The following is a 57671-nucleotide window of genomic DNA, read 5'->3' on the forward strand; positions in this document are numbered from 1 at the left end:
ACGCGGTGCGAGGCTGTCGGTGTCATCGGGCGTCTCCGCTGTCGTCGTGGGGGTACGGGGCGGCCGGGACCGGGTGGCGCCGGCGGGTGTCGGTGAGCGCCCGGTCGAAGTGTCCGCGCAGGCCGGTGCCGCCCGCCTGCTGGAAGAAGTGGCCGCCCGGGACGAGTTCGAGGGCGAAGTCGCCGGCGGCGGTCCTGGACCAGGCGGACACGTCGTCGGGTCCGGCGAGCGGGTCCTCGGTGCCCCCGACGGCGAGGACCGGGCAGTGGACCGTACGCGCGTAGCCGGCGGCCAGGTGGTCGTGACCGAGCCGCAGGTCGGCCCGGATCACCGGCAGGAACAGTTCGGCGAACCGCGGGTCGGCCAGCGCCTCGGGCACGGTGCCGTCCAGGCCGAGCGCCTCGATCAGATCGGGGTCGGAGCGCCGGTGCAGGGGCACCTCGCCGGGGCGGGCGGTGCCGTCGGCGGTGCGGGAGGCGGCGGCCACCAGCAGCCGGGGCGCGACGCCCCGCTCCTCCAGCCGCACGGCGGCGGCGTGGGCGAGGTGCGCGCCGAGGCTGTGGCCGAGCAGCAGTGGCCGCTCGCCGGGCGCGAACTCCATGAAAGCGTCGCCGAGTTCGGTGGCGAGCTCGGTGAGGGAGGCCGGCATGGGGGTGCGCTGACGGCGGCCCCGGAGCGGGTACTGGGCCACCAGGGGGCGCCATCCGGGACCGAGTTCGGCGATCCACTCGCGCATGGAGTGGATGTTGCCGCCGGCGAACGGGAAGAGCAGCGCGTACGGTCCGGCCGGCGTGCCGGGCGCGGCCGGCGTCAGGTCGTACCAGCCTCCGGGCAGCTCTCTCATCCGTCCACCTCCGTGCCGGACTCCCGCCGCTCCTGCTCCTGCTCCCGCCGCTCCTGGGCCGCGGCCATGCCGGTGACCGGGCGCCAGGCGAGGGCCACGAGCAGCAGCAGGCTCGCACCCGCGAGCAGGAAGGGGGTCCGTACGCCGAACCGGTCGGCGACGAAGCCCGCGAGCAGCGCGCCGAGCGGGGCCGTGCCGGTGCCGAAGAGGCGGTAGACGCCGTTCACACGGCCGAGGACCTCGGGCGGGACGGCCGTCTGGCGGAAGGAGACGGTCAGGGTCTGGTAGATGACGGCGCCGAAGGTCATCAGCAGGAACGCCGCCCCGGCGAGCACGGGTGTCGCGGTGACCCCGAGCAGGAACGCGGAGGCTCCGGTCAGGACGAGTCCGGCGAGCGCCGCCGGGAAGAGCCCGAACCGGGTGCGGGCGCGGGCCGCGAGGGTGCCGCCCAGCACGCCGCCGAGGGCACCGGCGGCCAGGAAGAAGCCGTAGGCGCCCGGGCGCAGGCCGAGCCGGTCGAGCACGTACAGGACCAGGACGGCGCTCATGCCGGCGACGAAGAAGTTGATGGTGCCGAGCATTCCGGCAAGGGTGAGCAGCAGCCGCTCGCCGCGCAGATAGCGGTAGCCGTCCTTGATCATGGCGCCCCAGCCCGGGGTCGCACCGGGGGCGGCGGTGCGCGGGATGGCCGCCGGACGGACCGCGAGCAGCAGCAGGACGCCGCCGAGGAAGCTGGCGGCGTCGAGCACGAAGGGCAGGGCCATGCCGACGGCGAAGAGCAGACCGCCGACGGGCTGGCCCACGGAGTCCCGGCAGACCAGTTGGGCGGCGTGCTGCCGCCCGTACGCGGCGGTCATGCGGTCCTTGCGGACCACCTGGGGCAGGAAGGACTGGGCGGTGACGACGAAGAACACCTCGCACACGCCGAGCAGCAGGGCGACCGCGCAGATCAGCACCAGGCCGACGAGGTCGGCGAGGACGGCGAGGCCGAGCAGGCCGATGAGCACGAAGCGGAACAGGTCGACGGTGACGAGCAGCCGCTTGCGGTTCCACCGGTCGGCGGCGATGCCGGCGAGCGGGGAGGCGAGCAGCGGCAGCGTGCCCGCGACCGTGACCAGGGAGAGGAGCTGCGGGTCGGTGGTGTACGAGACGGCGAGCAGCGGCAGGGCGGTGAGGCGCATGCCGTCGCCGAGCGCGGACACCGCGGAGGACGCCCAGAGCCGGCGGTAGTCGCCCCAGCCCTGGGGTCCGAAGGCCGGGTCCGTGCCGGTGCGTACCCGGGTGTCGTCTCCGGGTGCCGGTGCGCTCACGCGTCCTCCTCGGCGTCGGGGCCGAGCCGGACGGCCCGGACGGTGACGGCCCGCTCGGGCGACTGCCGGTCCGGGGCCGCGTGCAGGCGCTGGACGCCGTCCTCGGCGGGCGGCAGCTCCTCGGTCGCCTCGGCGGGCGCGTCCTCGAAGCCGGCGAAGCGGTAGGCGATCTCCATCACCCGGTTGCGGTCCGTGGGCCGGAAGTCGGCGACGACGCCGGTGCCGTTGCGGGCCGCCTGGTCGAGGAGGTTGCGCAGGATGAGCGAGCCCGCGCCGAAGGACACGACCCGGCAGGAGGTGGCGAGCAGTTTGAGGTGCCATCGGGGGGTGTCGGTGCGCAGCAGGACGACGCCGACGGCGCCGTGCGAGCCGAAGCGGTCCTTCATGGTGACGGCGAGGACCTCGTGGCCCGGTTCGGCGATGAAACGGACGAGGTCGTCGTGCGCGTAGTGGACGCCGGTGGCGTTCATCTGGCTGGTGCGCAGGGTCAGTTCGGACAGGCGGTGCAGGTCGTCCTCGGTGGCCCGGGCGATGCTCATCTCGATCTCCAGGGACCGGAGGAACTCCTCGTCGGGCCCGTCGAACGCCTCCCGTGCCCGGTCCCTCGCCATCCCGGCCTGGTACATGCGGCGCCGCCCGGCCGCGTCGGCGGTGACGACGTCGGGGGTGAACTCGGGCCGTTCGCCGAGACGTTCGAGGTCCTCGGGCGTGTAGACCCGCACCTCGGGGAGGCGGGCGGCCATCTCGGCCCGCTCGTGCTCCGTGTCGTCGACGAAGGCGAGGGCCCCGGTGGCGAAGCCGAGCCGTTCGGCGATGTCCTTCACGGCGTCCGGCTTTCGGCCCCAGCCGATCCGGGCGCACACGAAGTACTCGGCCACGCCCAGGCGTTCGAGGTGCGGCCAGGCCTGGTCGTGGTCGTTTCGGCTGGCGACGGCGTGCAGGATGCCCCGTCGGTCCAGTGCGTCGAGCAGATCGCGCACGCCGGGGCGCAGCACGGGCAGGTCACCCTCCAGGACGGTGCCCTGCCACAGGGTCCCGTCGAGGTCCCAGACGAGGCACTTCACCGGCGGTGCGGCGGCGGCCGTCGCCCCGCGGTCCTTGTCCGCCGTGTCGGTCACCGTCACGGTCACACCTCCCACAGAGTCGCGGCCCACGCGGCCACGGGGCTGTTGTTGAGCACCAGGACGAGTCCGCCCGGGGCGACTTCGCCCTTGGTAAGCAGGTCCCGGAGGTTGAGCACGACGTCCATGGCGCCGAGGTGCCCGTAGCGGGCCAGGTTGTCGCGGCACACGCCGTGGACGGGGAGGCCGAGCAGCGCCTCGTAGAAGTCGAAGGCGGAGGCGGTGACGTTCTGCATGAGGACGGTGGCGACGGCGGTGCGCGGCACACCGGCGTCGGCGAGCACCTCGTCGACCAGGCGGCCGAGGCGTTCCCGGCTGTGCAGGGCGAGTTCGAAGCGGTAGCGGTCGGGTGAGGCGCACTCCTCGCGCCACTCGTACCAGGGGGCCTGCTTGTAGTCGACCTGGAAGAGGTCGTGGAAGGTGCCGTCCGTCTCGGCGCGGTGGGCCCGCAGTACGGGGCGGCCGCCGCGCTCGACCGTGAGGGCGAACGCGCCGTCGCCGGTGACCGTCACCGGGGGCCGGATGCGGTCGACGCCCGTGGGCCGGCTGGCGTGGGTGACGAGCACCTGACGGCGGGCCGGGTCGGCGCGGAGCAGGTCGGCGGCGAGCCCCCAGGCGGCGCTGGAGCCGGTGCAGCCGAGGCCGTCGAGGGTGAAGGCGAAGGCCCCCGGGAGGCCGGCGGCGGCCTGGGCGTGGCAGGCGTCGGAGCCGAGCAGCACGTCGGGCGAGCGGGCCCCCACGTGCAGCAGGACGTCGGGGCGGGCACCGTGGGCGGTGACGAACTCGGTCGTGGCGCGGGCGGCGAGCACGCCCGCGCTCTCCTCGATGACGCCGACCGTGTCGATGCCGCAGGCGGTGAGGAAGTCCCGTCCGGCGGCGTCCAGTTCGGGCGCCTCGGGCAGGTCGTCGGGGGTGACGAAGCGCTCGGGCAGCACGCAGTGGATGCGGCCGAGGCCGATCGGCACGTCGACGGCGGTCATGCGTACACCCCCATGGCCTGTTCGGCCAGTTGCAGCTGGCAGATCTCGTTGCTGCCCTCGATGATCTCCATGAGCTTGGCGTCGCGGAGGGCGCGGGCGACCGGGTGCCCGTCCCGCGCCCCGGCCGAGGCGAGCACCTGGGCTGCGGCCGAGGCGGCCGAGGCGGCGGCGGTCGCGCCGACGTGCTTGGCGACGAGCGCCGCGTCGAACATCTCGGGCACCCCCTCGCTCCAGCTGCGCGAGGCGTGCTCGCAGAGCCGCAGCAGGGACTGTTCGGCGGCGCGCGTCTCGCCGAGGTGCCGGGCCACCAGCTGGTGCCGGTACAGCGGCTGTCCGAACTGTTCGCGGACCCGGGCGTGCCGTACGGCCTCACGCAGGCAGGAGCGGATCATGCCGAGGCAGCCCCAGGCGATCGACAGCCGTCCGGCGGCGAGCACCGACTGGCCGACGAAGCTCAGGGGAGCTCCGGCGCCCGGCAGCAGGTGGGACCGGTCGAGCACGACCCCGTCGAAGCGGAGGTCGGCGTGGCCGGCGGCCCGGCAGCCACTGGGGTCGGGCCGGCGCGTGACGGTGAGCCCGGGGGTGTCCGTCGGGACGAGGACCATGGCGGTGCCGTCGCCGTGGCGGCCGAAGACGAGGACGAGGTCGGCGTAGGTGCCGCCGGTCGTCCAGACCTTGGCGCCGTCGACGCGCACGGTGGCGCCCTGGTCGACGACGGTGGTGCGCATCGCGCCGAGGTCGCTGCCGGCGCCGGCCTCGCTGAACGCGACGGCGGCGGTGGCACCCGTGGCGAGCCGCGGCAGGAAGCGCTCCCGCTGCTCGGCGTCGCCCCACCGGGTCAGCGCCCAGGCGACCATGGCCTGGGAGGTCATGAGGGAGCGGACGGAGGCGCACAGGGTGCCCGCGTGCGCGGTCAGCCGGCCGTGGGCGAGCGGGTCGAGGCCGAGGCCGCCCCACTTCCCGGGCACTTCGGCGCACAGCACACCGGCCGCGGCCAGGGCCCGTACGACCTCGTCCGGAATGGCTCCGGCCCGGTCCCAGGCGTCGGCGTGCGGGGCCACGAGACGGGTCAGCAGCTCCTCGGGGCTCTCGTCCGCCGGCGCGGCGCCGGTGGTCACGGTTCCTGCCTGAGGGTGGTGACGAGTGCGGCGACGGCGGAGGCCGAGCGGAAGTTGTCCAGCTTCAGCAGGGAGCCGGTGACGCTCACCCCGTAGGTCTGCTCCACATGGGTCACCAGGTGCATGGCGAAGAGGGAGGTGACCGCTCCGGTGGCGAACAGGTCGTCCGCCGCGCCCAGTTCGAGCCCGGTGCGCTCCTTGACGAAGCCGAGGACCTCGGTCTCGATCCGCGTGGTGGTGTCGGCGCTCATGCGATCCCCGTTCCGTATGCGTGGAAGCCCGATCCGGTCTTGCGTCCGAACCGGCCCTGTTCGACCTTCTCCAGGAGGAGCCGGCACGGGCGGTACCCGTCGTCTCCGGTGCGCTCGTGCAGGACGTGGAGGGTGTCCACGACGTTGTCCAGACCGATGAGGTCCCCGGTCGCGAGCGGTCCGGTGCGATGGCCGAGGCAGCTCGTGAAGAGCGCGTCGACCTCCTCGGGTGTGGCCAGGCCCTCCTGGACGATGGCGGCGGCCTCGTTGATCATGCGCTGGAGGACGCGGTTGACGACGAACCCGGGCCCGTCGCCGACCACGACCGGCTTGCGGCCGAGGGCGGTCAGCAGGTCGAGCGCCCGTTCCAGGACCCCGGGTGCGGTGCGGGGTCCGCGCACCACCTCCACGCCCTCGATGAGGTAGGGCGGGTTCATGAAGTGGGCGCCGAGCACGTCGGCGGGCCGGACGGCGGCCGTGGCCAGCTCGTCCACGGGGATGGCCGAGGTGTTGGTGAGCAGCGGGGTGCCCGGGGCGACGGCGGCCGACACCGCGGCGAGCACCTCGGCCTTGGTCCCCGGCCGTTCGACGACGCACTCCACGACCGCGTCCGCGCCGGCCGCGGCCTTCGGGTCGGCTTCGACCACGAGGAGTTCGTCGACGGGCGCCCCGTCGGGCAGCTTGCCCAGCATCTGCGCCATGCGCAGGTTCTGCCGCACCACGCCCGCGGCGCGGTCCCTGGCCCCGGCGCTGTCGTCCACGAGCACGACCCCGAGGCCGTGGCCCACGGCCAGGGTGGCCAGGCCCGTGCCCATGGTGCCCGCGCCGATCACCGCAAGCTTCCGCTCGCTCATCGTCCCTCTCCCTTCAGCTCGGTCAGCCTGGCGCCGATCGTCGGCCGGTACTCCGGCCGGTCTGCGAGATGACGCAGGCTCCGGGCCAGCGCCTGTGGTGTCACGGCGGCGGTCCGGCCCTCGGCGGCCAGCCAGTCCCGCCACCCGGCGGCCTCGACGGTGACGTGCGCGTCCTCGCCCTGAGTGCCGTGGGAGGTGCCGTGGTCCGCCGTCTCCTCGGTACGGATCAGGGCCACGGCCGCGAGGGTCTCGTCGGCGCTGTCCAGGGCGAGTCCGGCCACGGCCGCGTGCCACTCCCGTACGGGCGCCTCCGTCGTGGTCAGGCCCTCGGCGGCGAGCCCGCCGATCAGGGTCCGCAGCGTCATCGGTTCGGCGTCCACGAGGTGGTAGGCGCGGCCGAGGCTGTCGGGGCGGCGCGCCAGGGACACGACGGCGCGGGCCACGGCGTCCACGGGGGCCAGGAACAGGGGCCGGTCGTCGGCGGGGCGCAGGCCGGTGGCCAGGCTGCCGGCGAGCATCCGCCAGGTCATGTCCTTCGGGTTGCACGCCCCGGTCTCCGAGTCGCCGAGGACGAGCCCGGGCCGGAAGACGCGGACCCGCATGCCGTCCCGCTCGGCCCGCTCGACGAGCCGCTCGCAGACCCACTTGCTCGCGCCGTAGCCGCCGGACTCCGCCGACAGCGGCTGGCCGCGCTCCTCCTTGACGGTGCGGCGCGGTGCGCCGGTCGGGGTGGCGGCGGCCAGGCTGGAGACGTACGTGAGGTCGGGGACGCCGTTCGCGCGCATCCAGCGCAGCAGTTCGGCGGTGGCGAGGACGTTGGCCTCGCGCAGCGAGCGGTAGGGCTCGGTGAACACGACCCGGGCGGCGCAATGCACGACGCGGCCGACGCGTGCGGCGGCGTCGGGCACGCGGTCGAGGACGGCGGCTCCCCCGGTGAGGTCGCCGACGACGACCCGCACGCGGTCCGGGTCGGGCTCGGGCAGCGCGTAGGCGGCGGCCGTCGCGCGCAGCCGCCGCCAGGCGTCCGCCTCGTCGCGGGCCCGGACCAGGCAGTAGACGGGACCCTCGTCCGTCGCGCACAGCTCGCGCAGCAGGAAGGCGCCGATGAAGCCGGTGGCGCCGGTGAGCAGCACGGCGTCGCCGGGGCGCTGCGGCAGGGCGTCGCCGAGCGGCAGTTCCAGGTCGGCGTCGATGAGGGCGCCGTCGCCGTCGAGGTCCTCGCCACCCGTGCCCTGTCCGGACAACTGACTGCGGACGGCCTCGGCGACCCGGCGGACGGTGGCGCGGGTGCCGCCGACCCGGTGCAGGTTGAGCCGGACGTCATGGCGCCGGCCGATCTCCAGGGCCATGCGGGTGGCGAGCAGCGAGGTGCCGCCGAGCGTGTCGAACTCGTCGGCCACGCCCACCGGGGCGATGCCGAACAACTCCTCCCACAGTGCGACGAGTTCTGCCTCCAGGGCGTCGGAGGCGGGCACCGGGGCGCCCAGCCGGCCCGGCCTGGGGTCCGCGGCCACGCCCGGGCCCCGATCCGTCCGTGGCGCGCTCGTGTCCCCGGGGCGGCCGCGCAGGACGTCGCCGAGCCGGTCGAGGGCCCAGAGCCGGCGCCGCTCGAAGGCGTAGGTGGGCAGCGGCACCCGGCGGGCGCCGGGGGCGGCGACGGCGGCCCAGTCGACGTCGACGCCCTCGACCCAGGCGGCGGTGAGCGCCGCGTCGACGGCTTCGGCCCCGTCCTCCCCGTCACCGGTCACGTGCCGGCCGGGGCCGGCCGTTCCGGGTCCGACGACCACCAGGTAGGTGTCGGCGGGCACCGTGTCCGGCACCTCGGGAGCCGTGCGCGTGCCCGGGCCGAGGGCCGTGAGCAGCTCCTCGGTCACGGCCGCGGCCCGGGGCGTCGGCGCGGTGGTGACGACGAGCGCGGTCAGCGGGCGGGCCAGCACGGTACGGGCCCGGGGCGGCCGCGGCAGCCGCAGGGCGGCGGCCAGTTGCCCGGGGGCGGCGGCGACGACCCGGCGGTGCGCGAAGTGCCGGCGCCCGACCCGCAGGGTGTGGGCGATGTCGGTGACCTCGTGCGCTCCCTCGTCGAGGGTGTCGGCGAGCTGCCGGCACAGCGTGTCGAGCGCGGTGCGGCTCCGGGCCGACACCGTGAGGCGGACGAGCCCGGGGGCGGTGTCGGGCCGTGCGGTGCCGGGCCGCGCCGGGGCGGGGGCGCGCAGCACGACGGCCGCGTTGGTGCCGCCCTGCCCCATCGAGTGGACCAGGACCCTGCGCTCCGGATCCTCGCTGGTCCGCGGTTCGGTGTCGATCCGCAGGGAGCTTCCGGCCAGGACCCCGGGGTCCCGGGGGCCGGTGAACTGCGGGTGCGGGGGCAGCTGTCCGGTGTGTGCGACGTGCACCGCCTTGACGAGCCCCGCGATGCCCGCGGCCGCCCCGCAGTGCCCGACGTTGGTCTTGACGGAGCCGAGCCCGGCGAAGCCGGTACGTCCGCTCGGGCTGCGCAGCGCCTCGGCCAGGCCGAGGAGTTCCACGTGGTCGCCGAGGGGCGTGCCCGAGCCGTGCGCCTCGACGTAGGCGAGCCGGTCCGGGTCGGTGCCTGCCGCGTCGAGGGCGGCCCTGACCACGTCGGCGACGCCACGCGGGCTCGGCGCGGTGAACCCGGGCCGGTCCGCGCCGTCGTTGTCGACGGCGCTGCCCTCGACGACCGCCCAGATGTGGTCGCCGTCGGCGAGGGCGTCCTGCAGCCGTCGCAGCACGACCACGCCGACGCCCGCGCCCGTGGCCGTACCGCTCGACTTGGCGTCGAAGGAGCGGCAGTAGCCGTCCTCGGAGGCGATGCCACCGGGCTCGTGGCGATAGCCGGCCTCGGGAACCGCGCCTCCGCTGCCGCCGGCGAGCGCGATGTCGCAGTCGCCGGCGAGCAGCGCGTTCACGGCCTGGTGCACGGCCGTGAGGGAGGAGGAGCAGGCCGTCTGGACGGCGACGGCGGGCCCGCGCAGGCCGAGCCGGTGGGCGACCCGGGCGGGCATGAAGTCGAAGAGGCTGCCGCGGCGGATGTCGCCGTCGGCGACGGCGACGAAGCCGTGCTCGCGCACCTTGGCCAGATAGAGGGCCATGGCGTACGTGCTGAAGCTGGCGCCCGCGTACACGCCGACGAGCGGACCGTCGTCGCGCGGCGGGTGTCCGGCGTGCTCCAGGGCCTCCCAGCACACCTCCAGGAAGATCCGCTGGTGCGGGTCGATCAGCTCGGCCTCGGCCGGGGAGATCCCGAAGAAGCCGGCGTCGAAGTCGGTGAGACCGGGCAGCCGGACACCCACGCGTACGTAGTCGGGTGCGTCGTGGACCGACGGGTCCACGGCGGCCTCGCGCAGCTCGTCGTCGGTGAACTCGCGCAGGGACACGTGCCCTTCGGCCAGGTTGTGCCAGAACTCCGCCGGGCCCCGCGCGTCGGGGAACCGGGCGCCCACACCGACGATCGCGATGTCGGTCTCGCTGGTCATTCGCTCGCCTTCCGGTTGCTGGTGCGCTGCGGTGTGGTCCGCCGGCGCCGTGCGGCAAGTCGGCTCCGGTCGCCTCCCCCGCCGCCAGGGGTCGCCTGGGCGGGGACGGTCGCCGGAGGGGTGGACGGTCCTCGGAGCAGGGCGGCCTGTGACCGCACGGTGGCGTGCCGGAACAGGTCGCCGACCTCCAGCGGCCGGGCGGTCAGGGCCCGCAGCCGCTCCAGCAGCCGGATGAGCAGCAGGGAACTGCCGCCGGCTTCGAAGAACGCCTGGTCCAGGGGGACTTCGGGGACGCGGAGCAGGTCCTGCCAGGCCTGCCGGACCTGCTCGACGAGGCTGCCTCCCGCGCCCGCCGAACCCGCTTCGGGCACCGTCCGGGGAGCCGGGCCGGCGCCGAGCAGGGCGCGCAGGGCAGCCCGGTCGGCCTTGCCGGTACGGGCGACCGGGATGCGGTCCAGGGCGAGCAGCTGGTCGGGGACGAGCTGGGCGGGCAGGAGCGCGCCCAGCCGCTCGCGGACGGCGGCCCGGTCGGTGAGGGTCGAGTCGAGGACGACGAAGGCGGCCAGCTCCCCGTCCTGGCCGAGGACCTCGGCCTGCCGGACGCCCGGAAGCCCGAGCAGTGCGTGGCGCAGCTCGCCGGGCTCGACGCGGAAGCCGCGCACCTTGACCTGGTCGTCGGCCCGCCCGCGCAGGTGGATCCGGCCGTCGGCGTCGGCGAAGGCCAGGTCGCCCGTGCGGTAGCGGCGTTCGCCGGACGGGTCGGTGCGGAAGGCCTCGCGGGTCGTGTCCGGCCGGTTGAGATAGCCGGCGGTGACCTGCGGTCCGCCGATCCACAGGATGCCGGTGGCGCCGGCCGGCACGGGGCGGTGCTCCTCGTCGAGGATCACGGCGGTGACCCCGGGCAGCGGCCGCCCGACGGGCGGCGCCTCGTACTCGTCGGGGCCGATGCGGTGGGTGAGGACGCCGACCGTGGTCTCCGTGGGCCCGTAGTGGTTGAGGACGAGGGTGTCCGGGTCGCGCAGCGCGGCCAGTTCCCTGGCCAGCGAGGCGGGGACGGCCTCGCCACCGAGCACGATCGCGCGAAGCCCGGCGATCGCGTCCCGCAGCGGGGTGCGCAGCAGGGCACCGAGATGCGAGGGGGTGAACTTGACGACCTCCACGCGGTGTTCTCGCAGGAGCCGGGCGAGCGCGGCGCCGTCGAGCGCCTGCCGCTGGTCGGCGATCACGACGCCGCCGCCGGTGGCGAGGGCCCCGTGCAGGACGGTGACCGCGAAGTCGGTGTCCATGGGAGTCGCCAACAGGGTGCGCCGGCAGGCGAGTTCGGGGTGGGCGGCGTGCAGCCCGGACAGGTACGCGGCGAGATTGCCGTGGGTGACCCGCACCCCCTTCGGCCGTCCGGTGGTCCCGGAGGTGTACAGCACGTAGGCGAGATCGTCGGGGGTGACCTGGACGGGCTCGGTCCCGGCGTCCGCTCCGCCGGGGCCGTCTGCCGGGACGAGCGGCACGCCGGCCCCGCAGGCGCCCAGGGCGAGGGCGCCCGTCCCGTCGACGACGGCGGCCCGGGCAGCCGTGTCCTCGATCAGGAAGGCGAGCCGCGAGGCGGGCTGGTCCACCGCGACGGGGCAGTACGCGGCGCCCGCGCGCAGCACGCCGAGCCAGGCAGCCAGGGCCAGCGGGCCCCGGGAGACCACCACGGGCACCACGTCGCCGGCGCCGATGCCGCGCGCCCGCAGCCGGGCGGCGATCGACCAGGCCCAGGCGTCGAGCGTCCCCCGGGGCACGCGCACGCCCTGGTGGACCACGGCCGTGTCCTCGGGCGGTCCGGGCAGCGGGCCGGTGACGAGGGAGAGCGGCGCGTGCGGGGCACGGCCGGTCACGGCGACCGCGTCGCCGTGCCACAGCGGCCCGTCGGCGGCGCGCTCCAGCTCCGTCAGGCAGTCCCGCAGGTCGTCGGCGACACCGCGCACCGTGGCGGCGTCGAACAGGGCCGAGGCGTAGTCGAGTGCGAGGAGCGGACCGTCCGGCCGGTCCTGGAGGTCGAGGGTCAGTTCGTACTTGGTGTGCCGGTGCCCGGACGGCAGCCAGGAGCAGCTCAGGCCGGGGCCGAGCGCCGGCGCGGCGGGCTCGCCCTCGCCGACGCTGATCTGCACCGGAGTCAGCGGCGGGCGGCTCAGGTCCCGGCCCGGGTGCAGCGCGGAGGCCAGGGCGTCGAAGGGTACGTCGGCGTCCCGGAAGGCCGCGAGGGACGCGGCGCGCACCCGTCGCAGCAGCTCCCGCCAGGATCCGGCGCCACGGGTGTCGACCCGTACGACGACGGTGTTGACCAGCATGGACACCTGGTCGGCGGCAGCGCTGTCACGGCCGCCCCACGGTGTGGAGAAGAGGAAGTCCCGCTGCCCGGACCGCCGGCCGAGGGCGACCGCCAGCACGGTGGCCGCCACCATGAAGGGGGTGACCCCCTCCGACCGGGCGAGCTCCCGCAGCAGGCCGGGCCGGACTCCGTCGAGCGGCACGGGACACGTGGCCCCCGCGGTGTCCTGGACGGGACCGCGCGGCCGGTCGTGAGGAAGGAGGACGTCGACGGGCGCGCCGCGCAGGCGTTCGGTCGCGGTCCGCACGGCCTCCGGGGTGTCCGCGGCGGCGGGGTGGGTGTGCGGGGCCGGAGCCGGCAGCCCGGGCGCCGAGCCCTTTACCCGGGCCCGGTAGACCGCGCCCAGCTCCGTCGTGAGGACGCGCAGCGACTGGGCGTCCACCGCGATGTGATGGGCGCACAGCACGACCACGGCCCCGTCGTCGGTGCCGATGACCTCCGCCCGTACCGGTGCTTCCGCTCCCAGGTCGAACGGGGTGCGGCACAGTTCCTCCGTCCGCTCGCGCACCCGCCGCGCGGCCTCGGGCCCGGCGGCCGTCAGGTCGAGGCGGGTGACCACGGGGCCGGGCCGCCCGGTCGTGTAGGTGACCTCGCCCCCCTCGGCGTCGAGGGTGAAGCGGGCCCGGAGCAGCGGGTGGCGGTCGAGGACGTGCTGGAGCGCGTCGGCGAGCAGCCCCCGGTCGAGGCCGGGGCCGCGCACGGCGAGGACGCAGGGCACGAGGTAGGCGGTGCGCAGTTGGGGCACCTGGTTGAGGAACCACAGCCGGCGTTGTACGGGGTTGGCGGGCTGCGGCCCGCCCCCGGCGGCCACCGCGACGGACCGGGCCGACCCGGCCGGCGCCGTGAGCAGGCGGGCGAGGCCGGCCGGCGTGGGGTCGGCGAGGAAGTCGCGCAGGGGCAGTTCCGCGCCCCGATCGCGGGACGCGGCGGTGACCAGGCGCGCGGCGCCCATCGACGCCCCTCCGAGCATGAAGAAGTCGGCGTCGGGGGCGAGTCCGGGGCGGGGCGGCGGCTCGGGCAGGTGCTCCAGGAACAGGGCGGCCGCCCGTTCGAGACCTTCCTCCCGTACGCCTGCCGGCTCGTCGCCGCCCGGAAGCGGCCGCCGCGCCGTGTCGGGGAGTTCCCCCAGGGCCCTCAGGTCGACCTTGCCGTTGGTGTTGAGGGGCAGGGCCTCCACCAGCCACAGAGCGGAAGGCAGGACGGCCGCCGGCAGCCAGCGGCGCAGTTCCGCGAGGACGTCGGCGCGTGCGGGCGGGGTGCCCGGCTCCGCTTCGAGGTAGCCGACCAGCCGGTCCGGGCCCTCCAGGACCACGGCCGCGGCGCGCACGCCGGGACATCGTTCCAGCAGGGTGCGGATCTCGCCGGTCTCGACGCGGTTGCCGCGGATCTTCACCTGGTGGTCGTCGCGGCCGAGGTACACGAGTTCGCCGTCGGCCCGCCGCAGGCCGCGGTCACCGGTGCGGTACATGCGTGCGCCGGGGACGTCCGCCCACGGGTCGGGCAGGAAGCGGGCGGCGCTCAGGGCGGGGCGGCCGAGGTAGCCGGTGCCGACGCCCGCGCCGGCGATGAAGAGCTCGCCGGGCGCGCCGTCCGGCACCGGTTCGAGGTCGGCGTCGAGGACGTACACCCGGGTGCCGGGCAGCGGCACGCCGATCCCCGGCTCGCCCGGTGCCTCGGGGTCGACGAGGCCGGTGGTGGTCGTGGCGGGGACCTCGGCGACGCCCCAGACGTTGTGCACGGCGCAGCCGAGCCGGTCGCGGAACTCCGCGGCGAGCTCCCGGGTGAGCAGCTCGCCGCCGCAGGAGACGGAGCGGAGCCGGGTCGCGGTGCCCGGCGCCAGGCCCGCGACGGCCGCCTTCAGTGCGCTGGGCGTCATGGTGGCAAGGTCGACGTCGGCCAGGTCCGGGCCCAGCAGCGCGGGATCGCGGCGCTGGGCGTCGGTGGCGAGGGTCAGCCGCGCCGCGGTGATCAGGGCGGTACCGATCACCATCGTCGCCGCGTCGAAGGCGACCGAGACGCTGCACAGCAGGGAGTCGGCCGGGGTGAGCTGGTCGAACCAGGCCCAGCGCAGGGCGCTGTGCAGCAGCGCGTCGTGGTCGACCAGCACGCCCTTGGGGCGGCCGGTGCTGCCGGAGGTGTAGAGGACGCAGCCCGCGTCCGCTCCGGTGAGGGCCGTGTCGAAGGGCTCGGCCGCGATGCCGCGCAGGCGGTCGACGTCGATCGGTGTGACGTCCGCGCCGAGGCCGCGTGCCGTCACGAGGCCGCCCGCGTCGACGAGGACGGTGCGTGCGGCGCTGTCCTCACCGAGGAAGGCGACACGGCCGGCGGGCAGGTCGATGTCGACGGGCAGGTAGGCCGCCCCGGCGCGCAGGACGCCGAGCCAGGCGGCCACGAGACCGGCGCTGCGGGTGGTGACGACGGGCACGATGTCGCCCCGTCCGAGGCCCTCGGCGCGCAGCCGGGCGGCCACCGACCAGGCCCAGGCGTCGATCTCCGACCAGGAGGTGAGGGCGCCCCCGCAGCGGACGCCGGAGGATTCCGGCGCGGCGGCGAGCCGTTCGGCCACCAGGCCGAGGAAGCTGACGTCGCTCATCCCCGGCCGCCGTCCGCCCGCGGCTCGCCGCCGCCGTCGGCCCGGTCCCGGGCGTCGCCACCGCCGTCGGTCCGGTTCGGAGTGCGGCCGCCGTCGGTCCGGTTCGGAGTGCCGCCGCCATCGGTGCGGTACGGAGTGCCGCCGCCGTCGGTCCGGTTCGGAGTGCCGCCGCCGTCGGTCCGGGGGCCGCTGCCCCCGTCTCCGCCGGACCGCGGGTCCCGGGCGCCGGTGAACAGCTCACGGGTGGCCGTCACGGACGCCCGCACCAGGTCGTAGGCCCGGTCGGGTTCGTTGAAGGGACCGACCTCGACGGCGAGGAGCGCGTCGCGGCCCCGGACGTCGGCGACGAGTTCGCCCGCGAAGGCGGCCAGGTCGGCGACGCCCGTACCAGGCGCCAGATGCTCGTGGAACTTGCCGTTGGAGTCCGAGAAGTCGATGCTGTCGACGCGTCCGGCCAGCTGACCCAGCTCGCTCGCCGGGGTGCCGCGGACGACCATGTGGGAGGTGTCCACGTTGGCGAGCAGCGCCGGCGAACCGACGTCGGCGAGCATCCGGGCGAGACTGTGGGGGTCGTTGACGAAGGAGTTCTCCAGCGGTTCGAGCTCGATGCTGAGCACGGTGCCGCGGCGCTCGGCGTAGGCGCACAACTCCCGCAGGGTGTCCACCTCCAGCCGCCACTGCAGGGCGTTGGGCCACATGCCGCGCCAGACCCATTCGCCGAGCAGCACCTTCATGCGTCGGGCGCCGAGCTCGACGGTGAGGTCGAGCTGCCGCTTGGCCCACTCCAGGTTGAACTCCCGTACGGCGTCGCGCGGGTCGCTCAGGCCGAAGGCGTGGCAGCCGGTGATGAGGATGGGCGTGCCGGCCTTCTCCGCGTCCTCGCGCAGCTGCCGGCGCCGCTCCTCGGGCATGCCGTGGGCCTCTTCGGTGACGCTGATCCACTCGGCCCCGGCCTCGGCGGCGGCCCGCCAGGCGTCGCCGCCTTTCCAACGGCTGCCGCTGAACGCCTGGTTGGCGAGCAGGCCGATGCTGGGCGTCCAGGTCACGTCGGTGTCCGTCATCGCGCTCTCACTTCCCTGCCGTCGGCGCGGTGCGCCTGCGGTGATCCGCCACGAGGTCGATCGGGGGCCGGGCCGGGCCGGCCGGTCGCGCGCCCGGGACGCGCAGCCGCGCCAGCACGGCGTCGGGGGCTTCGAGGGCCGCGCCGAGCAGGCCGAGGAAGGTGTCTCGGACGCCTTCCGCCGTGGCCCGGTCGTAGTGTGCGGTGGCGTGGCCGAGGGTGCCGGTGAAGCGTCCGCCGGAGTCCTCGACGACCACGGTCAGGTCGAGGGCGGCGGCCTGCGTGGGCAGCGCCAGGGACGACACCGGGAGTTCTCTGCCGCCCACCCGGGGAGGGGTGTTGAGCATGACGAACCCCACCTGCACGAGCGGGCTGCCCGTGCGGTCGGCCGCGCCGAGGGCGGTGGCGAGCTGTCCCAGCGTGACGTCCGCGTGCCGCAGCAGGTCGCGGAACTCGGCGCGCATGTCGCCCCAGGCCTCCGTGACGGTCCGGCCGGGCCGGTTGTCGCATCGCAGCGGCACCGTGTTGACGAAGAACCCGGCGGTGCGGTCGAGCCGTGGGTCCGGCCGGTTGACGAGGATCGTGCCGAGCAGGAACCGCTGTTCGCCGCTCCAGCGCCGTACGGTCTCCTGGAAGACGGTGAGGAGGAGGAGGTACGGGGTGATGCGGGCCTCCCGGGCCCGCTGCCGCACGCGGTCGGCGAGCTCGGCGTCCAGCTCGAAGCCGAGTTCCTCCCCGGCGTCCCCGCGGTCTTCCGCGGGGCCTCCCCCGGGCCGGTCCCGGAGGGCGGTGGGCGCGCCGAGCCGGAGCCGGGTGGGCAGCCCGCGGAGCCGCTCGGCGCGCGCGGCCACGCGCTCGCGGTGCTCGGGGGTCGCGTGGACCGCCCGCTCCCAGCGGGCGAAGTCGGTGTACTGGAGCTCGACTTCGGGGAGTTCCGGCTCGGATCCGGTGAGGACGGCGTCGTACACGGACCACAGCTCGTCGAAGAGCAGGGCGAGCGACCAGCCGTCGACGGCGATGTGGTGCAGGCAGACGAGGAGCAGGTCGCCGTCGGGCAGTCCCTGCCACAGGGCGACCCGCAGCGGCGGCTCCTCTTCGAGGAGGAACGGTTCGGCAGCCCTCTCGCGGACCTCGCGGTGGGCTCGTTCGGTGGCGTCGGGCGCGCCGGACAGATCGGTCGCCGCGACGGTCACGGTCGTGGACGCGTCGACGACCTGGACGGGTGCCCCGTCCCGCACCGGGAAACGGGTGCGCAGGATGTCGTGCCGGGCGACCAGGGTGTCCACGGCGCGCCGCAGCGCCGGGAGGTCCAGCGGCTCGGGGCACGGCAGGACCAGGGGCACGTGGTACGCGGTCGAGCGGGGCTGGGCCCGGTGGATGAACCAGAGGCCTTCCTGCGCGCTCGACAGAGGGGCCTCCCCGGTCTCGCGGCGTTCGAGCGTGGGCGGCCGGCCGGTGCCGGTGCTCATCGGGCGGTGTCCGCGGGACCGGCGGCCCCGGCGTCGGCCAGCTCGGCGAGGGTCTCGGCGAAGAGCAGGTCGGCGGGGTTGAGGTCGATGCCGCCGCGGGCCCGCAGGCGTGAGGTGGCCTGGAGGGCGAGGATCGAATTTCCGCCGAGTTCGAGGAAGTTGTCGTCGGGGCCGACCCGGTCGAGGCGCAGGAGCTCGCCGAGGACGGCGTACAGCTCTATGAGCGGGCCGGCACCGTGGGAGGACGGCGGGCCGTCCGGGCCCTCGGGGTCGCCGTCGGGGTGCCCGGCCGCGGCGTGCCCGGCCGCCTCCTCCGCTCTCTCCAGGAGGCGGGCGCGGTCGGTCTTGCCGTTGGCGTTGAGCGGGATGTCGGCCACGACGAGCCAGCGGGTCGGCACCATGTAGCCGGGCAGGCGCTCGCCGAGCAGCTCGGCCAGGCGCGCGGTGAGTCCTTCGGTGTGCGCGGGGTCGGTCGGCAGGACGAAGGCGACGAGGGCGCCGCCGGCCGCGTCGCCGGTCTTCTCGACGACGGCGGCGGAGACGAGGCCGGTGGCGAGGAGCGCCCGCTCGATCTCGGCGGGCTCGATGCGGAAGCCGCGCAGCTTCACCTGGCGGTCGAGCCGCCCGACGAACTCCAGTTCGCCGTCGTCGAGCAGGCGGACGAGGTCACCGCTGCGGTAGGCGCGGTCGCCGTCGTCGAGCACCACGAAGCGTTCGTCGGTGAGCTCGGGGGCGTCGAGGTAGCCGGCCGCCACCTGCGGCCCGGAGATGTGGAGCTCCCCCGTGCCGCCCGGTGCCACCGGGCGCCCGCGGTCGTCCAGGACGCGCAGCCGGGTCTCCTGGACGGGCGCGCCGAGCGGGACGCGGCTGCGGTCGGTCAGGTTCTCGCCGGTACAGAGGAAGGCGGTCGCGAAGGTGGTGGTCTCCGTGGGCCCGTAGACGTGCACGAGCCGCCGGGGCGGCTTGTGGTCCAGGACCCGGCGCGCCCGCTCGATGTCGAGCGCCTCGCCGCCGACGAGAACGTTGTCGACGGAGTGGAAGGCGTCGGGGGCCTCGCGGGCGATGCTGTCGAAGAGCGAGGTGGTGAGGAACATGCTGGTGACCTTGGCGCCCGCGAGCAGCTCGGCCCACTCCTGCATGGGCAGGTTCATGACATCGGGGAGCACCACGATCGTCGCCCCGGCGGCGAGGGTGTTCCACACCTCGAACGTCGTGGCGTCGAAGGCGGGATTGGCCAGCGCCGCGACCCGGTCACCGGGCCGGACCCGGCAGTACTCGGGGGCGTGCGTGAACGAGCGCACGGCGCCGTGGGTGATCACGGCCCCCTTGGGCCGGCCGGTGGACCCCGAGGTGTAGCCCACGTAGAGAGGGGTGTCCGCGTCCACGCCGGGGAGGTCCGGGACCGGGGCGTCCGGCGCGGCGGTCGGCACCTGCACCCGCACCGGCCCCTCCGGGAGCGCGGCCGGGTCGTCACCCGCCACGACCGCGACGGGCCGTGCCTCGCCCACGAGGAGCTCGAGGCGGGCCCGCGGTGCGTGGAGGTCGAGCGGCACATAGGCGGCACCCAGCCGGGCCACCCCCAGCAGAGCGACCACGAGCCGGGCGGACCTCGGCAGGGCGACCGCCACCCGGTCCCCGGGGCGGACGCCCCGCGCGGCCAGCGCGGCGGCCGTCCAGCCGGACCGCTGCCAGAGCTCGGCATAGGTCAGCGCGGTGCCGTCGGCGTCGACCACCGCGACCTCCGCGGGCCGCTCGGCCGCATGCCCGGAAACAGTCCCATGAACAGGAATGAATGGCGCGCCAAAACGTCGATCCACGGCTCCCCCTCCGGCTTGTCGCTCTCCGCCACGCGAACTTTGATCATTCTCATCACAGCGGGCGAGGCAGAGTCAATGGACGTTTTCCGGACAGGAATTGAATCATTATTCCAACAAGGATGTTTCATTCTATTCGTCAGCGGTGCGTGATGACTGAATTCGTTTTCATTCCGGGCTGGAGGGCGGCCGGGGCGCAGGCCGCCGGGGAGACGGGGCCCTGCACGGCGGCAGTGCCGGGGAATGCCCGCACCCTCGATCCGCACCCTCCGTGATGCGGCCCTGATGTCAATAGGACGAAGGTCCTTCCCCGCACGTCAGGAAATAAGTCATGTTCACGCGCGCATTCCGGCGCACGATTGCCCCGCCGAAATCGCCCCGATGGGCGCCCGCCCGCCCCCTTTCGGCGAAGTGCGGGCATTCGACCGCTCATTGACCGGGGGCCGGAAACGCGAAGTGGTGGCCGGGATGCTCCCGACCACCACTCGCTGGTGAACCTGTCGTGTCCGAGGGGGGACTTGAACCCCCACGCCCGATAAAGGGCACTAGCACCTCAAGCTAGCGCGTCTGCCATTCCGCCACCCGGACAGGTGTGTCGTCCTCCGCGGGGCTGCCCGCGGCGACAGGGATCAATCTACCAGGGATTCGAGCTGCCGTTCACCACGTTTCCCGTGGTCAGCGAGGTATGGAGGACCCGGAGCAGCTGCCGGGACCGCGCCCGGAGGCCACCGGACCGACCCGCGCCGCCCGGCCTCCGCGCGTCCCGGCTACTTGGGCGGCAGGCCCGCCGCGAAGGCCCGGCCGCGCTCGACCCACTCGGCGAGGGCGGCGTCCTCCGCGACGGCGGCCGCGTCCACCACGACCCACCCCCGCATCGGGCGTCCGGTCATGTCGAACAGCCGTGCCCCCGGCCGGGAGAGCGCGTCGTCGGTGGCGTCCGGACCGACGCGGACCATGAGGTCGTCCCCGGTCACGCCCACGGCCATGTTCCCGGCGCAGAGGAACGCGATCCCCCCGAACATGCGCTTCTCCGTGATCGCCGGATCCCCGGCCAGACGCGCGCGGATCCGCTCCGCGAGACCCTCGTCGAATGCCATGGGACGTCTCCGTGGTCAGCGCCCCGACGGGGCTGTTCGCGGGGCGGCGGTGGTGCCCCCGAGTCTGGCCGACGCCGCCCGTGGCCGCCACTCACGGCGCCCGGGCGCGCGTCGGCCTGCCGGCCCCCCGGTCGCCGACGCCCGTAGTGCCCGTTTGCCATACTGCTGCGATGCCGTCGACGCCACGCCCCGCGCAGCAGCCCGGCCCCGAGAGCGGCGCGCCGTTCGTGCGCTACCAGGCAACGGTCCGCAGCCCGCGCGGACACTTCCCGGGGATCTTCGCCCTGGCCAACACCCTGGCCCGGGACGGCCGGCTCAGCGAGGATCAGTACCGGTTCTGGCGGGCCGCGAACGACTGGTACGACGCCGCGTACCCCGACCCCTCCGCCACCGACCCCACGGTCTACGACGAGGCCCGCCACCCCGGCGCCGTGGCCTGGTTCAAGGCCACGGCCACCCATCTCCTCGACCGGGTCCCCGGCTACCTGGACCTGCTCGCCGCGCACGGCGTGCCGTGCGTACGGGTCGAGTCGGCGGACCCGGGCCGGATCGTCTACGAGGACGACGTGCAGGTCGTGGTCGTGCCGTGGGGCCGGGCACCCGCCCCGGTCCCCACCGGCGCCGGCCCGCGCCGACGCCCCGTCACCCCATCACCCCGGAAGGCGGGTTCCCCCCGGGAGACGGATGCCGAACTCGTCCCGCAGGACCTTGAGGACCTCGGAACCGTCCGCGAGCTCCCGCTCGGTGAGTGAGCCGTCGGGGGCCGTCTCGGTGAACCGGCGCCCGGTGAGCGAGAGATGGGTGTCCGGGGTGGTGCGCTGGACGTAGACGCCGCGGGCGAAGGGCGAGCGCGGGTTGGTCGCGATGTGCCAGTTGATGACCTCGTAGTCGGGCGCCTCGAACGGTTCGACCGTGAAGGAGTACTGGTCCTCCCACTCCCCCTCCGCCATCAGGTACGCCTGGAGCTTCCACAGCTCCAGCGGCCCCTCGTGGGGCTCGTGCACGAGGCGGTGGCGGCGGGGCGCGTCGTGGAGTTCGACGCCGGCGGCCAGCGGGATCGGTTCGAGGAGCGAGCCGATGCTGCCGAAGCCCGCGTCGGTCACGTACGGCACGGGCTCCCCCGGCACCTCGGTCAGCATGAGCATGTGCGTGCGGGGCCGGACCTCCCCCTCCCGGGCCCCGACGAGGACGCGCGCGGTGAGCAGCGTGACCCGGAAGCCGATGGCGGTGAGGGCCGCCGCGAGCAGGGTGTTGTGCTCGTAGCAGTAGCCTCCGCGCGCGCCGTGGACGAGCTTGGCCTCCAGGTCGGAGAGGGCGAGCGAGGGCGCGGCGCCCAGGACGGGGTCGAGGTTCTCGAAGGGGATGCCCTCGATGTGCGCGCGGTGGACGGAGCGCAGCACGTCCAGGGTGGGGTGCGTGTCGCCGGGCCGGCCGATGCGGGTGAGGTAGGCGTGGAGGTCGATGCTCATGGCCCCACCGTACGCAGGCACCCGCGGCGCCCGCCTCGGCCTGACGCCCGGTCCGGGACCCCGTGGGACCTACGCCTTTCGTCCCGGCCCGCCCGCACGCGGCGGGCGGGCCGGACGCTCGGGTCCGGCGGCCCGGGCGGTGCCCCCGGATCCCGTGGGTCGTGGCTATGCCGCCGGGGTCCCGTAGACCTTGAACTCCCAGAGGGAGTAGCCGTACGGCGTGGCCCGCCCGGTGCCGTGGACCCGGACGTAACGAGCGGTGCCGGAGACGGTCAGGTCGTCGGTGGCGCCGTCTCCGGTCGTGGTGGCGTAGAGGTCGGTCCAGGTGGTGCCGTCCAGGGAGCCCTGCACACGGTAGGCGCGGGCGTAGGCGGCCTCCCAGTCGAGCCGGACGCGCGAGAGCGCGACGGGGGAGCCGAGGTCGACGCGGAGCCACTGCGGGTCGACGCCCTCGACTGAGGCCCAGCGGGTGCTCCCGGACCCGTCGACGGCCTTGCCGGGTTCGAGTCCGGCGGCCTCCGTCGACGAGGCGGCGACCGGGCGCCCCTGGGAGAGCAGGGTCTCGGTTCCGTCGGCGGACCGGGTGGTGCCGGTGACGGCGGCGGAGGCGCCGGAGATGTTCCCCGCCGCGTCGCGGGCCCTGACGGTGAAGCCGTACGCCGTGTTCGGGGCGAGGCCGGTGACGGTGGTGGCGGTGCCGGTGACCGTGCCGACGAGAGTCCCACCCCGGTGGACGTCGTAGCCGGTGACGCCGACGTCGTCGGTGGCGGCGTCCCAGGCGAGGGAGACGCTTCCGGCGGTGCTGCCCGTGACGCGCAGGCCGCCGGGTGCCGTCGGTGCCTGCGTGTCCGGGGCGGGTCCGCCGCCGGTGAGCTGGTAGGCCCGCAGGTTCTTCAGGAGCAGGTAGGTGTCGCGCAGGGACCCGGAAGTGTCGCCCAGCGAACGGTAGATGCCCCACTTGGGCCGGACGCGGTCGGCGAGGAAGGTGTCGACGCCGGTCCTGGTGGCGTCCACCACCGTGGTGCCTGCGCTCTTGACCACCCAGCGCACCGAACCGGCCGTGCCGTCGCCGATCTTCATCTCGTACTCGATGTCGATCCACTTGTTCTGCAGCGGCTCCAGCTCGGTCCGGCCGACCAGGACGTCGCCGTCGAAGATCTTGTGCTCGATGGTCTGCTTGCCGTTCACGCGGCGCAGCGAGGTGACGGTGATCGGCGAGGTGCCCGTGCCCGGCTGCTTGGTCTGCATGATGTGCGTGAAGGTCGAGGTGGCCATCAGCGAGCTGGGGATGTACATCGAGTACGTCACCCGCCAGGTCTCGCCGGGCCGCCACTCCAGGAAGCTGGACGACGAGGTGCGGTTGCCGGTGACCTCCTGGCGCTGCCGGTCGGTGGCGGTGTCGCGATCCACCATGTGCATGTCAAATCGGTAGGCGTCTCCGGCGACCTTGATGTGGGGCGCACCCCCGGGATGGGAGTCCGCCCGGTCGTCCTCGACCGTCTCGAACGCGCCCAGGCCGTCCCCGGCCACGTCCGGCGCCCACCGGAGCGTCCAGGCGGCCGCCGCTCCGGCGGTGGACGAGGGGGAGACCAGGCCGAGCAGGGTCAGGGCGAGCGCCGCCAGGGCCGCGAACGCGACCGGGATCACACGTCGGCGTGTCATGTACCGCCTCCGGAGGGGGAGTTGGGGCCGATGTCGTTGGTGCGCGCCATACTGCCCGCCCGGCAGTCGTCAGTAAAGGTTCCTGACAGTTCTGGCCGCAGACCGACCCCGGACCTCAGACCTCCAGCTCGACGTCGGTGAGCGGGTACGCCACACAGGAGTGCGCGTAACCGGACCGCGCGTCGGACAGGCGCGGCCTGGCCTCCTCGGCGCTGTGCACCGTGCCCTTGACCACCCGTACGCGGCACAGGCTGCACTCGCCGGACCGGCACCCGGCCTCGGGGCGGATGCCCTGGTCCTCCAGGGCATCGAGGAGCGGCCGGTCGCGGCGGGTGCGGAAGGACCGTCCGGCGGCGGTGACGGTCACCTCGGCGGCCGGGTCGACGCCGGCCGGCCAGTGCGGCCGGCCGGCCGGATCGGCCGGGGCCCCGTTGGCCTCGAAACGGATCCGGCGCCGGGGATGGCCGAGTTCGGCGAGCCGGCCGAGGGCGTACGGGTAGAGGGCCTGCGGCCCGCACACGTAGACCATGCGTCCGTCGAGCGGCCCGGCGAGCGTCCTGATCAGAGCGGAGGTGAGGAATCCGGTCGGTCCTGACCAGCCGGCGTCCGGTTCCGGAGCGGCGACGACGTGGTCGACGCGGATCCGGGGGTGGTGCGCGGCGATCGCGTCCAGTTCCTCGCGGAAGAGGATGTCGCCGGCCGAGCGGGAGCCGTAGAGGAGGTGGAAGCGGCGTTCGAGCCCGTGGTCGAGGATGTCGCGGATCATGCTCATGGCCGGAACGACGCCGGAGCCGCCCGCGAGGAAGACGACGTCCTCGCCGTGGAAGAGCGGGTTGTGGTGGAAGGTGCCCTGCGGCCCGCTGGTCGTCAGGGTGTCGCCGGGCCGCACGGTGTCGGCGAGGTGGTTGCTGATCCGCCCGCCGGGGACCCGGCGCACCGTCAGGTCCCAGTGGTCGCGACGGGCGGGGCTGGAGGAGATCGCGTACGGCCGGCTGGTGCCGTCCGCGTGGACGGCGACGTACTGCCCGGCCAGGAACGGCGGCAGGTCGGAGCCGTCGGTGCGGCGCAGCCGGAAGGTGACCGTGCTGGGGGTCTCCCGGACGACGGCGTCGACCGTGAGGGTCAGGCGCGCGGGGTGGTGGACGTCGCGGAGCCGGCGGGTGCGTCCGGCGTGGTCGGCGGTGTCGGCGGGGCGGCCGTCGATCTCGGCCCGGACGGCCTCGTACCCGTCGAAGAGCGGGGCGAGGGCGTGGACGGAGCCCGCGCCCGCACCGGTGCGGGCGGCGCGGGCGGAGCCGACGGCGTCCCGGCCGGCGCCCGCGGACCCGCCGTGGGCCGTGGCACGGGCGACGCCCGTGTCGCGACCGGCACCGGCCTTCAGCAGGCGGCGGGCGACGCGGTAGCCGGACTCCAGCGTCGGCTGGAAGCCGCCGGACCCGGCCCAGGATCCGGCGAGATGGAGCCCGGGCACCCCCGGGTCGCGCAGGCTGTCGCGGAACAACCAGCTCTCGGTGCGGTCCTGGTCGTACCCGTAGATCGCGCCGCCCGGATGCCCGAGGTAGCGGGCCAGGGTGAGCGGGGTGGCGACGTCCACCTCCTCGATGGCGTCCCGGATGCCGGGGGCGACGGCCCCGACGCGGTCGAGCAGGGTCTCCGCGTAGGCGAACTTGGTGCGCGCGTACGCGGCGGGCGGGATCCGCTCCCAGACGTCCCCGTACTGCAGGGTCGTGAGGCTGACGTGCGTCGCGCCGCTCGGGGCGAAGCCGATCGGCGCGACGTCGTACGACGAGACGCAGATCCCGCGGGCGGGCTCCAGGGTGCGCCAGGAGGCGTAGGTGCGTGCGTCGTCGAGGTCGGCGTTGACGAAGGTGGTGCTCGCGGTGAAGCCGAGTTCGGCGGGGGTGGCGTCGAGGCCCATGTGGAGGACGAAGCCGGAGACTCCCACGCGGCGGCTCGCCAGGTCGGCGCGGACCCGGGCCGGTACGACGGCCTCGTCGAGCATGCCGTACGTGACGGGCAGGGAGGCGTTGGAGACGACGTCACGGGCCGAGACCTCCTCGCCACCGGCGAACCGGACCCCGACGACCCGCCCGCGCTCGGTCAGGAGGGCCTCCGCCTCGGTGTGGAAGCGGGCCTCGCCGCCGGCCGCGAGGAAGGAGTCGAGCAGGGCCGTGGACAGGGCCTGGGAACCGCCCCTGATGTGCCAGGGCTTGAACTCCAGGTAGGCGAAGAGGACGAGGGCCAGGTCCTGGAAGGCGAGCCGGGACGGCGGCTGCCCGAGGTAGGTCCAGTAGGTGGCGAGCACGGACTTGAGGCCGGGGTCGTCGAAGTGCTCGTCGAGGACGTCGCCGAGCGGGCGCAGCCCCTGGCGGAAGAGCAGCGGGTCGATCCGGTCGGCGGGCAGGCCTCGCATGGCGGCGACCTGCCAGAAGGCCACGTCCCCGACCAGCCGGAGGAATCGTTCGACGCGGTGCCGGTTGCCGGGGAAGGCCGCTTCGAGGGCGTCGACCGCGCCGGCCCGGTCAGCGGGCACCGTGACGTCGTACCGGCCGGGGACGACGGCCCGGTAGAGGTCGCGCTCCTCGACGAAGTCGAGCTTTCCGGCGACCCCGAGGTCGTCGAGGAGACCGCGCAGGGTGAAGGCCTGCCCTTCGGCCCCGATGCCGGACAACTGGTGCAGGGCCACCTCGAATTCGTACCGCCCGCGCCGGAAGGAGGTGGCACAGCCGCCGGGGACGTTGTGCCGCTCGACGAGCAGGGTGCGCACTCCGGCCCGCTGGAGGGTGACGGCGGCGGCGAGTCCGGCGTTCCCGGCACCGATGACGACCGCGTCGACATCGGGGCTCACGCCCCGGCCGCCTCTCCGGCCTCCCGGGCGATCCGGTCGAACTGGGCGCCCATGGCCGCGGCGAGGGCCTGCGCGGCGGAGAGCGGGCGGACCATGACGGTGAAGTCGTCGATCCTGCCGTCCTCGTCGAAGTGGAGGAAGTCGCAGCCCTGGATCCGGCGCCCGCCGACGGTCGCGGTGAAGACGAGCGCGTGGTCGCGGCCGTCCGGGTCCGCGATCTCGCGGACGTACGTGAAGTCCTCGAAGACGCGCATCACGCCGCGGAGGATCGCGGCGGTGATGGCCTTGCCGGGGTACGGCTTGAAGGCGACCGGGCTGGTGAAGACGACGTTCTCGGCGAGCAGCGCCTCGATGGCGGCCTCGTCACGGGCCTCGACGGCCTGGCGGAACGGGTGCATGATCCATCCTCGCGTTACTCAATTAATTGAATAGGTGATGAGGAGAGTAGGGCGAGAGGGGGGCGATGTCCAGGGGCCTCCCCGCGAAACCGCCCCCGGCGTGGGATTTCTCGTGTGCCCGGCCACGAGCGGGCACCCTCGGCACGTAGGCTCACGGCGGCGCGGCACATGCGACAAGGAGGACCCATGAACGCCACCGAGGAAGGCCGGCAGCGGCTGGACGAGGCCGACGTCCTCAACGCCAAGCGGACTCTCGTCCAGCTCCTGGAGCGGGCGGGGGTCTACTCGGGTGACGCCGAGGAGCTCATCGGGCTGGTCGAGGCCGGAGCGCTCGCCCTGGCCCACGAGGAGCTCGGCACCCTCGCGCGGAACGCCCCCGGCGAGAAGGGCGAGCCCTACACGTCCGGCTGGCTCGACGGCGCCGGCACCGCCGCGGACGAGCTCGGCGCCCTCGCCGAACGGAGCCTGAGCCGGGCGGTCCGCTCCGAGACGCCGGGCGCGGACACGGAACCGCGCACGCGGGTCGGCCGGATGGAGCTGGAGCGGGCGAAGGTGGTGGTCCTGCCGCTCTACCTCTCCTTCACCACCGTCTCCGACCTCGACCCGGAGGTCTCCGAACAGGTCCTCACGGCCGTCCTCGGCACGATGAGCGCCCGTCAGCGGGCCGGATACGCGGGCCGGCTCACCCGGTTCGCCGCGACGCACCGCGACCGGGTGGAGCGGATGTACGCGGAGTACGGCCCCGGCAGCCCGATCGCCATCCACGGCCGCTACTCCCTGCTCCACTCCCCCGCCAGCATCGCCGTCCTGGAACGCCTGACCACCGTGCCGGACCCGCTGCGCGAGGAGTGGGACGCGGCCGAACTCCCGCCCGCTTGGCTGGGGGGCCTGACGACGGCGTGGGAGACGGCGGCATGACGGACCGGGGTGCGCCGATGAGCCGCCGCACCACACGGCCCGCCTTACCGGCCGTCGCGTTCGTGGACACGGACCGGATCGACTTCGTCGAGCACCCTCCCCCGCCGCTGACCCCCGAGGAGGGCCACGCGGTGGACCGCCTCTGGACGGAGACGGCGGCCCGCAACCCGGCGACCTTCGACGGCCCGCTCGTGGCGAGCCTGGGCCTCGACCGCCCGGCACCCGGCCTCGTGTCGGTGCGCTGGGCCAGGACGACCTACCGCTACCGGGCCCTGCGCCGGCTGCGCCCGCCCTCCGCGGTCCCGGGGTCCGTCTTCGTGACGGTGCTGCTGCCGACAGAGGAGGGCCTCGTGGTGGGCCGCGGCTCCCCCGCCACCGCCGCCCCGGGCCGCTGGACCCTGCCGGGCGGCGCGGCGGAACCGCCACCGGAGGGGCGACCACTGGACCTCGCGGCGCTCCGCGCGCACGCCGTCCGGGAGCTGGCCGAGGAACTCGGCATCCGCGCGCCGGAGTCGGAGCTGCGCCTGGGCGCGCTCACCCGCGGCGCCCGCTTCGGCAGCCTCGGCTTCCACTTCCTGGCCCGGCCGGTACCCGCCGAACTGGTACGCCGTCACCATGCGCGCCTCGCCGCTGCGGAGTCGGCCCACGGCGCCGGACCGGAACTGGACGCGCTCGCGTTCGTCCCCGCGGCGGACCGCCCGGAGGCCGTCCTCGCCCGGTGCGCCGACTACCTCCCTCAGCTGCTCGACCGCCACTTCGCCCGCACGGACTGAGGGGGTGCCGGCAGGGGGTGCTCCTCACGCCTTCCGCCGACGAGCCGCGGCCGGCCCCCCTTCGGCCCCCGGCCTGCGCCGGGCCCCCGGCGGTCAGCGCTCCGGGCGCAGACTGCCGGCAGGCAGGCCCAGTTCGCGTTCGGCGACGCGGACGGTGAGCGTGTCGAGGACCGGGTGGATCGACGAGGCGTCCTCGTCGGCGTTGGCGTAGGAGTCGAGTCCGTCGATCGTGACGAGGAGCACCACGCAGGCGGCCGCCGGATCGTCGGTGTCGAAGTCGCCGGTGCGGACGCCGTCCTCGATGAGGGCGGTGAGCGCCGCGCGCATGATCGCCTCCTGTTCGGCGACGACGGCCCGCAGGTTCGGGCGGTAGCGCGCGAGATGGCGGGCGTTGAGCCAGAGGCGGCCCAGGTCGGCGAAGTCGGCGTCGCCGATACGGGCGAGGAAGCGGGCGAGGCGGCGGACCGGGGGCAGTCCGTCGTCGTCGGCCGGGAGCAGGGCGCCCCGCTCGCGGGTGACGGCGCGGGCGAAGGCCTCGCACAGCAGCAGGTCGATCGTGGCGAAGTAGTGGCCGATGAGGCCGGGCCGTACACCCAGCTCGGCGGCGACCTGCTGGGTGGTGACCCGTTCCAGCCCGTGCTCCAGGGCGAGGCGGGCGGCGGCGTCCAGGATCTCGGCCCGACGCTCGGCGGGCGGTTTGCGGGTGCGCTTGCTCCGGGGGGTTGACGTCACACGGAACAGACTATTGGATGGCGCACCAACAAGCTATTGGTTACCTAACCAATAAAGCTCCGCGCATTTCCCGGCCCCTCCCCCGGCCCCTCCCCCGGCCCCTCCTCCCTGGACAAGGACCCCAGCCATGGCACCCACTCCCGCGCCCCACGACGTGGTCCGCGCCGCCGACGGAGCGGCCGGCGGTGTCGACCGCGCCGGTCGGGTCGAGACCCGCGGCATCGACTGCGTGCCCGACGCCGAACGGCACGGCTCGCCCCGCGAGCTCTTCGCGATCTGGGCCGCCCCCAACGTCAGCTACCTGAGCTTCGTGGTCGGCGCCACGCTCGTCCTGATCGGCCTGCCCCTCGTCGAGGCCCTGGCCGTGATCGTCGGGGGAAACCTCCTCTGGCTGCTCACCGGCTTCGTCGCGATCAGCGGCCCCGCCTCGGGCACCACCGGTTCGGTCGTCTCCCGGGCGATCTACGGTGTCCTCGGCAACAAGATCGTCGTGGCCCTCACCGGCTGGCTGATCTCCGCCCTCTATCTCGCGCTCAACTGGTCCGCCGCCTCCGTCGCGGGCATCGGCCTCGCGGGCCGGCTCGGCCTGCCGGAGTCCACCGCCCTCGACGCCGTGGTGATCTGTCTGATCGCCGGCGTCACCGTCCTCATCGCGATCTACGGCCACGCCACCATCGTGCGCCTCTACTCGGCCCTGACCGTGCTGCTCACCGGTGTCTTCCTCGTCGTCTCGGCGCTCGTCGTCGCCCACGCCGACTGGTCCTACGCGCCCGCCGAGCCGCTCACCGGCGCGGCCCACGCCGTCGCCCTCGCGTCCGGCTTCACCCTCGTCGCCTCCGCGCCCCTCTCGTACGCCAACAGCCCCGACCTCGCCCGCTACCTGCCCCGCGACAGCAGCGCCACGGCGATCACCCTGTGGACGGCGGCCGGAGCCTTCCTGCCCAGCGTCCTGTTCACCGCCGTCGGCGCGCTCGCGGCCACGAGCCTCGACATGAGCGACCCGCAGGGCGCCCTCGAAGGCCTGATGCCCGGCTGGTTCGCGCCCCTCTTCGTCCTCGGGGTCGTCGTGAACACGATGGCCAACAACGGCATGACCGCCTACAGCGCGGGCCTCTCGGTGCAGTCGATCGGCATCCGGCTCCCCCGCGTGGCAGCGGTCCTGGTCGTCGGTGTCATCGGCACGGCCATGACGCTCTTCGCGATCCTCGTCTTCGACTTCCTCACCGCCGTCAACGCCATGATGGAGCTCGTCGTGATCGTCACCGGCCCCTGCATGGCCGTGTACGCGACCGACGTCCTGCTGCGCCGCAACCGCTACGACGGCCTCGCGCTGCACGACCAGCGCCGGACGGGACCGTACTGGTACCGCGGCGGCGTCAACACGGCCGGCGCCCTGGCCACCCTCCTCGGCGCCACCGCGGCCGCGCTCTGCGCGAGCTCCACCTTCTGGGCGGGCTCCGTCTCCGCGGGCCTCGACGGCCTCAACCTGGCCGTCCCGGTCGGTGTCCTCGGCTCTGCGGCCCTGTACTGGGCGCTGTCCCGGGCCTTCGGAACCCTGCCCGCCCCGTCGCCCGCGAACGCCCCGGCAGCCGCACCCGCACCCGCGTGCGACTGACGTCCGGCCGCCGCGCCCTCCCCGTACCGCCGCACCTCAGGAGCCGGACCCGTGACCGAGCCTGACCCCGTACCGTCCGCACCCGCCGTGTCCCCCGCACCCTCCCTGTTCGTTGCGCCCTCCGCCCCGGCGTCCGCCACGCCGTCGGCTCCGGCGTCCGCCTCCGCGCCCTTCCCCCGCCCCGAGCACCGGCCGCACGTGGCCGTCGCCGACTCCGATCCGCGTCGGCGCGGGTACGACCGGGGCCGACAGCTCGTCCCGGCCCTGCACGGCGCGCTGGAGACGTACGACCGGCTCTTCGCCCTGGGCGGCATCCGGCCGGAGACCGTCCGCGACGACGCCCGCCGGGCGCTCGACGCCGTCGACGCCTTCCGTCCCGCGCTGCGCGAGCAGATCCAGGGGATCGCCGCGGGAGCCGGCGTCGAGGCGTGGCGGATCGCGGCGCTCAACGCCCGTACCGAGATCCTCGCCCGCTCCACCGCCGTACCTCCGGGTGAGTGCTCGACGATCGTCCGCGCGGCCCGCACGCCCGACGGCGCCGGCCGCACCCACGTCGGCGTCCAGACCTGGGACTGGCACGTCGAGCTGAGCCCGTACTGGCACACCGTGGAGTCGGCCGGCGGGACCCACCGCTACGCCGGCCTCACCGAGCACGGCATCCTCGCCAAGATCGGCGTCAACAGCGCCGGGCTCGCCCTGCACTTCAACATCCTCGGGCACGAGGACGACCGGGCCGGAGGGATCCCCGTGCACGTGCTCGCGGCGCTCGTCCTGGAGGAGGCCGGAAGCGTCGCCCACGCGAGGGAGCTCGTCGAGTCCGCGCCGCTCACCTCGTCCGGTTCCTTCATGCTCTTCGACGCCGACAGCGCCGTGCTGCTCGACCTGAGCCCCGTCGGGGTCTTCGAGGCACCCCGGGTGGCTCCGGACACCCATCTGCGCACCAACCACTTCCTCACCGAGGTCCCGGCGGCGCGCGAGAAGACCCGGCTCTACCAGCCGGACTCCGGGGAGCGCTTCGGCTTCCTCCGCGAGCGCCTTGGCCGCGCCGGGGACCACGGGCGGGACGGCGGCGCGGGCGAGGCCGGCGGTGCGGGACAGGACGGCGGCGCGGGACAGGACGGCGGCGCAGGACAGGACGGAGCCGGACCCGTGGCCGGGTTCGCGGCCGGCCCCCGCGACGGCGCCCGCGCCCTCCCACCGGTACCCGTGACCGTCGAAGGGCTGCCGCGGGAGCTGGTCACAGGTCCGGGCGAGCCGCCCGTCACCTGCGTCCCCGACCTGGCGGCGCCGCCGGGACGCCGCTGGGCGAGCCTCGCGACGGTCGTGCTCGACCCGGCCACCCGCACGGCGCGGGTGCTGGACGGCACGCCCGCCGAGCAGTTCAGCCGACCCTGGATTCCGCTCCGGGCCTGACCCGCGGCGCCGTGACGGCGAGACCGCCGACGAGGGCGGCGAGCAGGAGGGCGCCCGCGCCCCACCAGAGGCTGGTGGCGTACGCGTCGACCAGGCGGCCCGAGACGCTGTCCCCGTCGGACATGAGCGCGGTGCCGAAGACGGCCACGCCGACCGCCGCACCCAGCTGCCCGACGGCCGCGACCGCCCCGGCGCTGCCGCCCGTCCCCGCGGGCACCGGCCCCGCCGGGGCGCCGGTGGCGAGGTCGTACAGCGGCGGAAGGGCGAGACCGGTACCGACGCCGACGAGCAGCAGGGTGGGCAGCACGACCGGCAGGTAGGCGCCGCTGATCGGGGCGACCGCGAGGACGGCGAGCCCCGCGCCCGTCAGGACCGTGCCCGTCACGACCAGGATCCGGGGCGCGGTGGGCGAGGTCGCCCGGGCGGCGATCAGCGTCGCCGCCAGGAGGGCGGCGACGACCAGCGGCAGCACTCCCAGTCCGGCCGTCACGAAGGTCTGGCCCAGCACGTAATGGAGCCGGAACGACACCGCTCCGTAGAGGGCGAACGTGCCGATGCCCAGCAGGACCAGGACACCCAGCGAGCCGGCCCGGCGCGGGTCCTTGAGCGCGTGTGCGGGAAGGAGCCGGGCGGCCGAACCACCCTGCGACCCGAGGAAGGCGGCGCCCAGCACGAGGCCCGCCGCGAGGGGCACCAGGGTCGTCGGCTCGGCCCAGCCGTACTGGCCGACCCCGCCGAGTCCGTAGCAGAGGGCGCCGAGTCCGAGGGTGCCCAGCACCACCCCGGCGGGATCGAAGCGGGCACCGGCCGGAGCGGCGGGTTCGGACACCAGGGTCAGCGTGCCGATCAGGGCGACGACCGCGAAGGGGATCGCGCCGTAGAAGGCCACCCGCCAGCTGAGCAGCTCGGTCATCATCCCGCCGGCGAGCATCCCGAGGGCGGCCCCGCCGCCGACGGCACCGGTGAAGACACCGAAGGCCGTACGGCGCTCCTTGGCGTCGGTGAAGCCGGCGGCCACGAGGGAGAGCGCCGCCGGCGTGAGCAGCGCGGCGCAGACCCCCTGGAGGAGCCAGGCCACGACGAGCAGCGCCGACGAGGGCGCCGTCCCGGCGAGCAGGCAGGCGACCGTGATTCCGGACAGGCCGATGACCAGCACCCTGCGGCGGCCGACGAGATCGGAGAGGTGCCCGCCGAACAGCGCCAGGGCGCCGAGGGAGACCGCGTAGGACCGGAACATCCAGTTGACCGTGTCCATGTCCAGTGCGAGGTCGGCCTGGACGACCGGCACGACCTGGCCGAGGACCGAGCCCTGCATCACCACGAGCAGCTGCACCAGGACCGCCACCCCGAGTCCCCACCAGCGCCGGGGGTTCGGGGTCGGGTCGGGGACGAGGTGCGCCGGGGTGGTGTCCCCTGACCACACGTCTCCGGCCGCGGCCCCCTGCCCGAGCGGCGGACCGAAGCCCTCCCCCGCGCCGCCGGCCGCGGGCGCGGTGGGCGCGTAGGCGGGCGGCGGCGGTACGGGCTGCCCCTGCTGCCGGGCGAGGGCGACCCGGGGATCGACCTGGGCGGGCACGGCGGGCGGCGCGTCCCGCAAGGGAGGCGCGAAGTCGAGCAACTGGGCCGCACGCCGCCCGAGTTGGGCCAGTACGGAGCCGGGCAGCCACTCCCTGGTGTCGTCCGGCACCGCGGTCTCGGCGATCTCCCGCGGCGTGGGCCGCCGGGTCGGGTCCTTCTCCAGACAGGCCCGTACGAGGCCGACCAGCGGGTCCGGTACGCCGGTCAGGTCCGCCTCCTCCTCGGCCACACGGAAGAGATGGGCGTTCAGACCGGTGTCGGTGGCGCCGAAGAGCATGCGACCGGTCGCCGCGTACACGAGCACGGCGCCGAGGCAGAAGACGTCGCTGGCGGGGGTCAGTTCCAGCCCTCGGACCTGCTCGGGCGACATGAAGCCGGGCGAGCCGATGAGCATCCCGGTGTGGGTGTGCAGGCTGTCGCCGGTCAGGCTGTCCATGGCACGCGCGATGCCGAAGTCGATGACACGGGGCCCGTCCACGGTGACGAGCACGTTCGACGGCTTGAGGTCCCGGTGGATGATTCCGGCGGCGTGGACCGTCTGCAGGGCGAGGGCGAGCCGGTTGGCCAGCGCGCGCACGGAGTGCTCGGGCAGCGGGCCGAAGTCCTCGGCGACCACGGTGTGCAGGTCGGGCCCGGGAATGTACTGGGTCGCCACCCAGGGCACGGCCGCCCCGGGGTCGGCGTCGAGCACGTCCGCCGTCCAACTGCTCCCGACCCGCCGTGCGGCGGCCACCTCTCGCGCGAAACGCCGCCGGAACTCGGCGTTCCCGGCGTACTCGGCCTGCACGACCTTCACGGCGACGGTGCGTCCCGCCTCGGAGCGCCCGAGATAGACCAGGCCCATGCCGCCTGCTCCCAGGCGGGCGATGAGCCGGTACGGGCCGATGCGAGGGGGATCTTCCGCGGTCAACTGGTCCACGAGAAGGGAAGATATCCGAACCGGCCGCACCGATCCGGTGCCTTGACCCGATCGGGACCGCCGCGCACGAGGCCTCCCCACCCGAACCGCTGCCCCGCGGGCCGGCCCCTCCCTGGTCGCGGACAGCGGGCCGGTGACATGATCGGCGGGGACGACAGCGCGACGGGGCAGCGGATCGGGAGCGGCAGCGTGCGGAACCTCGACTACGACGACGTGAAGAGCGCGACCGCACGGGTCGCCGGGCAGGTCCGACCGGTGACCGTCGCGCCGGCGGTGCCGGCCGAGCGGGCGGCCCCGGCTACGAGCTGTTCTTCGCGCTGGAGTTCCTCCAGCACACCGGGACGTTCAAGGCGCGGGGCGCGCAGAACTTCCTGCTGGCGCACCGGGAGGCCGGGACCCTGCCCGCGGCCGGGGTGACGATCGCCTCCGGCGGCAACGCGGGCCTCGCGTGCGCCTGGGCGGCGCGTCAGCAGGGCGTCCGGGCCACCGTCTTCCTGCCCGAGACGGCGCCGAGGCTGAAGGTCGAGCGGCTCCTCGGCTACGGCGCGGACGTGCGCCTCGCCGGTACGGAGTACGCCGAGGCGCTGGCCGCCTGCGAGGACTTCGCGGCGGAGAGCGGGGCGCTGGCCTCGCACGCGTACGACCACGCGCTCATCGCCGCCGGGGCGGGCACCCTCATGGAGGAGATCCACCAGCGGCTGCCCGACCTCGACACACTGGTGGTCTCGGTGGGCGGAGGAGGCCTGTTCGCGGGGGTCGCCACGGCCGCGCGGCAGCACGGCGTGCGGACGGTCGCCGTGGAGCCGGAGCACTGCCGGGCGCTGCACGCCGCGCTGGAGGCGGGGGCTCCGGTCGACGTCACCGTCGCATCGGTCGCCGCCGACGCGCTCGGCGCCCGCCGGGTCTCCGCCGCCGCCCTGCACGCCGCCCGTGAGGAGGGCGTCCGCTCCGTCCTCGTCCCGGACGCGGAGATCGTGCGGGCCCGCCAGGCGCTGTGGGACGAGCACCGGCTGGTCGTCGAACACGCCGCCGCCACCGCCTTCGCGGCCCTCACCGCGCCCGCCCCCGCCTACCGGCCCGCGCCGGGCGAGAAGGTCTGCGTGGTCCTCTGCGGCGCCAACACCGACCCCAGGGACCTGGTCCGCTAGTCCGAGGCGCGCCCCCTCGGTGGACGTGGCGGGCGAGGGCAGCAGACACTCGGCCCATGACGCCATCCCCGGATACCGCACCCGCCGGTGCTCCCGCCCCCGTCGCCGCCCCCGTCGCCTTCGCCACGCTGAAGATCCGTGTCAGCGCCCTCGTCTACTGCGGGGACGAGGTCGCGCTCATCCGGCGGGACCGGCCCGGGTCCGTGCACTACTCGACCCCGGGAGGCAACGTCGAGCCCGGCGAGGACCTCCGTGACGCGCTCGCCCGTGAGCTCGCGGAGGAGCTGGGACTGGACGTCGGGCAGGCCGACGGGGGCGAGCTGGTGTGGACCGTGGACCAGCGGGTGAGCCGGCCCGGGCCCACTCCGCCGCCGCGGAAACTTCACCTGATCCACCGTCTGCGGGTCACCCCGGCGGTCCGGGAGGGGCTGGCCACCGTGGAGTACGACGAGCTGCCGGACGGCGGGCACGAGGCGGGGCACATCGTGTGGATCGACCACCGAGCGACCGCGCACCTGCCGCTCTTCCCGCCCATCGGCCCCCACCTGGCGCACCTCGGCCCGTACGACCCGGTCACCGACGCGGCCCTCCCGGCGGTCACCGACGCCACCTACCGGTGGGTGTAGCCCGGCGGAGCGGGTGTGCGGGTCGGCGGGTGGCGGCCCCGGTCGGGGGAATGTGGGGGCAGGGGCGTGGGCGGGCGGTGCCGGGGTGGTACGTCGATGGCCATGCAGCCTGGCTCGGCCCCCTCGGTCGCCCCCTTCCTCCGTACGGCCGCCGCCTACGCGTGGCGTGTGCTCGTCGTCGGCGGACTCGTCTACGCGCTGTTCGCGGTGCTCGGGAGGTTCCACGAGATCGGTGTGGCCGTCTTCCTCGGCCTGGTGGTCACCGCCCTGCTGCGGCCCGTCGCCGACGTCGTCGCCAAGGGCCTGCCGCGCCCGCTGGCGGTGGCACTGACGCTCCTCGGCGGCATCGCGCTCGTCCTCGGCGTCCTCGCACTGGTCGGCGAGGCGGTGGCGGGTGAGCGGACGACACTGGTGCGCGAGTTCCGGGAGGGGATCGGGCGCATCGAGGACTGGCTGGAGCGGCCGCCGTTCCGGCTCAACCCGCGGGCGCTGTCCGACGTCCAGTCGCGGATCGGGGACTTCCTGTCGAGCCACCGCTCGACGCTGGTCAGCGAGGCCGTGAGCGGCGCGCACCGGCTGGTCGCCGTGCTGACCACGCTCGCCCTCGCGCTGTTCAGTTCCGTGTTCTTCATCCACTCCGGGGACCGGCAGTGGGCCTGGTTCCGGGACCAGCTGCCGACCTCCGTCAGGGTCCGGGCGGACGTCGGCGGGCAGGCGGCCTGGCGCACGTTCACGGGCTACACGCACGGGATCGTGCTCGTGGCCGCGACGAACGCGGTACTCGTGGGCATCGCCCTGTGGCTGCTCGGGGTGCCGCTCGCGGTGCCGCTCGCCCTGCTGGAGTTCATGGCGGCGTTCATCCCGCTGATCGGGTCCCCCATCGCGCTGGCGGTCGCCGCCGTCGTCGCCCTGGCGGCGAAGGGGCCGCTCGTGGCGGGGATCGTGATCGCGCTGATCGTGGTGATCGGCCAGATCGAGGGCCATCTGCTGCACCCGTTGGTGATGAGCTGGGCCGTGCGGCTGCACCCGCTGGTGGTCGCGATCTCGGTCATCGCGGGTTCGATCGCGGCCGGGATCGTCGGCGCGGTGGTGGCCGTACCCCTCGTGTCGGTGGTCTGGGCGGTCCACACGTCCCTCCGCGAGGCCCGCGCGGCGGAGCGGGCCCTCGCCGGAGGCCCGTCGGACGCGGCCCCGGCCGACGGCGGGAAGGCCGCAAACGGGGAGAGCGCGGTGGGGGAGAGCGCGGACGGGGAGAGCGCGGTGGGTGGCGAGGGCACGACCGGCCGTGCGGGTCCGTCCGACGGGGCGGGGGCGTCGGACGGTCAGGATCCGTCAGGCGGCGGAGGTTCGTCAGGCGGGAGCGGTCCGTCGGGCGGTCAGGATCCGTCCGGTGCAGGTCCGTCCGACGGAGCAGGTCCGTCCGACGGAGCAGGTCCGTCCGACGGAGCAGGTCCGTCCGACGGTCAGGATCCGTCAGGCGGCGGAGGTTCGTCAGGCGGGAGCGGTCCGTCGGGCGGTCAGGATCCGTCCGGTGCAGGTCCGTCCGACGGAGCGGGTCCGTCCGGCGGTCAGGATCCGTCAGGTGGCGGGGGTTCGGCGGCGTGAGGTGGCGATGCTGAGGACGTTGGCGGTGACGACGGCGCCGATGGCCGCCCCGTCCGCCCGGCCGAGGCTCTGGCCGAGGCCGATCCAGCCCACCACCGCCGCGAGGACCGGGTTGACGCTCATGAAGAGGCCGAAGGCCGCGGGCGGGACGTGGCGGAGGGTGAAGAGGTCGACGAGGTACGGGACGGCCGACGCGAGGACGCCGGCCGCGACGGCGTAGCCGAGGGACGCGGCGGTCGGCGGGTGGCGCAGCGCGACGACCAGGCCGACGGGCAGGAACATCAGCGCGGACAGACCCGCGGCGGCGGCGCTGCCCTGCGCGCCGGGGATCCGGCTGCCGACGGTCCTGTTGAGCAGGATGTACGAGGCCCAGCAGACGGCTCCGAGGAGGCCGAAGCCCATGCCGACGTAGTCGGTGGTGGGCTGCGGGCGCATGAGGGTGACGACGCCGGCCGCGGCGAGCACCGCGCAGCAGGCGTCGACGCGGCGGCGGGTCGCGGCGAGGGCGAGGGCCAGCGGGCCGAGGAACTCCAGGGTGACGGCGAGCCCGAGGCCCACCCGGTCGATGGCCGTGTAGAGGGAGAGGTTCATCGTGCCGAAGACGACCGCCAGCAGGACCACCGGCCGCCACTGGCGCCGGGTGAACGAGCGCAGCCGGGGCCGGCCGATGGCGAGGAGGACGATCGCGGCGACGTACTGGCGGACGGCGACCACTCCGACGGGGCCGAGCACCGGGAAGGCGAGGGAACCGGTGGCGGCGCCCACCTGGTTGGACAGGCCGCTGCCGAGCATGGCGACCACCCCGGCGGAGGACGTGCGGTGCGAGGTCTCGGCGGGGGTGGGCGCCGTGGCGGTGGCGGGAGCTGCGGACATGGCCCGATCGTCCTCGGCGCCCGAGCTTGCACAAAATGCATGACCGGAAGGGTTCTATACGCTTGACGCATGCAACTGGAACTGCGGCAGCTGCGCTGTCTGGTCGCGATCGTCGACGAGGGGACCTTCACGGACGCGGCTCTCACCCTCGGTGTCTCCCAGGCGGCGGTGTCGCGGACCCTTGCGTCGCTCGAACAGGTCCTGGGCGTGCGTCTGTTGCGCCGCACCTCCCGCTCGGTGACGCCGACCGCGGCGGGCATACGGGTGGTGGCCCACGCCCGGCGGGTGCTGGACGCGGCGGACGAACTGGTCCGGGAGGCCGGCTCCGGGGAGCGGGCGCTGCGGATCGGCTACGCCTGGTCGGCGCTGGGGCGGCACACGCCGGCGTTCCAGCGGGGGTGGGCCGCGGCGCATCCGGGCACGGAGCTCCAGTTGGTCCGGGTGAACTCGCCGACCGCCGGGCTGGCCGAGGGGTCCTGCGATCTCGCGGTGCTGCGCAGGCCGCTGGAGGACCGGCGCTTCGACTCGGCGATCATCGGCCTGGAGCGGCGGCTGTGCGCGATGGCCGCCGACGAGCCGCTGGCCAGGCGCCGTTCGGTCCGTCTCGCCGATCTCAGCGGACACACGCTGCTGATCGACCGGCGCACGGGCACCACGACGCCGGAGCTGTGGCCGCCGGACTCCCGGCCGGCCACGGAGGAGATCCACGACGTCGACGACTGGCTCACCGCGATCTCCACGGGCCGCCGTATCGGCATGAGCGCGGAGGCCACCGCCAGCCAGTACCGCCGGCCCGGGGTCGTCTACCGCCCCGTGCGTGACGCCGAGCCGGTCGCGGTGCGGCTCGCCTGGTGGCGGGACGACCCGCACCCCGCGGCCCCGGCCGTGATCGAGCTGCTGACCGGGCTCTACCGCGCGGGGTGAGGCGGGTGCGCCGCTCCGGGCCCTGGCGGCGGGGTCGTCAGAGGGCATCGCCGGCGCGCAGGTCCGCGATGTCGGCCGGCCCGTAGCCCAGCTCCGTCAGGATGCGCTCGGTGTGCTCGCCGACGGCGGGGACGGGGTCCATGCGCGGGCTCGTGCCGGACAGGTCGGCCGGCGGCAGCAGTGCCGGGATCCGGGCACCCCCGGGTATGCCGACGTCCCGCCAGCGCCCGCGGGCGTCGAGGACGGGGTGTGCCAGGAACTCGGTCATGTCGTTGACCCCCGCGTTGGCGATGCCCGCCTCGTCGAGGAGCTTCGTCGCGGCGCCGCTGTCGAGGCGGGTGAACCGCTCGGCCACGAGGGCGTCGAGCTCCTCGCGGTGGGCGACCCGGTCGGAACCGGTGGCGAACCGCGGGTCCGCGGCGAGCTCCGGCCGCTCCAGGAAGCGCTCGCACAGCGCGCCCCACTCGCGCTCGTTCTGGATGGAGAACAGCACGTCCTTGCCGTCGGCCGCGGTGAAGGCGCCGTAGGGGGCGATGGTGGCGTGCCTGGTACCGATCCGCGGGGGCTGGGTGCCGCCGAACCGCGTGTAGTAGGCGGGCTGGTGCATCCATTCGGCGAGCGCCTCGAACAGGGAGACCTCGACGGCGCGGGCGACTCCGGTGGTGGCGCGGGTGAACAGGGCGGTGAGGATGCCGGTGTACAGGTACATGCCGGCGGCGATGTCGGCGACGGACACCCCGGCGCGGGCCGTGCCGTGCTCGTTGCCGGTCAGCGAGACGAGTCCGGTCTGGCACTGGACCAGCAGGTCGTACGCCTTGCGGTCGGCCCACGGCCCGCTCGTGCCGTAGCCGGAGAGTCCCGCCGCGATCAGCGAAGGGAAGCGCTCGGCGAGCGCGTCGGGGGCGAGGCCGAGGCGGGCGGCGGCGCCCGGCGCGAGATTCTGCACGAACACGTCCGCCTCGGCGAGCAGCCGCTCCAGGACCTCGCGCCCCGCGGGCGTCTTCAGGTCGAGTGTGATCGACTCCTTGGAGCGGTTGAGCCACACGAAGTAGCTGGACTCGCCGTGCACGGTCGTGTCGTAGCGACGTGCGAAGTCGCCGTCGCCCGGCCGCTCGATCTTGATCACCCGGGCGCCGAGATCGGCCAGCTGGCGCGTGGCGAAGGGTGCCGCCACCGCCTGTTCGAGGCTGACGACGGTGATGCCGGACAGCGGCAGGTCCGGGGGAAGACCGGTCATCGGGCGACCTCCTGGGGCCGTGGTGTTCGCCGGGGTGCGCCGGCGGGTGTCCTTCGGATCTTGCCGGGCTCGCGGTGTCCGGTCCCTGATCCGGCCTGATCCGAAAGACACGACCTGCGCGGGGGTGCGGTCAGCGTATGACGGCGCTCGACAGGGCGTGCAGGCGGAGGGCCAGCTGGATCTCCAGGGAGCGCGCCGGTGACTGCCAGTCGGGTCCGAGGAGACGCCCGATCCGCTCGACGCGCTGGGCCACGGTGTTCACATGGACGTGGAGGTCGTCCTTGGTGCGGGCCGGGCTCATGCCGCTGGCGAAGTAGGCGTCCATCGTGCGCACGAGGTCCGTACCCCGCCGCCGGTCGTAGGCGACGACCTGGCCGATGGTGCGCTCGACGAAGCCCTCGATGTCGCGGGTGTCGGCGAGCAGCAGGCCGAGGAAGCCGAGGTCCTCGGCTGCCGCGCCCTCGCCCTGCCGGTGCAGCAGGCGCAGCGCGTCGAGGCAGCGGCGCGCCTCCTCGTAGGCGGGTCCCACCCGCTCGGGGTGGGCGAGGGGAGCCGTGACGGGGGCGGAGGCGCCGACGGTCACGGGTTCGTGGAGTGCACCGCCCAGGTGCTTGGCGGTCTGCCGGGCCAGTTCCGCCGCGGACTCGCCGGGGCCGAGGGGAAGCAGCAGGACCGTGCCGCCCTCGCGTGCGGAGGCCAGTCCGTGGCGGGTGGCGGCCAGGTGGGAGGCGGCGGAGCGCAGTCGCTGGCGGTCGGCGCTCTCCCTGCCGCCGGTGTCCGCCTCGGCCCCGGCGTCGGCCCGGTCGATGCGGGCGGCGAGCACGACGTGGGGGGCGTCGGTGTCGGCGCGCAGTCGCGCGGCCCGCTCGCGCAGCAGCCCCGGGTCGCGGTCGGGCGCGTCGAGGAGGTCGTCGAGCAGCTCGCCGCGGACCCGCTGCTCGGCCTCGCCGGCGGAGCGGCGGGCGAGCAGCAGCAGGGAGGTGACGAGGGCGGCACGCTCCAGGGTGCGCAGGTCGACGGGGTCGAGATCGGGCCGCTCGCGCAGGACGAGGGCGCCGAAGGTCTCGCCGCCGGCGGAGACGGCCGCGACCCAGTCGTCGCCGTCACGGCCCGCGTGCCCCTCGGCGATCGTGGCGGGCCCCGGCCGCTCCTCGACGAACTCGACGGCGCCACCGAGCACCTCGGAGACGGCGGCGGCCACGTCGTGCACCCCGCCGCCGCGCAGGACGAGTTCGGTGAGCCGGTCGTGGACCTCGGAGGCCCGCTCGATGACGCCGCTGTGCTCGCGGATGATGTCGTTGGCCCGCTCCAGCTCGGCGAGGGCGGAGCGGGTCTCGGCGAGCAGGTTGGCGGTGTCGATGGCGACGGCGGCGTGCGCGGCGAACGAGCCGAGCAGGGCGACCTGCTCGCGCTCGAAGACCCGGGCCCGCCGGTCGGCGGCGAAGAGCACGCCGATGACCTGGCTGCCGAGGGTGAGCGGCACGCCGAGGATCGCCACGAGTCCCTCGTCGCCGACGGCGCTGTCGATGGACTCGGTGTGCTGGAAGCGCTCGTCGCGGAAGTAGTCGTCGGTGACGTAGGGCCGGGAGGTCTGGGCCACCAGTCCGCCGAGCCCCTCCCCCATGCCCAGCCTGACCTGCTGGAACCGGGCGGAGACGGAACCCTCGGTGACCCGCATGTAGGTGTCGCCCCGCACGGGGTCGTTGAGGCTGAGATAGGCGACCTCGGTGCCGAGCAGGGAGCGGGCGCGCTGCACGATGGCGCGCAGCACGTCGTCGAGGTCGCGCAGGCCCGCGAGGTCGTGGGCGGTCTCGAAGAGCGCCGACAGCTCGGCCTCGCGCCGGCGCCGGCCCTCCAGCTCGGCCCGGACCCGGAGCGCGAGCTGCTTGGCCTGCTCCAGCCCCGCCAGCTCCTCGGGCCCCGCGCCGCCCGCGCGGGCGAGCAGCACGGGGCGGTCGTACGCCTCGGTGGCGGCGCCACGGGCGAGGAGCTCCAGGTAGGCGGCCTGTTCGTGGGTCATGGTCACAGGGATACCTGTCGTACGGGGGGTCGCACCAGCCCTGTGGACAACGTTCGCGGCGCTCAGTGCGCCGTCCAGCCTCCGTCGAGGGCGAGCGAGGTGCCGGTCACGAAGGACGCCTGCGGCGTGCAGAGGTAGAGCACGGCCTCGGCGACCTCCTCGGGTTCGATGAGCCGCTTGAGCGCGGAGTCCTTCAGCAGCACCTCGGACAGCACCCGCTCGGCGGGGATGCCGTGGGCGGCGGCTTGGTCGGCGATCTGGCGCTCGACGAGGGGCGTGCGGACATAGCCGGGGTTGACGCAGTTGGAGGTGACGCCGTGCGGGGCGCCCTCCAGGGCGGCGGTCTTGGAGAGGCCCTCCAGTCCGTGTTTGGCGGCCACGTAGGCCGACTTGTAGGCGGAGGCGCGCAGCCCGTGCACGGAGGAGACGTTCACGATGCGGCCCCAGCCCCGGGCGTACATCTCCGGCAGGGCACCCCTGATCAGGCGGAAGGGCGCCTCCAGCATCACGGTGAGGACCTGGTGGAAGACGTCCGGCGGGAAGTCCTCGATGGGGCGGACGAGCTGGAGCCCCGCGTTGTTCACGAGGATGTCGGCGCCTGCCGCGGCGGCCTCGGCGGCGTCGAGGTCGGTGAGGTCGAGCAGCTGTGCCTCGACCGCGCCGGGCAGCCCGACGGCGGACTCGGACAGCGCGTCGAGCCCTTCGGCGGCCCGGTCGACGGCTCTGACCCGGGCTCCGGCGGCGGCGAGCCGCAGCGCGCAGGCCCGGCCGATGCCACTGGCCGCGCCGGTGACGAGCGCGGTGCGCCCGGAGAGGTCGAGGGTGACGGACCCGGGGGCGGGCCGGGGCGCGGGGGCCTGGGCCGGGACGGGCCCTGATGTGGTGGGGGCGCTCATGCTCCGCACCTTATGAAGCGCCCCACCTCCGACCGATGTGCGTTGAACACATAGTTCAGCCCAGGGTCGTGGGGTCGAACCATGTGGGTTCGTCCTTGAGCGCCTGCTCGATCCGGAAGTACGAGAAGCGCTTCATCTCCGGCAGAGCGTCCAGCGCGAACCAGCCGACCTCCGTGGACTCCTCGTCGTTGACCCGCGCCTCGCCGCCGACGGCCCGGCAGCGGAACGACACGTCCATGAACTGGCACGTGTCGCCGTTGGGGTACACGACCGGCTTCCGCAGGGTCTGCACGAGCACCACCCGCTCCACCTCGCAGCGCACACCCGTCTCCTCGTAGACCTCGCGCACGGCACACGCGGCGGGCTGTTCGCCGGGCTCGACGATGCCGCCCACGATGGCCCACCTTCCGGTGTCCGCCCGCCGACCGAGCAGCACGCGTCCGCTGTCGTCGAAGACGACGGCGGAGACGCCCGGCAGGAAGAGGAGCTGGTGCCCGGCGGAGGCGCGGATGTCTCGGATGAAGTCGGGGGTGCCCATGTACCGACCCTAGATCATCTCGGCGGGGGCCACCCGGGCCCCTCGCGCTCAGGCCGCGCCGGCCCTGCGGGCGCGTACGGACCGGGCGGCCGACCAGCCGAGACCGGCCGCGGCGACCGCGACGAGCAGCGCCTCCGGCAGGGTGCCCATCCGGGTCGCCGGGGTCAGCGAGGACCGCAGCGGCACCTTCTCGACGAGCACGTCGGGCGTGAAGAGCTTCGTCTCCGCCACGATCTTCCCGTCCGGCTCGATGATCGCGCTGACGCCGCTGGTGACGGGGACGACCACGCTGCGACTGTGCTCGACGGCGCGCACCCGGGACATCGCGAGCTGCTGGTAGGTCATCTCGCTGCGGCCGAAGGTGGCGTTGTTGCTGGGCACGGTGATCAGCTGGGCGCCGTGCGTCACGGTGTCGCGCACCGCCCAGTCGAAGGCCGCCTCGTAGCAGGTCGCGAGACCCACCTTCGTGCCGGCGAGGTCGAAGACGCCGACCTTGTTCCCGGGGCCGAAGTCGCGGCGGACCCGGTCGACGTCGCTGTTGAAGAGCCGTACGAAGGACCGCATCGGGATGTACTCGCCGAAGGGCTGCACGTGCCGCTTGTCGTACTCGGCGACCGGGCCCTTGTCCGGGTCCCACTGGACGAGGGTGTTGCGCAGCTTGCCGGTCTCCGGGGCGATGACGGAGCCGATCACGGTCGGCGCGTTCACCTCGCGCACCGCCTCGTCGATCACCTCGTACGCGTCGGGGTTGGCGTACGGGTCGATGTCGGAGGAGTTCTCCGGCCAGAGCACGAAGTCGGGCTGCGGCTCGCGGCCCGCCTTCACCTCCGCGGCCAGCTCGCGGGTGCGGTTGGCGTGGTTGTCGAGGACCGCGCGCCGCTGGGAGTTGAAGTCCAGGCCGAGGCGGGGCACGTTCCCCTGCACGGCGGCGACCGTGGCGGTGCCGTCCTCCGCGGCGTCCGACACCAGCGGCAGGGCCGCGACGGCACCGGTCACCGGGACGAGGACGGCGAGCGCGGCGGCGGCGATCGGACCGCGGGCGGCCGCGCGCCGGGCCCGGACCTGGCGCACCAGCTCGTACAGGCCGAAACCGCAGAGTGCCACCGCGAAGCCCAGGACCGGAGTGCCGCCCACGGCCGCGAGCGGCAGGAAGATCCCGTCGGCCTGGCCGAAGGCGATCTTGCCCCAGGGAAAGCCGCCGAACGGCACGCGCGCGCGTGCCGCCTCGCCGAGGATCCACACGGCGGCGGCGAACACCGGCCAGGCGGGGAGCCGCGACACGGCGGTGATCCCGAGGCCGACGGCCGCGACGAACAGCGCCTCCACGGCGGCGAGCGCCACCCACGGAACCGGGCCGACCTCCTCGCCGGTCCACACGAGCAGCGGCAGCAGGAAGCCGAGCCCCGCCAGATAGCCGAGCCCGAACCCGGCCCGCAGCCGGCGGCCGCGCAGCGTCCAGCCGAGCAGCGCGAACGCGGGCAGGGCGAGCCACCACAGGGGCCGGGGCGGGAAGCTCAGGAACAACAGCACCCCGGACAGCGCGGCGGCACCGGGCCGCAACAGCCGCCGCACCCCACGGGCCCGCTCGGGGGCGGGGACGGACTCGGGCACGTCGGACGGTGCGATGGTGGTGCTCACGTCCGGGAGTCTACGGCGCCCGCCCGAGCCTGCGGCAGCACGGATCAAGGAAGCGCCTCCCCTTGGGAAAGCCGACGACGGGATGGGCCGACGCCTCCCACCCAAGGTGAGCCGACGACGACGGGAAAGGGCCAACCCCTCCCACCCAGGGAAAGCCGACGACGCCGAGAAACGGCCAACACCTCCTCCCAGGGAGAGCCGACGACGACGGGAAGGGGGCCAACACTCCCACCCAGGGAGAGCCGACGACGCCGAAAAGGAGCCAACACCCCCACCCAGGGGAAGCCGACAACGACGGGAAGGGGGCCGGTGGCTCCGCGGGGGTGGGGGTGTCCGGACGTGGCGGCGACCTTCCCGAGCGAAGCGAAGGGAAGCTCGCAGTCCGGACACCCCCACCCCCGCGGAGCCACCGGCCCCCGTGAACACACGGGGTCCCTCCGCGGGACCCACGGGGCGGGCGTGCCCGCCACGGGGCTGGCGTGCCCGCGGACAACGGTCCGGTTACGCGCCTGTCGGCGTGGGCGGCGTGGCGCGGTGAAGGAGGGCGCGGATGACCGTCACGGCCGATTCCGCGTCGTCCACGGTGACCGTGAAGGTGCGCCCGTCGCCGAGCCGCAGCACCAGGCCCTCACCCCGCCGCACGACGACCGCCGTGCCCTTCTCGGGACGCCAGCGGTAGCCCCAGCCGCCCCACTGGCGCGGGGTGACGGACGGCTCGAAGTCGGCGCCGACGACGTGGGAGAGGGGGATGCGCCGGCGCGGCACGCCGATGTGCCCGCAGCGCACCTCCATCGCGCGGGCGTCGACGCGGACCGCGACGTGGACGAAGGCGAGCGTGCCGAAGAGCACGAGGAGGCCGGCGGCGACGCAGCCGATGACGGCCATGAGCAGGGGTGCGATGCCCGAGGTCCAGGGCGACTCGACGGCGAGCGTGATGCCGAGCGCCAGGCAGGCGACTCCGGCGACGGCCGGAAGCCATTGCATCCGGTTGGTCGCTCGTCCGGTCCAGACCGGGGTCACGGGTCCCTCGGGACCCGGTTTCGGGGAGTGGTCCCTCATGGTGACAGCCTAAGCACGTTCCGCCGGGTCGGCGCCTCAGCGGAGCCGTCCGGACACGCTCAGCGCGCGGCGGTCGCCGCTCCGAGGAGGCGGCCTTCCGCGTAGCCGAGCGCGGCCGGCGGGAGTTCGCCCGTACGCCCGCTCAGGAGCACGGTAAGTCCGCCCGTGGGGGCCGCCGCGGGGTCGGCCCCGACGCCGATCCGCCGCAGCGCCTGTGCGGCGACTGCCCCGGCGGAGCCGTGCAAAACGACGGGCGGGTGGTCGGTGCGGCGCAGCGCGTCCCGGATGAGGTCGGCGACGAGTTCGTAGTGGGTGCAGCCGAGGACCACGGCCCGTACGTCCAGGGGGGTGAGCGCGGCCGCGGCCGCGACGGCCCGGCGTACGGCGTCGGCGTCGCCGTGCTCGACGGCGTCGGCGAGTCCGGGACAGGGCACCTCGGTGACCTCGGCGCCGTCCGCGAAGTCGCGGATCAGGCCCCGCTGGTACGGGCTGCCGGTGGTGGCCGGGGTCGCCCAGATGGCGACCTTGCCGCCGCCGACCGCCGCCGGCTTGACGGCCGGGACGGTGCCGATGACGGGGATGTGCGGCTCCAGCGCGGCGCGGAGGGCCGGCAGGGCGTGGACGGTCGCGGTGTTGCAGCCGACGATCAGCGCGGCGGGGCCGTGCGCGGCGGCGGCCCGGGCGACGGCGAGGGCACGCTCGGTGAGGTCCTCCGGCGTGCGGGGGCCCCATGGCATGCCGTCGGGGTCGGAGGAGAGCACCAGATCCACGTCGGGCCGCATGCCGCGGACCGCCGCAGCTGCCGGGAGCAGGCCGATTCCGGAATCCATGAGCGCGATCTTCACCCGGTCACCCTAGCCGACCGCCCTTGATTCCCCGGCGATCTGGGGCAGACTGCGGCGAATGAGCCCCCTTGCCTGGATCGCGATCGCCTCTCTGTCCGTCTGGGGATGGCTGCTGCTCGGCCAGGGCTTCTTCTGGCGTACGGACCAGCGCCTGCCGGCACCGGTCGGCACCGCTCCGGAGCGGTGGCCGGCGGTCGTGGTGGTCGTCCCGGCACGGGACGAGGCCGAGGTGCTGCCACTGAGCCTGCCCTCGCTGCTGGCGCAGGACTATCCGGGGCGGGCGGAGGTGATCCTCGTGGACGACGGGAGCACCGACGGCACGGGCCCCCTGGCCGAGGAGCTCGCGCGACGCCAGGGCGGGCTGCCGCTGACGGTGGCCCGACCGGGCGAGCCGGAGCCGGGCTGGACGGGCAAGCTCTGGGCGCTGCGGCACGGAATGACGCTGGCACGCGCGCGTGGGCCCGAATTCCTCCTCCTGACGGACGCGGACATCGCGCACGAGCCGGACAGTCTGCGCCTGCTCGTCGCGGCGGCGACGGGCCACCGGCTCGATCTGGTGTCGCAGATGGCGCGGCTGCGGGTGACGAGCGGCTGGGAGCGGCTGATCGTGCCGGCCTTCGTCTACTTCTTCTGCCAGCTGTATCCGTTCCGCTGGATCAACCGGCGGCGCCCGCTGGCGACGGCGGCGGCGGGCGGGTGCGTGCTGCTGCGGTCGGAGACGGCGGAGCGGGCCCGGGTGCCGGAGGCGATCCGGCAGGCGGTGATCGACGACGTGTCACTGGCCCGGGCGGTCCGGCGGGCGGGCGGCCGGGTCTGGCTCGGACTCGCGGACCGGGTGGACAGCATCCGCCCGTATCCGCGCCTGGGCGACCTGTGGCGGATGGTCTCGCGGAGCGCGTACACGCAGCTCCGGCACAGCCCGCCGCTGCTCGCGGGTACGGTCGCCGGCCTCGCGCTCGTCTATCTGGCGCCTCCGCTGACGCTGGTGGCCGGGCTGTGGGCGGGGGACGCCCGGGCGGCGTGGGCCGGCGGGCTGGCCTGGGCGGTGATGACGGGCACGTATCTGCCGATGCTCCGCTATTACCGCCAGCCGCCCTGGCTCGCCCCGCTGCTGCCGTTCACCGCCCTGCTCTATCTGCTGATGACCGTGGACTCGGCGGTCCAGCATCACCGGGGCCGGGGTGCGGCGTGGAAGGGGCGCACGTACGCCCGTCCCGAGGCCGCGCCGGACCGGTGAACGGCGTCATCTGACGGCGGGCCGCCACTTCGTCTGCCGGTCGGGGCGCCGTTCCGCACGGTGAGGATGACGGTCGGGGTCCGCCGTCGAAGCCGGGGGCACCTGCTGCTCGGAGAAAACGAAGTCCGCGCCCGAGCGCACCTTTCCCGGGACGAGAAGCAGCGTCGAGGCCCCGACGTCAGGGACGTCCGTTCCCGAACGCCACGTCAATTCCGCCCGGATCTCACGCGCCGTCAGCGGAACATTGGCTCCCTTAAGCATGAACGTCCCGCGACATTGCGGCTCCCGCCGCATCAAGATTCCTTTACGCAGAACAGGGACCGGGCATGCCGGGCACTCTGCGTGACCCGCGGGTAACCCCTCCCGAGCTTGGGTTTTTCAAGATCACCCATCCCCGGGGCGACCGTTTTTGACAGATTCGCTCACATTGCCGTTGGGCGGTCTCAACGAACCCGTCAAACAACCCTCTTATCGGTCTCCCCAACCAGCACATCGTGGGCTTAACTTATGGCCATGACCTCCCCGCGCTCCACCTACGGAGGCGGTTACTACACCGCGCCGTCGTTCCCCGACACCCCCATCTACGACTCCCTCGTCGCAGAGCGGGGCACGCCTCAGATCGCCCCGATCCGAGTGCCCTCCGTGTACGACACCCCCGGCGGCTTCTCCGGAAGCAGCAGCTACCTGCCGGCGCTGCCCGCCGCCCTGCCCGCCCTCCCGGCGGCACCCACCCCGCAGCCCGCACCCGCGTACGGCGGCAACGGCGGCTACGGCTATCCGCAGCCCGCACCGCAGATGGCTCCCGCCGCGCACATGGCCCCGGCCACGCAGCTGATGGCCCCCGTGCCGCTGCAGCAGGCGCCGGCGCCGTACATCCCGCAGCAGCCCGTCGCCCCGCGCGGCTACCCCGGCCCGCAGGCGCCGCAGCCGCAGCGTCCGGCGCCCGCCGGCTACGAGGCGATGCGCCCGGCGGCCCCCCGCCCGGCGCCCGCGTCGTACGACGACCCGTACAACCGCCCCTACCAGGGCCGCGGATACTGATCTTCGGATCGGACGAAGCGACTGGCAGGATGAGGACATGCCGAATCCTGTCTTGCGCTCCGTCCATGTCCACCCGGTCAAAGCACTGCGCGGGTTCTCACCCGCCGAGGCGGAGGTCCAGCCATGGGGACTGGCCGGTGACCGCCGCTGGGCCGTCGTGGACACCGCGGGCAAGGTCGTGACCCAACGCCAGCACGCACGGCTGGCGTTGGCGTCGGCCGCGTTGTCGGGGGACGGCGCGGTCACACTGTCCGCGCCCGGTCGCGAGACGCTGACGGTGGAGGTTCCGCACCCGTCCACCGCGCTCGGCACGATCCCGGTGGACGTCTTCGGCACCGTCGTGGAGGCGGTTCCGGCCGATCCCGCGGCGGACGCGTGGTTCAGCGCCTACCTCGACAGCGAGGTGCGCCTCACGCACATGGACGACCCGGCCCACCGGCGTCCCGTCGACCCGGACTACGCCCTGCCGGGCGAGACCGTGAGCTTCGCCGACGGCTTTCCGCTGCTCGTCACCACGAGCGCCTCGCTCGACGCCCTCAACTCCCTCATCGCCCAGGGCGATCACCCCGACGAGGGCCCGCTGCCCATGAACCGTTTCCGGCCCAACGTGGTCGTCGACGGCACCGCGCCCTGGGCCGAGGACGGCTGGCGGCGGATCTCCATCGGCGACGTCGCCTTCCGCGTCCCCCGGTCCTGCGGCCGCTGCGTGGTCACCACCACCGACCAGGAGACGGCGGAGCGGGGCAAGGAGCCGCTGCGCACCCTGGCCCGGCACCGCAAGGACGGCAACCGGCTGATCTTCGGCCAGAACCTGGTCCCCGAGCACCGCGGGATCATCCGGGTCGGCGACCCCGTCAAAATCCTCGACTGACCTTCCCGGCCCCGCACACCGGCGGGCACACCGCGGACCGCACACCGGGGACCGCACACCGCGGACCGCCCACCGGCCGGAGAAGCCCCGCGCACGCTCACGGACCTGTTCCGCACGTGTCCCGGACGTGCCCCGCACCCGGCCACGGGCCGCACCCCTCCCCGTACCTCGCGGAAATCGGTCCCGACAGGCGCGGAACCCACCCCGGGGGGACACTCGTTGGAAGAACGGCAACCGCCCAAGGGCCCGCGCCGGGCCGTCGACGAGACGAGGGGGTGCGGAGCGTGCGCGCAGCCACCGGAATCTGGCGCTGGCGGCACAATCCCCTGCGCCGGACCACGGACCTGGTCGAGGCCTGGGTGGCGCTGACCGCCGCCGTACTGCTGTGCCTGGCCGTGCCGCTGGCCGGCTGGGCCGCCGTCGTCTCCGCCGACGCCTCGCTCCAGCGTTCCGTGCGGGTGCAGCACCAGGAGCGGGTCGCGACGGTCGCCCGGGTGGTGCGGACCGCCGACACCCCCGCCGGGGAGCGGGCCGCCGAGCTGGCCGGGGAGCAGCGGCTCAGGCCCGCCGTCGTGGCGGACTGGGCCGCGCCGGACGGCAGCCGCAGGACCGGCACCGTGACCACCGACCGGGCGCACGCGCACCCCGGTGACACCTTCCCGCTGTACACCGACCGGAGCGGGCGGGCGGTGACCCCGCCGATGGCCGCCGGAACGGCCCGGGCGCACGCCCTGATCGCGGGACTCACCGTCGCGCTGCTCGTGGGCCTCCTGATAGAGACCGCCCGGCGGGTGGTCGTACACCGACTGGTGCGGCGACGGTACGCACATCTGGACCGCGCCTGGGCCCAGGCCGGTCCCGACTGGGGGCGTACGGGGACGGGCAGCTGACGCCGTGGCGGGGGACGCGGACGACGCGTCAACCCGGCGGCGCCGCGCGCGCTACGGTGGGGCATCGCATCAGGACCCTGGCTCCGAGATCCGGACGCAGGATCCCGGGTCAGCGTCGACGCACGAGGCGGGGGCAGAGCACACCCATGGCACAGGGCACGGTCCAGGTGACGCACACCGGCACGTCGCGGTGGCGGCGCCGCACGGGCGAGTACGCCTCCCTCGCCGCCGCCCTGGAGGCCGCGGGCGACGGGGACGTCCTCACCATGGCCCCGGGCACGTACCGGGAGAACCTCGTGGTCCAGCGGGCCGTCACCCTGCGGGGAGGCGACGGGGCGGTCGGGTCGGTGCGGATCGCGCCCGTGGACGGGGTGCCGCTGACCGTACGGGCCTCGGCCACGCTGCAGGACCTGCACATCGAGGGGCAGGACGCGGCCGCGCCCGCGCTGCTCGTCGAGGACGGCACACCCGAGCTGCTCGACCTGCGGATCGTGACCCGGTCGGCCGCCGGGATCGAGGTGCGGGGCGCCGCGCGGCCCACGGTCCGCCGGGTCACGGTCGACAATCCGGCCGGTGTCGGCATCGCCGTGCTCGACGGCGCGGGCGGCGTCTTCGAGGAGTGCGAGATCGTCTCCGCCGGGCAGGCGGGGGTCTCGGTGCGCGGCGGCGCCCACCCCCGGCTCGAACGCTGCCGGGTGCACCACGCCTCGGGCGCCGGGATCAGCGTCAACGGCGAGGGCAGTGGCCTGGAGGGCATCGGCTGCGAGGTGTACGAGATCAAGGGCACGGGTCTGCAGATCGCTTCCCGGGCAGCCGCGCACCTGAGCGACTCGACCGTGCACCGGACCTCCGCCGACGGCATCACCCTCGACACGGACGCGGTGCTGACGCTGTCCGACTGCGACATCCACGACATCCCCGAGAACGCGGTCGACCTGCGGTCGCGCTCAGTCCTGACGCTGACCCGCTCGACGGTGCGGCGGTTCGGTCGCAACGGCCTGTCCGTGTGGGACCCGGGGACGCGGGTCGACGCCAACCAGTGCGAGATCCACGACAGCACCGGTGACTATCCGGCCGTCTGGGTCAGCGACGGGGCGACCGCCGTGCTCGACGCGTGCCGGGTGCACGACGTGCCCGACGCGCTGTTCGTGCTGGACCGGGGTTCGCGCGCGGACGTCGTCGACAGCGACCTGTCGCAGGTGCGCAACACGGCCGTGTCGGTGAGCGACGGGGCGACCGCCCAGCTGGACGACTGCCGGATCCGGGAGGCGTCCACGGGTGCCTGGTTCCGGGACCACGGCAGCGGCGGCACCCTCGGCGGCTGCACGATCGACGCCGTGCAGACCGGGGTGATCGTCACCAAGGGCGCCGATCCGACCGTCGAGCGCTGCACGGTCACCTCGCCTGCCGAGGCCGGCTTCTACGTGTCGGCGGAGGGCCGCGGCTCCTTCCACAACTGCCGGGTGACGGGCAGCGGCGGCTACGGCTTCCATGTCATGGACGGCTGCCGGACGACGCTGCGCAAGTGCCGCACGGAGCGGTGCGCGCGCGGCGGTTACGAGTTCCCCGAGGAGGGGATGGTCGCCGAGGACTGCACCAGTGACGAGAGCCAGGTGCGCACCCCTCCCGCTCCCGAGCCGGGCAGCGTCCTGACCGCGACGCAGTCGGGCGGGCTGTTGGGCACGGTCCCGGCGCCGCGCACGCCCGCCACGGTGCCGGCCGCCGCGCCGGATCCGGTGGCGGCGCGCTCGTCGCACGAGGTGCTCGGCGAACTCGACGCCCTGGTGGGCCTGGAGAGCGTCAAGCACGAGGTGCGGACCCTCACCAACATGATCGAGGTGGGCCGCCGGCGTCACGAGGCGGGCCTCAAGGTGGTGTCGGCGCGCCGCCACCTCGTGTTCACGGGGAACCCCGGCACGGGCAAGACGACCGTGGCGCGGCTGTACGGCGAGATCCTGGCCGCCCTCGGCGTCCTGGAGCGCGGCCATCTGGTGGAGGTGTCCCGGGTCGACCTCGTCGGCGAGCACATCGGCTCGACGGCGATCCGTACCCAGGAGGCCTTCGAACGGGCCCGCGGCGGCGTGCTGTTCGTCGACGAGGCGTACGCGTTGTCCCCCGAGGACTCGGGGCGGGACTTCGGGCGTGAGGCGATCGACACGCTGGTGAAGCTGATGGAGGACCACCGCGACGCGGTCGTGGTGATCGTCGCCGGCTACACGGCGGAGATGGAGCGCTTCCTGACCGTCAACCCGGGAGTGGCGTCGCGGTTCTCACGGACCATCACGTTCTCCGACTACGTGCCGGAGGAGCTGCTGCGGATCGTCGAGCAGCAGGCGGAGGACCACGAGTACCGGCTGAGCCCCGGCAGCGGCGAGGCCCTGCTGAAGTACTTCACCGCGCTGCCGAAGGGCCCGACGTTCGGCAACGGGCGTACGGCGCGCCAGACCTTCGAGTCGATGGTGGAGCGGCACGCGGGGCGGGTCGCCGCGCTCGCGGATCCGAGCACGGACGACCTGACCCTGCTCTATCCGGAGGACCTTCCCGAACTCCCCTGAGGAGCCTCGTCGTTGTCGCGCTGCCGGGGCAGCGCGGGTGGCGGCAGGCGGTCGAGCAGTGCGGCGCGCGCGGCGGCGAAGGCGGGGTCGGCCTGGTAGTCGGAGTGCCCCAGGATCGGTTCGGGCAGCGGGTGGAGGGGGGTGCGCCCGTACACGACGGGGTCGAGGAGCTCGGGACGGTCGACGGCCGGCCGGTCGTCCTCGGCGGGGACCCGGACGGGGCCGCCGATGGGGTCGGTGGCCCGGTAGAGATTGCTCCAGCAGTGGACGGTGCGGTGCAGTCCGCGCAGCGACTCGGGGCCGAAGTAGGCGGGGAACCAGCGTCCGTAGAGGCGTTCGAGAGGCGAGCCGTAGGTGAGCAGCGCGACCCGGCCGCGGGTGACCGGCGGCAGCTGCCAGACCGCGGCGGCGGCGAGGACGCTGCCCTGGGAGTGCCCGGAGATGACGAGCCGTCCGCCGGTCTGCCGGGTCCAGGAGCTCATCCGCCAGGTGAGGTCGGGGACGGCGCGCTCGGCGTAGCAGGGCGGGGCGAAGGGGTGGGCGGCGCGCGGCCAGAAGGTGCCGACGTCCCACAGGATGCCGATGGTGCGGCGGGCGGAGGGGTCCTTGTAGGCGCGGCGGCCCCAGGTGACGAAGAGCAGGAAGCCGAAGCCGATCATCCAGGAGCCGAGTGCCTGGGCCGCGGTGGCGGCGGAGGCGATCGCGGGGTGGGCGCCGTCGAAGGCGCGCCCGGGAACGTTGCCGCTGGCCCACGCGCCGGCGACGGAGGCCGCGCCGAGCAGGAGGGTGGCGCCGGAGACGACGCCGATGAGGACGGGCGCGGAGTCGGTGAGTCCGGCGCGGGCCCGGCCGGCCGCGATCTGGTCGGTGCGCAGCCGGTCGGGGTCCTCGGCCCCGTAGGCGGTGTCGACGACGGGGCGGAGCCGGCGGGCGGTGAGCACGGCGCGGGCGACGAGCAGTGCGCCGGGCACGAGGAGCAGCAGGAGCAGCACCGGGATGACGGAGGCCTGCCAGCTGAGCAGGACGGGCGGTCCGGTGATGAGCCCGTCCCCGGCGCCGGGGGTGCCGGACCCGTCGAGCCAGTCGGCGACCCGTTGCGCGACGCCGCCGGACATGACGCCGCCGAGGGCGCAGGCCAGCATGGCGGTGGCGGGTCCGCCGAGGCCGAACAGGGCGGTGCGGGGGTCGCGGCGCGGACGGTGGAGGAGCAGGGCGACCACGCCGAGGGCCACGACGAGCGCGCCCTGGGCGAGGGTGAGGAGGCCGAAGACGGCGTCGCCGGGCAGGGTGCCGGTGGTACGCCAGCTCGGGCGGGACCAGGCGGTGTGCACGGCGATGAGGGTGAGCAGCAGCAGAGAGGTGGCGGGCAGCCAGGAGACGAGGGCGCGCTCGATGCGCAGGTCGAGCCGGTTCTCGCTGCGGCCGCGCCGGCACACCACCCAGAGCACGACGATGGCGAGGACCGCGACGGCGCCCTGGAGGACCCGGCCGAGGACTTCGGAGAGCGAGCCGGGGACGGCGCGGTGGTCGTGCCCACCGGTGGCCACGGTGAGGGCGGCGGCGACGGTGAGGAACCCGGCGGTGGTGTGGGCGGCGCGCAGCCGGGCGACGAGCCGGCGCCCGTACCAGAAGCCGGGCCGGCCGAGGGCGGGGCGCTGCTCGACCGGGGTGGTCCCGGTGGGGCTGGTGGCGTCGGCGGCCTCGGTGTCGGACGCGGACCCCTGGGGGTCGGTGGGGTCGGCGTCGTATCCGGTGGGCGGCCGCTGGGCCTCGTAGGCGCTCCAGGTGCGGTTGGACAGGTACCAGAGCAGGCCGACGAGCGCGGTGGGGACGAGGGCGGCGAGGGTGAGGCGGCGGCCGGGCTGGGACCACCAGCCGCCGCGTTCGGCGGAGAGGAAGCCGAGCCAGGAGCGCTGTCCGGCGCAGGGGCCGGAACCCGCGCACTGCCAGGCCGTCAGGTCGAGGGCGACCTCGCAGGCGGCCGCGGTGAGCAGGACGGTGAGGGTGAGCGCGACGAGCCGGACGAGGACGCCGTACAGCCGTACGAGTCCGGCGCGGCCCTCGGTGGGCGGCCGCATCCAGTGGGCGAGGTTGGCGACCATGAACGGCAGGAGCAGCAGCCACAGGGCGCGGGCGCCGTTGCCGGAGGTCAGGTTGGACCAGCAGTACGCCTCGGGGACGGGGCGGTCGGCGTACCGCTCGGGGTGGTCCTCGGCGTCGGCGTCGTCCCGGCAGCGGTACATCGCGGCCGTCCGGTCGCCGGTGACCCGTACCGTGCGCGGGTCGTCGAGCATGTCGGCCGCGGTGGTGCCGCCCACGCCGTGGACGAGCAGTTCGAGCGCCGCGCCCCCGGTCATCGGGTCGGGTGTGGCAGGGGACACTTCGGGGACTCGCTCTCTGAATGGGAGGATCCGGGGTGGGAGGATGCGACGGCAGGCACCAGGATCGCGGACGGCTGTGCCGTACGGCACGGTCCTCACCGAATCCGACGCCCCTCTACCCCTTTACCCCGTTTCATTTCCCTTCGAAAGGACCGGCCCGGCGGTGAGTGACAATCAGAACCTCCTCGCGGAGCAGCGGCGCGCCCTGATTCTCGACGAGGTCCGCCGGCGCGGAGGGGTCCGGGTCAACGAACTGACCCGGCGTCTCAACGTCTCCGACATGACCGTCCGCCGGGATCTGGACGCGCTGGCCCGGCAGGGCATGCTGGCCAAGGTGCACGGCGGCGCGGTGCCGGTGGTCGAGGCGAGCACCCACGAGCCGGGTTTCGAGGCGAAGTCGGCGCTCGAACTGGGCGCCAAGGAGGAGATCGCCCGGGCCGCCGCGGCGATGGTGCGGCCGGGTACGGCGATCGCCCTGTCGGGCGGCACGACGACGTACGCGCTGGCCCGCCATCTGCTCGACGTGCCGGACCTGACGGTGGTCACGAACTCGGTGCGGGTCGCGGACGTGTTCTACGAGGCGCAG

The 57671-nt window shown here is 74.6% G+C and carries 41 protein-coding genes, 1 tRNA gene and 4 pseudogenes (2 of these 46 cut by a window edge); 15 read left to right on the plus strand and 31 right to left on the minus strand.

The window, feature by feature from the left end; all coding sequences use genetic code 11:
• The 15 genes from ACIRQF_RS11200 to ACIRQF_RS11270 all read right to left on the minus strand — a co-directional run.
• Positions 1-26, minus strand: the 5' end (the start) of a protein-coding gene (locus ACIRQF_RS11200; protein ID WP_376636447.1) for an MbtH family NRPS accessory protein. Its footprint begins 172 nt before the window's first position; 26 of the gene's 198 nt are visible here — the first part of the coding sequence; its start codon is at positions 24-26; the stop codon falls past the left edge of the window.
• Entirely contained in the window at positions 23-844 is an 822-nt protein-coding gene (locus tag ACIRQF_RS11205) for a thioesterase II family protein (RefSeq protein ID WP_404091024.1), read from the minus strand. The genes ACIRQF_RS11200 and ACIRQF_RS11205 overlap by 4 nt, the downstream gene beginning before the upstream one ends.
• Positions 841-2154, minus strand: a complete 1314-nt coding sequence (locus ACIRQF_RS11210; RefSeq protein WP_404091027.1) for an MFS transporter — start codon at positions 2152-2154, stop codon at positions 841-843. The genes ACIRQF_RS11205 and ACIRQF_RS11210 overlap by 4 nt, the downstream gene beginning before the upstream one ends.
• The gene (locus ACIRQF_RS11215; protein ID WP_404091030.1) at positions 2151-3278 is read right to left on the minus strand and encodes an HAD-IIIC family phosphatase; all 1128 of its coding nucleotides are present in this window, start codon (positions 3276-3278) and stop codon (positions 2151-2153) included. The genes ACIRQF_RS11210 and ACIRQF_RS11215 overlap by 4 nt, the downstream gene beginning before the upstream one ends.
• Before the next feature lie 2 nt (positions 3279-3280).
• Entirely contained in the window at positions 3281-4255 is a 975-nt protein-coding gene (locus tag ACIRQF_RS11220; protein WP_404091032.1) for a 3-oxoacyl-[acyl-carrier-protein] synthase III C-terminal domain-containing protein, read from the minus strand.
• Entirely contained in the window at positions 4252-5373 is a 1122-nt protein-coding gene (locus ACIRQF_RS11225; RefSeq protein ID WP_382480114.1) for an acyl-CoA dehydrogenase family protein, read from the minus strand. Before ACIRQF_RS11225 ends, ACIRQF_RS11220 begins: the two co-directional genes overlap by 4 nt.
• Entirely contained in the window at positions 5370-5624 is a 255-nt protein-coding gene (locus ACIRQF_RS11230; RefSeq protein WP_382480111.1) for an acyl carrier protein, read from the minus strand. The genes ACIRQF_RS11225 and ACIRQF_RS11230 overlap by 4 nt, the downstream gene beginning before the upstream one ends.
• The gene (locus ACIRQF_RS11235; RefSeq protein WP_382480109.1) at positions 5621-6478 is read right to left on the minus strand and encodes a 3-hydroxyacyl-CoA dehydrogenase family protein; all 858 of its coding nucleotides are present in this window, start codon (positions 6476-6478) and stop codon (positions 5621-5623) included. The genes ACIRQF_RS11230 and ACIRQF_RS11235 overlap by 4 nt, the downstream gene beginning before the upstream one ends.
• Complete coding sequence (locus ACIRQF_RS11240) at positions 6475-9972, minus strand: thioester reductase domain-containing protein (RefSeq protein WP_404091037.1); 3498 nt, start codon at positions 9970-9972, stop codon at positions 6475-6477. Before ACIRQF_RS11240 ends, ACIRQF_RS11235 begins: the two co-directional genes overlap by 4 nt.
• Positions 9969-14936 carry an amino acid adenylation domain-containing protein gene (locus ACIRQF_RS11245; RefSeq protein ID WP_404091040.1) on the minus strand — a complete coding sequence of 1656 codons (4968 nt, stop codon included), beginning with the start codon at positions 14934-14936 and terminating at the stop codon, positions 9969-9971. The genes ACIRQF_RS11240 and ACIRQF_RS11245 overlap by 4 nt, the downstream gene beginning before the upstream one ends.
• A complete protein-coding gene (locus ACIRQF_RS11250; protein WP_404091043.1) occupies positions 14933-15997 on the minus strand; it encodes a sugar phosphate isomerase/epimerase family protein in 1065 nt (354 codons plus the stop codon). Before ACIRQF_RS11250 ends, ACIRQF_RS11245 begins: the two co-directional genes overlap by 4 nt.
• 7 nt (positions 15998-16004) lie before the next feature.
• A complete protein-coding gene (locus ACIRQF_RS11255) occupies positions 16005-17465 on the minus strand; it encodes a condensation domain-containing protein (protein ID WP_404091046.1) in 1461 nt (486 codons plus the stop codon).
• A complete protein-coding gene (locus tag ACIRQF_RS11260; protein ID WP_404091048.1) occupies positions 17462-19282 on the minus strand; it encodes a non-ribosomal peptide synthetase in 1821 nt (606 codons plus the stop codon). Before ACIRQF_RS11260 ends, ACIRQF_RS11255 begins: the two co-directional genes overlap by 4 nt.
• Positions 19283-19782: 500 nt before the next feature.
• Positions 19783-19867, minus strand: a tRNA-Leu gene (locus tag ACIRQF_RS11265).
• Positions 19868-20046: 179 nt separating this feature from the next.
• Entirely contained in the window at positions 20047-20376 is a 330-nt protein-coding gene (locus ACIRQF_RS11270) for a TfoX/Sxy family protein (RefSeq protein WP_404091051.1), read from the minus strand.
• Between the two features lie 170 nt (positions 20377-20546).
• Between ACIRQF_RS11270 and ACIRQF_RS11275 the strand changes: the two are divergent.
• Positions 20547-20969: pseudogene (locus ACIRQF_RS11275) on the plus strand (hypothetical protein); the annotation flags it as partial.
• A 57-nt stretch (positions 20970-21026) separates the two neighbouring features.
• Here the strand turns inward: ACIRQF_RS11275 and ACIRQF_RS11280 are convergent.
• From ACIRQF_RS11280 to ACIRQF_RS11300, 5 genes and pseudogenes are all read right to left on the minus strand, one after another.
• Positions 21027-21845: an arylamine N-acetyltransferase gene (locus tag ACIRQF_RS11280; RefSeq protein ID WP_404091053.1), complete on the minus strand. Its 819-nt coding sequence runs from the start codon at positions 21843-21845 to the stop codon at positions 21027-21029.
• 165 nt (positions 21846-22010) lie between these two features.
• A complete protein-coding gene (locus ACIRQF_RS11285) occupies positions 22011-22742 on the minus strand; it encodes a discoidin domain-containing protein (protein WP_404091777.1) in 732 nt (243 codons plus the stop codon).
• Positions 22716-23507: pseudogene (locus ACIRQF_RS11290) on the minus strand (Tat pathway signal sequence domain protein); the annotation flags it as partial. The pseudogene ACIRQF_RS11290 and the gene ACIRQF_RS11285, both read right to left, overlap by 27 nt.
• A 115-nt stretch (positions 23508-23622) precedes the next feature.
• The gene (locus ACIRQF_RS11295) at positions 23623-26355 is read right to left on the minus strand and encodes an FAD-dependent oxidoreductase (protein WP_404091056.1); all 2733 of its coding nucleotides are present in this window, start codon (positions 26353-26355) and stop codon (positions 23623-23625) included.
• Complete coding sequence (locus ACIRQF_RS11300) at positions 26352-26753, minus strand: nuclear transport factor 2 family protein (RefSeq protein WP_382480092.1); 402 nt, start codon at positions 26751-26753, stop codon at positions 26352-26354. Before ACIRQF_RS11300 ends, ACIRQF_RS11295 begins: the two co-directional genes overlap by 4 nt.
• Positions 26754-26939: 186 nt before the next feature.
• Here ACIRQF_RS11300 and ACIRQF_RS11305 point away from each other — a divergent pair, with 186 nt between their 5' ends.
• Together ACIRQF_RS11305 and ACIRQF_RS11310 are read left to right on the plus strand one after the other, a co-directional pair.
• Positions 26940-27671: a hypothetical protein gene (locus ACIRQF_RS11305; RefSeq protein ID WP_404091059.1), complete on the plus strand. Its 732-nt coding sequence runs from the start codon at positions 26940-26942 to the stop codon at positions 27669-27671.
• Positions 27668-28444, plus strand: coding sequence for an NUDIX hydrolase (locus ACIRQF_RS11310; protein ID WP_404091062.1), 777 nt, complete (start codon positions 27668-27670; stop codon positions 28442-28444). The genes ACIRQF_RS11305 and ACIRQF_RS11310 overlap by 4 nt, the downstream gene beginning before the upstream one ends.
• Positions 28445-28537: 93 nt before the next feature.
• On the opposite strand, the gene ACIRQF_RS11315 is transcribed toward ACIRQF_RS11310, so the two are convergent.
• Entirely contained in the window at positions 28538-29176 is a 639-nt protein-coding gene (locus tag ACIRQF_RS11315; RefSeq protein ID WP_382480088.1) for a TetR/AcrR family transcriptional regulator, read from the minus strand.
• Positions 29177-29303: 127 nt separating this feature from the next.
• Here ACIRQF_RS11315 and ACIRQF_RS11320 point away from each other — a divergent pair, with 127 nt between their 5' ends.
• On the plus strand, positions 29304-30791 hold the full coding sequence (locus ACIRQF_RS11320; protein WP_404091064.1) for a purine-cytosine permease family protein: 1488 nt from the start codon (positions 29304-29306) through the stop codon (positions 30789-30791).
• A 51-nt stretch (positions 30792-30842) separates the two neighbouring features.
• Positions 30843-32204, plus strand: coding sequence for a C45 family autoproteolytic acyltransferase/hydolase (locus ACIRQF_RS11325; RefSeq protein ID WP_404091067.1), 1362 nt, complete (start codon positions 30843-30845; stop codon positions 32202-32204).
• Here ACIRQF_RS11325 and ACIRQF_RS11330 read toward each other — a convergent pair.
• A complete protein-coding gene (locus ACIRQF_RS11330) occupies positions 32173-34701 on the minus strand; it encodes an MFS transporter (RefSeq protein WP_404091069.1) in 2529 nt (842 codons plus the stop codon). The two genes, ACIRQF_RS11325 and ACIRQF_RS11330, sit on opposite strands and share 32 nt — an antisense overlap.
• Positions 34702-34839: 138 nt before the next feature.
• On the opposite strand from ACIRQF_RS11330, the pseudogene ACIRQF_RS11335 reads away from it, so the two are divergent.
• The 3 genes and pseudogenes from ACIRQF_RS11335 to ACIRQF_RS11345 form a co-directional block, all read left to right on the plus strand.
• Positions 34840-35849 (plus strand): annotated as a pseudogene (locus ACIRQF_RS11335) (threonine/serine dehydratase).
• A 56-nt stretch (positions 35850-35905) separates the two neighbouring features.
• Positions 35906-36475, plus strand: a complete 570-nt coding sequence (locus ACIRQF_RS11340) for an NUDIX domain-containing protein (RefSeq protein ID WP_404091072.1) — start codon at positions 35906-35908, stop codon at positions 36473-36475.
• A 102-nt stretch (positions 36476-36577) separates the two neighbouring features.
• Positions 36578-37624 (plus strand): annotated as a pseudogene (locus tag ACIRQF_RS11345) (AI-2E family transporter); the annotation flags it as partial.
• 429 nt (positions 37625-38053) lie between these two features.
• Here ACIRQF_RS11345 and ACIRQF_RS11350 read toward each other — a convergent pair.
• Complete coding sequence (locus ACIRQF_RS11350) at positions 38054-38953, minus strand: EamA family transporter (protein ID WP_404091075.1); 900 nt, start codon at positions 38951-38953, stop codon at positions 38054-38056.
• A 69-nt stretch (positions 38954-39022) separates the two neighbouring features.
• Between ACIRQF_RS11350 and ACIRQF_RS11355 the strand changes: the two genes are divergently transcribed.
• Positions 39023-39877, plus strand: a complete 855-nt coding sequence (locus tag ACIRQF_RS11355; RefSeq protein ID WP_404091078.1) for a LysR family transcriptional regulator — start codon at positions 39023-39025, stop codon at positions 39875-39877.
• A gap of 37 nt (positions 39878-39914) precedes the next feature.
• On the opposite strand, the gene ACIRQF_RS11360 is transcribed toward ACIRQF_RS11355, so the two are convergent.
• The 7 genes from ACIRQF_RS11360 to ACIRQF_RS11390 form a co-directional block, all read right to left on the minus strand.
• The gene (locus ACIRQF_RS11360; protein ID WP_404091081.1) at positions 39915-41114 is read right to left on the minus strand and encodes a CaiB/BaiF CoA transferase family protein; all 1200 of its coding nucleotides are present in this window, start codon (positions 41112-41114) and stop codon (positions 39915-39917) included.
• Between the two features lie 130 nt (positions 41115-41244).
• Entirely contained in the window at positions 41245-43134 is a 1890-nt protein-coding gene (locus tag ACIRQF_RS11365; protein WP_389758663.1) for a helix-turn-helix domain-containing protein, read from the minus strand.
• A 62-nt stretch (positions 43135-43196) separates the two neighbouring features.
• On the minus strand, positions 43197-44030 hold the full coding sequence (locus ACIRQF_RS11370; protein WP_382480068.1) for a 3-hydroxybutyrate dehydrogenase: 834 nt from the start codon (positions 44028-44030) through the stop codon (positions 43197-43199).
• A gap of 55 nt (positions 44031-44085) precedes the next feature.
• Positions 44086-44568 carry an NUDIX domain-containing protein gene (locus ACIRQF_RS11375; protein ID WP_389758661.1) on the minus strand — a complete coding sequence of 161 codons (483 nt, stop codon included), beginning with the start codon at positions 44566-44568 and terminating at the stop codon, positions 44086-44088.
• Between the two features lie 48 nt (positions 44569-44616).
• The gene (gene lnt / locus ACIRQF_RS11380; protein WP_404091085.1) at positions 44617-46206 is read right to left on the minus strand and encodes an apolipoprotein N-acyltransferase; all 1590 of its coding nucleotides are present in this window, start codon (positions 46204-46206) and stop codon (positions 44617-44619) included.
• 501 nt (positions 46207-46707) lie between these two features.
• Complete coding sequence (locus ACIRQF_RS11385) at positions 46708-47265, minus strand: hypothetical protein (RefSeq protein WP_376631367.1); 558 nt, start codon at positions 47263-47265, stop codon at positions 46708-46710.
• A gap of 59 nt (positions 47266-47324) precedes the next feature.
• Positions 47325-48110, minus strand: coding sequence for a glutamate racemase (locus ACIRQF_RS11390; protein ID WP_404091088.1), 786 nt, complete (start codon positions 48108-48110; stop codon positions 47325-47327).
• Between the two features lie 58 nt (positions 48111-48168).
• On the opposite strand from ACIRQF_RS11390, the gene ACIRQF_RS11395 reads away from it, so the two are divergent.
• From ACIRQF_RS11395 to ACIRQF_RS11415, 5 genes are all read left to right on the plus strand, one after another.
• Positions 48169-49347, plus strand: coding sequence for a glycosyltransferase (locus ACIRQF_RS11395; RefSeq protein ID WP_404091090.1), 1179 nt, complete (start codon positions 48169-48171; stop codon positions 49345-49347).
• 513 nt (positions 49348-49860) lie between these two features.
• The gene (locus ACIRQF_RS11400) at positions 49861-50388 is read left to right on the plus strand and encodes a DUF6643 family protein (RefSeq protein WP_382478785.1); all 528 of its coding nucleotides are present in this window, start codon (positions 49861-49863) and stop codon (positions 50386-50388) included.
• Positions 50389-50425: 37 nt separating this feature from the next.
• Positions 50426-51259 (plus strand): MOSC domain-containing protein, encoded by an 834-nt coding sequence (locus ACIRQF_RS11405; RefSeq protein ID WP_404091095.1) that lies wholly within the window; start codon positions 50426-50428, stop codon positions 51257-51259.
• A 284-nt stretch (positions 51260-51543) separates the two neighbouring features.
• The gene (locus ACIRQF_RS11410; RefSeq protein ID WP_382478789.1) at positions 51544-52149 is read left to right on the plus strand and encodes a hypothetical protein; all 606 of its coding nucleotides are present in this window, start codon (positions 51544-51546) and stop codon (positions 52147-52149) included.
• A gap of 146 nt (positions 52150-52295) precedes the next feature.
• Positions 52296-54704, plus strand: coding sequence for a right-handed parallel beta-helix repeat-containing protein (locus ACIRQF_RS11415; RefSeq protein ID WP_404091098.1), 2409 nt, complete (start codon positions 52296-52298; stop codon positions 54702-54704).
• Here ACIRQF_RS11415 and ACIRQF_RS11420 read toward each other — a convergent pair.
• Positions 54674-57061: a hypothetical protein gene (locus tag ACIRQF_RS11420; protein ID WP_404091100.1), complete on the minus strand. Its 2388-nt coding sequence runs from the start codon at positions 57059-57061 to the stop codon at positions 54674-54676. The two genes, ACIRQF_RS11415 and ACIRQF_RS11420, sit on opposite strands and share 31 nt — an antisense overlap.
• Before the next feature lie 187 nt (positions 57062-57248).
• Between ACIRQF_RS11420 and ACIRQF_RS11425 the strand changes: the two genes are divergently transcribed.
• Positions 57249-57671 carry the 5' end (the start) of a DeoR/GlpR family DNA-binding transcription regulator gene (locus tag ACIRQF_RS11425; RefSeq protein WP_376631383.1) on the plus strand. The gene runs 429 nt beyond the window's last position, so 423 of the gene's 852 nt are visible here — the first part of the coding sequence; it begins with the start codon at positions 57249-57251; its stop codon lies off the right edge, out of view.

It is taken from the genome of Streptomyces sp. NPDC101191 (assembly GCF_044767915.1).
Classification (GTDB): Bacteria; Actinomycetota; Actinomycetes; order Streptomycetales; family Streptomycetaceae; genus Streptomyces.

What these genes read in the sequence shown, in the direction of transcription:
- ACIRQF_RS11205 (WP_404091024.1), bottom strand. Translation starts at nt 844, where the DNA reads ATGAGAGAGCTGCCCGGAGGCTGGTACGACCTGACGCCGGCCGCGCCC.
- ACIRQF_RS11220 (WP_404091032.1), bottom strand. Translation starts at nt 4,255, where the DNA reads ATGACCGCCGTCGACGTGCCGATCGGCCTCGGCCGCATCCACTGCGTG.
- ACIRQF_RS11230 (WP_382480111.1), bottom strand. Translation starts at nt 5,624, where the DNA reads ATGAGCGCCGACACCACCACGCGGATCGAGACCGAGGTCCTCGGCTTC.
- ACIRQF_RS11235 (WP_382480109.1), bottom strand. Translation starts at nt 6,478, where the DNA reads ATGAGCGAGCGGAAGCTTGCGGTGATCGGCGCGGGCACCATGGGCACG.
- ACIRQF_RS11240 (WP_404091037.1), bottom strand. Translation starts at nt 9,972, where the DNA reads ATGACCAGCGAGACCGACATCGCGATCGTCGGTGTGGGCGCCCGGTTC.
- ACIRQF_RS11245 (WP_404091040.1), bottom strand. Translation starts at nt 14,936, where the DNA reads ATGAGCGACGTCAGCTTCCTCGGCCTGGTGGCCGAACGGCTCGCCGCC.
- ACIRQF_RS11250 (WP_404091043.1), bottom strand. Translation starts at nt 15,997, where the DNA reads ATGACGGACACCGACGTGACCTGGACGCCCAGCATCGGCCTGCTCGCC.
- ACIRQF_RS11255 (WP_404091046.1), bottom strand. Translation starts at nt 17,465, where the DNA reads ATGAGCACCGGCACCGGCCGGCCGCCCACGCTCGAACGCCGCGAGACC.
- ACIRQF_RS11270 (WP_404091051.1), bottom strand. Translation starts at nt 20,376, where the DNA reads ATGGCATTCGACGAGGGTCTCGCGGAGCGGATCCGCGCGCGTCTGGCC.
- ACIRQF_RS11280 (WP_404091053.1), bottom strand. Translation starts at nt 21,845, where the DNA reads ATGAGCATCGACCTCCACGCCTACCTCACCCGCATCGGCCGGCCCGGC.
- ACIRQF_RS11300 (WP_382480092.1), bottom strand. Translation starts at nt 26,753, where the DNA reads ATGCACCCGTTCCGCCAGGCCGTCGAGGCCCGTGACGAGGCCGCCATC.
- ACIRQF_RS11305 (WP_404091059.1), top strand. Translation starts at nt 26,940, where the DNA reads ATGAACGCCACCGAGGAAGGCCGGCAGCGGCTGGACGAGGCCGACGTC.
- ACIRQF_RS11310 (WP_404091062.1), top strand. Translation starts at nt 27,668, where the DNA reads ATGACGGACCGGGGTGCGCCGATGAGCCGCCGCACCACACGGCCCGCC.
- ACIRQF_RS11320 (WP_404091064.1), top strand. Translation starts at nt 29,304, where the DNA reads ATGGCACCCACTCCCGCGCCCCACGACGTGGTCCGCGCCGCCGACGGA.
- ACIRQF_RS11340 (WP_404091072.1), top strand. Translation starts at nt 35,906, where the DNA reads ATGACGCCATCCCCGGATACCGCACCCGCCGGTGCTCCCGCCCCCGTC.
- ACIRQF_RS11350 (WP_404091075.1), bottom strand. Translation starts at nt 38,953, where the DNA reads ATGTCCGCAGCTCCCGCCACCGCCACGGCGCCCACCCCCGCCGAGACC.
- ACIRQF_RS11355 (WP_404091078.1), top strand. Translation starts at nt 39,023, where the DNA reads ATGCAACTGGAACTGCGGCAGCTGCGCTGTCTGGTCGCGATCGTCGAC.
- ACIRQF_RS11360 (WP_404091081.1), bottom strand. Translation starts at nt 41,114, where the DNA reads ATGACCGGTCTTCCCCCGGACCTGCCGCTGTCCGGCATCACCGTCGTC.
- ACIRQF_RS11365 (WP_389758663.1), bottom strand. Translation starts at nt 43,134, where the DNA reads ATGACCCACGAACAGGCCGCCTACCTGGAGCTCCTCGCCCGTGGCGCC.
- ACIRQF_RS11370 (WP_382480068.1), bottom strand. Translation starts at nt 44,030, where the DNA reads ATGAGCGCCCCCACCACATCAGGGCCCGTCCCGGCCCAGGCCCCCGCG.
- ACIRQF_RS11375 (WP_389758661.1), bottom strand. Translation starts at nt 44,568, where the DNA reads ATGGGCACCCCCGACTTCATCCGAGACATCCGCGCCTCCGCCGGGCAC.
- ACIRQF_RS11385 (WP_376631367.1), bottom strand. Translation starts at nt 47,265, where the DNA reads ATGAGGGACCACTCCCCGAAACCGGGTCCCGAGGGACCCGTGACCCCG.
- ACIRQF_RS11395 (WP_404091090.1), top strand. Translation starts at nt 48,169, where the DNA reads ATGAGCCCCCTTGCCTGGATCGCGATCGCCTCTCTGTCCGTCTGGGGA.
- ACIRQF_RS11400 (WP_382478785.1), top strand. Translation starts at nt 49,861, where the DNA reads ATGACCTCCCCGCGCTCCACCTACGGAGGCGGTTACTACACCGCGCCG.
- ACIRQF_RS11405 (WP_404091095.1), top strand. Translation starts at nt 50,426, where the DNA reads ATGCCGAATCCTGTCTTGCGCTCCGTCCATGTCCACCCGGTCAAAGCA.
- ACIRQF_RS11415 (WP_404091098.1), top strand. Translation starts at nt 52,296, where the DNA reads ATGGCACAGGGCACGGTCCAGGTGACGCACACCGGCACGTCGCGGTGG.
- ACIRQF_RS11420 (WP_404091100.1), bottom strand. Translation starts at nt 57,061, where the DNA reads ATGACCGGGGGCGCGGCGCTCGAACTGCTCGTCCACGGCGTGGGCGGC.